Here is a 56147-nt window from a genome sequence, read left to right as displayed (position 1 = left end):
ATCGCCATGAACGTGAACAGCACACCGGGCAGGATCAGGGACGGGATCAGCACGTTGAAGCTGAACGTGTGGCCCCAGACGTTCCACTCCCAGTTCGGCATCAGGCGCAGGGATCCCTCGAGGAATCCGATGTACCAGTCGGGCTGGGAGCCCGCCGTGATCTGTCCCGGGTTGTATGGACCGTAGGACCAGATCGGGTTGATCTGCACCAGGCCGCCGAGCGCGGCGGTGATGCCGAACACGATGAAGAAGAAGCCACCGGCCTTGGCCGCGTAGACCGGCAGCAGCGGCAGGCCCACGACGTTCTTCTCGGTCTTGCCCGGGCCGGGGAACTGGGTGTGCTTCTGGTAGAAGACCAGGATCAGGTGGACGGTCACCAGACCGACCATGATCGCCGGGATCAGCAGCACGTGGATGGTGAACAGGCGCGGGACGATGTCCTCGCCCGGGAACTCCCCGCCGAACAGGAAGAACTGCACGTAGGTGCCGACCAGCGGGATCGCCAGGACGACGCCCTCGGCGATGCGCAGACCGGTACCGGAGAGCAGGTCGTCGGGCAGCGAGTAGCCGGTGAAGCCGTTGACCATGGCCAGCACGAGCAGCAGGAAGCCGAACAGCCAGTTTATTTCGCGCGGCTTGCGGAACGCCCCGGTGAAGAAGATCCGGAACATGTGCACGAACAGCGAGGACACGAAGATCAGCGCCGCCCAGTGGTGGATCTGACGCATCGCCAGACCACCGCGGATGTCGAAGCTGATGTCCAGCGTCGAGGCGTACGCCTGCGACATGTGGATGCCCTGCAGCGGCACGTAGGAGCCGTCGTAGACGACCTCCTGCATGCTCGGCTTGAAGAACAGCGTGAGGAACACGCCGGTCAGCAGCAGCACGATGAAGCTGTACAGCGCCACTTCACCGAGCATGAAGGACCAGTGGTCCGGAAAGACCTTGCGCAGGTTCTTCTTCGCCGCGCCGTAGATGCCCAGCCGGCTGTCCAGCGCGTCGGCCGCGCGAACGGCCGCGTTGTCCGGGATCGGGGTGCTCTTGTTGGCCCCACCCTTGGGTTGTTCGCTCGACATCAGCCACGCTCCCAGAAGCTCGCGCCGACCGGTTCGGCGAAGTCCTGCGACGCGGCGAGGTTACCCGCCTCGTTCACATGGATCTTCAACTGCGGCAGCGAGCGAGCGGCCGGGCCGAACACGACCTTGCCGTCGTCCGCCAGGTCGAAGGTGGACTGGTGGCACGGGCACAGCAGGTGGTGCGTCTGCTGCTCGTACAGGCCGATCGGGCAACCCACGTGGGTGCAGATCTTCGAGTACGCCACGATGCCCTCGTAGCCCCAGGCCAGTTCCTTCTTGGACTTGATGTCCTTCGGCTCCAACCGGACCAGCAGGACCGCGGACATGCCCGCCTTCTCCAGCCAGCCGTGCGAGAGCTCCTCCTTCTGACCGGCCGGGCCGTACTTCTCGACCAGACCCTCGGGAAGCGCCATGGTGAGCGAGCCCTTGACGATGTCGTCCGGCTTGATCGGCAGGCCGGTCGCCTCGTTGATCAGCTCCTTGCCCGGCTTCCACTCGGTGTGCCGGAGCTTGGTGCCGGGCAGCGGGCCGAGGTCGCGCAGCAGCACCACGCCGGACAGCGGCACCAGGGCCATCGCGCCGATCATCGTGCGCCGGATCAGCGGCCGACGGCCGATCACCGAGTCGGAGGCGCCCTGGGTGAACTCGCGGATCGCGTACTCGCGCGTCTCCGGGTCCGAGGTGAACTCGTGGCGCTCCTGAACGATCTCCTCGTCCGTCATCAGCGTGCGCGCCCAGTGGATCGCGCCCGCGCCGATGCAGAACAGCGCGATGCCGAGGGTGCCGCCGAGGGCGGCGTTCTGGGCGCCGATCTTCCCGAAGAAGAAGATGTCGATGATGCGGTCTTTGTCGATGCCGACGTACGACCAGATGAAGCCGATCGTGGCCAGCATCGAGATCACGAAGAGGAACGCGACCTGACGCTCGGCGCGATTGGCCGCCTTCTCGTCGATGTCGGTGCGGCGCGGCTCGTGGGCCGGCAGGCCGGGGTCGGCGAACGGGTCGCCTTCCGCCGGAACATGTGCCGAGGCGGGAACCTCGGGCAGGTGCTCTTCGGGCACTTCGGATTTGTCCTGGCTACTCATTTGGTCCTGGCCTTGGGGGTCCGGGCGGCAATCCAGATCGCACAGCCGATCAGCAGGCCGAGCGCGATGATCCAGCCGAAGAGGCCCTCGGAGACCGGGCCGAGGCGGCCGAGACCGAGACCGCCGGGGTTCGGCTCCTTGTGCGTCGTCTCACGCACGTAGGTGACGATGTCCTTCTTCTGCTGCTCGGGCATCGTGCTGTCCGGGAACGAAGGCATGTTCTGCGGGCCGGTGAGCATGGCCTCGTAGATGTGCTTCGGGTCCACGTTCTTCAGCGGCGGTGCGAACTTGCCCTGGGTCAGGGCGCCGCCCTCGCCGGAGAAGTTGTGGCACTGCGAGCAGTTCGTGCGGAACAGCTCGGCGCCGTTGACGATGTCGCCGTCGGGCGCGTACATGTTCGCCGTCGGGATCTTGGGCCCGGCGCCGAGGGAGGCCACGTACGCGGAGAGCTGCTCGATCTGCGCCGGGGTGTAGACCTCGGGCTTGCGCGGTGCCTGGGCACCGGGCTGCTGGAGGGGCATCCGGCCGGTCGACACCTGGAAGTCGACGGCGGCCGCGCCGACGCCGATCAGGGAGGGTCCGTCCGAGGAGCCCTGGGCGTCGAGCCCGTGGCAGGTCGAACATCCGCTCAGGTAGAGCTTCTTGCCCGCTTCGACCGCGATGGAGGCAGAGTCGTCGGCCTCCGCCTTCTTGGCGGGCGCGAACGCGGCGTACAGCCCCCCCGTGGCCGCGAGCGCAAAAATGAGTACGACGATCGCCGCCAAGGGGTGGCGTCGCCGCGCGGAGAGCTTTTTCACGGATAACCCCGGTCCAATGTCGTCTGCGTAGTGAGTGTCGGGACGTCTACCTGATGACGTAGATCGTGAAGAACAGACCGATCCAGACCACGTCGACGAAGTGCCAGTAGTACGAGACGACGATTGCGGCCGTGGCCTGCTCGTGCGTGAACCGTCGGGCCGCGTAGGTGCGTCCGAGGACCAACAGGAAGGCGATCAGACCGCCCGTCACGTGCATGCCGTGGAAGCCGGTGGTCAGGTAGAAGACCGAACCGTAAGCCGACGACGAAAGAGTCGTGCCCTCCTTGACCAGCTCCGTGTACTCCATCACCTGACCGCCGACGAAGACGGCGCCCATGATGAAGGTGATGATGAACCACATGCGGAGCTTCTTGACGTCACCGCGTTCGGCCGCGAAGACGCCGAGCTGACAGGTGAGCGAGGACAACACGAGGATCGTCGTGTTGCCCGTCGAGAACGGGATGTTCAGCTCACTGGCATGCTCGCGCCAGGCGTCCGAGCCGGTGACCGACCGGATCGTGAAATACATCGCGAACAAGGCCGCGAAGAACATCAGCTCCGACGCCAACCAGACGATCGTGCCGATGCTGACCAAGTTGGGACGGTTGAGTGTCCCGTGTGTCCCGTGTGAGGGGGGCCCGGTTTCTAGTGAAGTTGCTGTCGCCACGGCGGCCATTATTGCGGTCGCCGGATCTGCCCACACTTCGGGGGGTAACCCTCGTTGAACGTGTCGGGGTTAGGCTCTGGTTCCGTGAGTGGCTCTGCAGGCGATGCCGGGATGTTCCTGGCACACGCGACCCCCGGGAACGTCCCGCCCGAACTGACCCCCATTCGGCTCCTGACCGGGTGGGTGTTCGAGCCGATCCCGATCCTGGTCGCGATGTTGTTCGGCGGGCTCTATCTGTACGGGGTGCACAAGCTCAGGGCCCGCGGGGACGCGTGGTCGCGGTGGCGCACCTTCTCGTTCCTGGGATTGGGCCTCGGCACGTTCCTGATCGCGACCGAGTCGGCGCTGGCCGCCTACGACACCGTGTTGTTGAGCGTGCACATGGTGCAGCACATGGTGCTGGCGATGATCACGCCGATCTTCCTGGCGCTGGGCGCGCCGATCACCCTCGCGCTGCGCACCCTGCCGACCAAGTGGCGTAATCGGCTCAACGCCCTCCTGCACAGCAGATTCTCGAAGGTGGTCACCTTCCCGGCCTTCGCCGGCTTCGTCTTCGTGCTCAATCCGTTCGCGCTGTACTTCACGCCCTGGTACGAGCTGACGCTGCGCAACACCTTCATGCACGACATGAATCACGTGCACTTCGTGATCATCGGTTGCATGTGGTTCTGGCCACTGCTCGGGCTCGACCCGATGCCGCGCGCGAGCCATCCGATGCGGTTGCTCGCGGTCTTCGCGACGCTGCCGTTCCACGCCTGGCTGGGCATCGCGATCATGAGTTCGTCCACCGTGCTGGCCGGTGACTGGTACAACGACCTCGGTCGCGATTGGGGCGCGAGTCCGCTGTCCGATCAGGGCACCGCCGGCGGGATCCTGTGGGGCAGCGGCGACATCATCGGACTGCTCGTCTTCCTCGTGTTGTTCGTGCAGTGGGCCAAGGCGTCCGAACGCGAGGCGGTGCGCGAGGACCGGCGGCTCGATCGACTCGAACTGATCGAGGCCGGGCGCAAGGCCCGGGAGGAGCGGTTGGCGCGCGAGGCGGCGGCGGGCGGCGACGGCGCCGGGGGCGTCGGGGACGCCGGAAAATCCGTCGCGAAGAGCACTCTTGCGGGTGACTCTGCCCGAACGGCGGACGGCGATTCGGCCGTCCGGGTGGCCCCCGGGGCCGAGCCGAGGTCGGCGAGCGGGGCCGAGTAGCGTCGCGGCATGATCCTCGAACGGTTCCTCCGCCGGCGGCGTGCCGAGCCGGTGCCCGTGCTCGTCGACGACGGCACGCTGGTCGTGGTCGGCTCCTGCTTCGATCCGGCGCGGGCCGACTCGGCGGTGGTCGCGGAAATGCGGGCGGCCGGAGTGGCGGTGGAGACCGGTCCGTTCGTGATGCGGCACGTGGTGACCCTGCCGGACCACGACGCGGTCGCGGAGGCGACCCGGCTCCTGGCGGCGGACGGATGGGCGGTCACGGTCGTGGCGGCCGACGAGCGGCCGCTGCGGGTGCGGATCGCGCGGCAGCAGGTGCTCACCGGCCTCGAACCGGCCCGCGAGCGCACCCGGATGGCGGGGCTGGCGCAGCGGTTGGGCGGGGACGCCGAGGGCTACGAGGTGCTGGCGCGCGGGTGAGTCGGGCGGACCCGGGCGGTCGGGCCGGGATCGGAGCGTGACGAGCCCCACATTCCGGCGGGGAAAAGCGCTAACATCCGGGGCGGATCCAAGTTGTCGTCCCGTACCCGGACTCAGGCAGGTGGACATGACGCGCGGCGAGACCATGACCGTCCTTGTGTACAGCGACGACCGCAACACCCGTCGGAAGGTCACCCTCGCGCTCGGGCGCAGGCCCGCCGTCGACGTGCCGTTCGTGGAATACCTGGAGTGCGCCACCGAGCCCGCCGTGATCGAGGCGATGGACAAGGGCGGCGTGGACCTCGTGATCCTGGACGGGGAGACCGCCCCCGCCGGCGGCATGGGTGTGTGCCGGCAGCTCAAGGACGAGATCTACAACTGCCCGCCCGTACTCACCCTGGTCGGTCGCCCGCAGGACGCGTGGCTGGCCACCTGGTGCCGGGCCGACGCGGTGGTCGCGCATCCGCTGGACCCGCGCACGCTTGCCTCGGCGGCGGCCGACCTGATCCGCGGGCGGATCGCGGGACGCCAGCCGGCCTGACCGCATCGCGGATAACCGTCGGGTGTCGCCGGTCCCGGTCGGTACGCTGGCGCCGACTCATCCGATGACACTGCGGGAGCGGACCATGGGCGCCTCGGCCTCTACATACCAGAGCGGCGGCAACCCGGCGGCCCGTTCCTGGCGCGACATCCTGGCCTCGCTCATGCGGGGTGACGACCTGCCGGCGGATGCCACGGCGTGGGCGATGGACCACATCATGACGGGTGAGGCCACGCCGGTGCAGGTGGCCGGGTTCGTGATCGCGCTGCGGGCCAAGGGCGAGACCGTGGACGAGGTCTCGGGTCTGGTGCGGGCGATGTACGAGCACGCGTCGACCATCGAGGTACCCGGCCGCACGGTGGACATCGTCGGCACGGGCGGCGACCTCGCCCGCACGGTGAACATCTCGACCATGTCCGCGATCGTGGTTGCGGGCGCGGGCGAGACCGTGGTCAAGCACGGCAACCGGGCGGCGTCGTCCGCCAGCGGCGCGGCCGACGTGCTCGAAGCGCTCGGCGTGGTGCTGGATCTGACCCCGGAGCAGGTGGCCCGGACGGCCGGGGAGGCGGGCATCACGCTGTGCTTCGCGCAGCGCTTCCACCCGTCGTTGCGGCACGCCGCGCAGGCGCGGCGCGAGCTGGGGGTGCCGACCACGTTCAACTTCCTGGGCCCGCTGACCAATCCGGCGCGGGTCCGGCATCACGCGATCGGGGTCGCGGATCTGCGGATGGCGCCGATCGTGGCCGGTGTGCTGGCCGATCGTGGGGCCACCGCGCTGGTCTTTCGCGGTGACGACGGGTTGGACGAGTTGACCGTGACCACCACGTCCCAGGTGTGGATCGTGCGGGACGGCGACGTGCGCGAGGACCGGGTGGATCCGCGCGACCTGGGTATCGCGTTGAACGGGATCGAGTCGCTGCGCGGCGGCGACGCGATGTTCAACGCGGGGGTGGCCCGGAAGCTGCTCGCGGGGGAGAAGGGCGCGGTGCGCGACGCGGTGTTGTTGAACTCGGCGGCGGCGCTGGCCGCGCTCGGCCCGGGAGACGGATCGTTGACGCAGCAGTTGGCGGCCGGGATCGAGCGGGCGGCGGAGGCGATCGACTCGGGGGCGGCGCAGGCGGCGCTCGATCGATGGGTGGGCGTGACGCGGTCGTTCGCGCGAGGGTAGCCGGAGGCGGATGTGTACGCCGGGTGGGCCGAGGTGGGCCTGCCCGGCGTCGTCGCGTTCGGGCTCCGTCGGGGCGTGGGGGCGGTGTCCAGTATGTGGAACCGGTGGAGTGGTCGTTGCGCGCGGCGATTCCTGCGGTAATAATTCTGCGCAGGTCACGAGTGACAGTGGAAAGCCCCGGCTTGCTGTCCGGCAACCCTCGCTCCGCGGTGGGGTGCCCCGGGTGATGACACGGTCGGGCGTCGTCAGGCGTCCCGGCAAGCGCGGACCCCTGGTGTGGTGGCAGGCAATTGCCCCATGCGAACCGGGTCCTGTACCTGGGGAGCATGTGATGGCGTGAAATCTCTTTCTCGAAACGGGTTGATCGGCCCATTCCGTACGCGCTGAGTCGTCGCGCGTCGCTTTTCCGAGACCACATTTCATCCGGGGATCACTCCGCGCTGTTTTGATGTCGACTTCTCGACATTGCGTGGGGTCGGTTCTCGTCTGCCGAGGAGATTTGCCATGACCGCCGGTGCCGCTTCCGCCGCCTCCGTTGCCTTCGACGCCGATGTCGCCATTGCCGCCCCGCTGCCCGTGGTCGGGCGGGATGTGCTCGTTCCGCTGGTCACCGGGGGTGAGGTGGAGTACGCGGCGCTCGACTACGGGGCCAGCGCGCCGTGTCTGCAGCGGGTGTGGGACGACGTGGCCGGCTATCTGCCGTACTACGGCAGCGTGCATCGCGGTGCCGGCTACCTGTCGCAGTTGTCCACCGAGCTGTACGAGCAGAGCCGGGCCACGGTCGCGGAGTTCCTCGGGTTGCGGGGTGACGACACGCTGCTGTTCACCCGGGGCACCACCGATTCGCTGAACCTGCTCGCCTCGGTACTGCCGCGCGGCACCCGGGTGTTCGTGTTCGAGACCGAGCACCACGCGGCGCTGCTGCCGTGGCGTCGGCATGCCGGGGTGACCCAGTTGGCGGCGCCGTCCTCGCCGGAACAGGCGGTCGCGGCGCTGGAGGCCGCGCTCGAAGGCTCCGGCGACGGGCCTCGGCTGGTGTGTGTGACCGGTGCCTCGAACGTGACCGGCGAGTTGTTCCCGGTGGCGGAACTGGCCGAGGTGGCGCACCGGTTCGGGGCGCGGATCGTGCTGGACGCGGCGCAACTGGCGCCGCACCACCCGGTGTCGGTCGCGGACCTGGACGTGGACTGGGTCGCGCTGTCGGCGCACAAGCTGTACGCGCCGTTCGGCTCGGGGGTGTTGGCGGGGCGCGGGGACTGGCTGGACGCGGCGGAGCCGTACCTGGCGGGCGGCGGGGCGAGCAAGGCGGTCTCGCGCGACCACGTCGAGTGGCAGAGCGGCGCGGCCCGGCACGAGGCGGGGTCGCCGAACGTGATCGGCGCCTACGCGTTGGCGTCCGCGTGCCGGGCGATCACCGAGGCGGGGCCGGCGGCGCTGGTCGCGCGCGAGGAGGCGTTGTTGGCGCGGTTGCGGGCGCGGTTGGCGGAGATTCCCCAGGTGCGGACGCTGGAGCTGTTCGGGCCCGAGTCGGCGCGGGTGGGTGTGCTCTCGTTCGTGGTCGAAGGGTGGAACAGCTCGCGGTTCGCGGCGGTGTTGTCGGCGGAGTACGGGATCGGGGTGCGGGACGGGCTGTTCTGCGCGCACCCGCTGGTGCGGCACCTGTTGGGCGGGCGGGCCGATCAGCCGACCGAGTGTGGGTCGCCGGACGCGCCGGAGGGGCAGCAGAACCTCAACGCGATCCGGGTCAGCTTCGGTGTGGGGACGCCCGTCGAGCACCTGGACCGCTTTGCGGCGGCGGTTCGGGAAGTGGTGGAGCGGGGGGCGCGGTGGAGCTACACGGTGGATGGGGGCCGGTGCGTTCCTGATTCGGACCCGCGCGTGTTGCCTGCGGCGTGACGGGGGTGTGGGTCGGCGCGGGTCGCGTGCCTGGGCCTTGGACGGGGCGGGTCGTCCTCAAACGCCGGACGGGCTGATTGGGTCGCCTGCGGCGTTGGGTTGCGGCCTGTTTGTCCTCAGGCGCCGGAGGGGCTGATTGGGTTGCCTCCGGCGTTGGGCTGGGGCCTGTTTGTCCTCAGGCGCCGGACGGGCTGATTGGGTCGCCTGCGGAGTTGGGTTGCGGTGCGCTTGTCCTCAAGCGCCGGACGGGCTGGGTGGGGCTGGGTCGCTTCCTGGGCCGGCCTCCGGCCCGGGTGTCCTCAAGCGCCGGACGGGCTGATTGGGTTGCCTCCGGCGTTGGGTTGCGGCCCGTTTGTCCTCAAGCGCCGGACGGGCTGGGTGGGCCGGTTGCCTCTGGGGTCGGCTGCGGGTGGGGGGCTTGGGTGGCGCTTGTTTGGGTTTGGTTATTCGAGGCCGATCGCGAAGGCTGCTTCGAGGTCGTGTTGGGAGTAGGTGCGGAAGGCGATGTGGGTGGTGGTGGCCTCTACTCCCGGGACCTTGTTGAGGCGGCCGGGGATGACGTCGGCCAGGTCGTCGTGGGCGCGTACGCGCACCATGGCGATCAGGTCGAATTCACCGGTCACCGAGTAGACCTCGCTCACGCCCTCGATCGCGGCGATCGCCTCCGCGATTTCCGGGGTCTGGTCCACACGCGTCTTGACCTGCACGATCGCGGTGATCACGGGGTAGTCCTCCGGCTGTCGACGACAAGGTGCCCGAGCTTAGTCGGCGCGCCCGTCGGTGCGGGATCGCCGGCGCAACCATGTGTACTCGAATCCGGGTCACGGGTCACCCGATCGGAGTGGTTTGGCGCTCGCGGACGCCCGGTGTCGGGGGGCGGCCCAGGGCCAGGAGGTCGGCCAGTTCGTGGCGCCCGCTCGCGTGCATCCGGTCGATGAACGCGCGTAGCACGTGTGCCGTCGCGCGTGCGTCGGCCAGCGCTCGGTGGGTCGGGTCGGTGGGCGCCTCGAAGTAGCGCGCGAGGGTGCCCAATCGCAGGTTCGGCAGTGTCCCGGCGGGCAGCAGCGCACGGGCCAGGGCGAGGGTGTCGACAACCCGGAAGTCGGGCCAGGTGTGGTCGCACGCGATGCTCGCGGTACGCAGAAAGCCCACGTCGAACGGGGCGTTGTGGGCGACCAGGATGGCGTCCTCGGCGAAGTGGGTGAACGCCGGCAGCACCAGACGCAGCGGGGGCGCGTCGGCCACCAGATCGTCGGATATCCCGGTCAGGTCGGTGATGAACTCCGGGATCGGCACCCCGGGCGCGACCAGGGTCGCGAACTCGCCCAGGCGGTCCGCCCCACGCACCCGGACGGCGGCGATCTCGGTGATTCGGGCCTCCTGCGGATCCAGGCCCGTGGTCTCCAGATCGACGACCGTGAACACCTGCCGCTCCACCTCGTCACGAATCGCTCGGGATCCGGGCATGGTTCGCAACTCGTGGCCCGGGGCGATACTGTCCGGCGGGCGGGAACGCCGCGGCGGGTCGGCCGCCGGCAAGCCCTGACCCGCCGAACCTCGTGACCGGCAATCCCGGTGCGCGGTGCTGCTCATGTACCGGACGGTACGTTTCCGGCCCGACACGGCCGCGCCCAGGTACCTCTCGCAGCCCGGCATCATGGGGTGTACGCGGCCGATGGTGAACGGGTAAGGCTTCGCGGACCGAACCAGGAAAGGAACACGCATGTCGATCCAGGCCCCCACCGAGGACACCCGGTGGCGTTGCACACTGTGCGGCAACCTGACCCGGTTCGACGTGACGCGGACCACCAAGGCCGTGGAGTTCACCCACCTCGACCTGGCGGGCGCCCCGCGGGTCGAGGAGCGCGAGATCGTCTCGGACGAGATCGAGTCGGTGCGCTGCCGCTGGTGCAACGCGACCGATTCCGTCGAACTGGTGGCACGCCCCGACGCGACCTGATCGCCGCAACCGTCCGGGGACAATGGGACTGTGCATCGTTTCGGCATCGGGGCGGCCCGGCGCGACCGCCGGCGGTGCGGAACACGCCATGATCAAGGCGTCGGCGTCCCGGCAACGGTGACGCGGGGAGGGGCCTCGAGGGAACGGGAAGGACCGGAGGAGCAGTGAGCGGACCGGATACCCGCGCGGACGAGGTCACGCCTGCGCACGCCGCCGACGCCGCCGAGGCGGTGCCGGCCGCCGAGCCCGACCTCGACGCGCAGTCCGGGACCGCGGCGGCGACGGATGCCGCGACCGATGCGGAGCCCGTCGAACCGGGGCGGCAGGCCGGGGCCAACGGGCTCGTCGATTCCGCGGCGGGGTCGCTACGGTCTGCGGGGTCTGCGGGGTCTGAGGAGTCCGACGGGGCCGTGCATCACGCCGTCGCCTCGGATGCGCACGGGGCCGCCGAGCCGCCGGCCGGTACACATCCCGCCGCCGACGTGCCCGCCGGGGCCGTCGAGCCCGAGGCGGAGCGCGCCGCGTCCGAGGCGCCGGCCGTCGAGCCCGAGGTGTTGAGCGGACCGTTGCCGGAGGCGGTCCGGGTCCGGGTGATCTCGGTGGCCGCCGACGCGCTCGGCACGATGACCGCCGACGAGGTCCCGGGGCCGCTGCGCCGGTTCGCCCGGTTCACCCACCAGCGCCGGGCCAAGTTCGCCGCGACGCCGCTGGCCGCCGCGCTGGAGAACGATCCGGTGTTCCGCCAGCGCATAGCGGAGCGCTTCCGCAAGGGCCTGCCGGAGATCTCCGAGGCGCTCGAAGCGGGCAAGGTGCCCGCCGCGGCCGACCCGCTCGACGTGGCCGCGGCCGCCTATCTGCTGCGCCCGCGCGGCTGGGTCCGGCTGATCGAGACCGCCGGCGACGCGGCCAAGGAGGCCGCCGCCGACCGCGCCGAGGCCGAGGCCGCCGAGACGTTGTCCCGGCTGGAGCACGAGGTCGGCGTACTGCGCGCGGCCTCGAAGACCGAGCACGAACGGCTGCGCGCCGAGTTGGAGACGGCCCGCAAGGAGGCCGACCACCTGCGCCGCCAGGTGCGCGGCCTGCAGGGCAGTGCCAAGCACGAGGAGAAGGAGGCCCGCCGGGCCCGCTCCGAGCTGGACGCGGTGCGGGTCGAGGCGCAGGCCGCGATCGCCGCCGCGGAGAAGGAGGCCCGCCGGCTGCGCGGCCGGGTCGCCGAGGTCGAATCGGCCCTGGAGGCCAGCCGCCGGGCGGCCCGCGAGGGACGCAGCATGGAGGACACTCGGGTCCGGCTGCTCCTGGACACCGTCCTGGAGGCGGCCCAGGGCCTGCGTCGCGAGCTGGCGCTGCCTCCGGTCGGGATCAGGCCGGCCGACATGGTGGACGCGGTCGTGCCGGGCGCGTCCGGGATAAAGGACATCGCGCAGCGCGCGCTGGAGGGCGACGACCCGGCCCTGCTCGACCAACTGCTCGCGCTGCCCCAGGCGCACCTGGTGATCGACGGCTACAACGTGACCAAGACCGGCTATCCCACGCTCGCGCTGAACAAGCAGCGCGACCGGCTGGTCGGCGGGCTGACCGGGCTCGCCGCGCAGACCGGTTGCGAGGTGACCTGCGTGTTCGACGGCGCACAGCTGGACGCGCCGGTGCTGCTCGCCCCCGCGCGCGGGGTGCGGGTGATGTTCAGCAAGCCGGGCGAGACGGCCGACGAGCTGATCCGCCGGCTGGTCCGGGCCGAGCCGCCGGGCCGGCCGGTCGTGGTGGTCTCCACGGACCGCGAGGTGGCCGAGGGCGTGCGCAAGGCGGGTGCCCGCCCGGTGCCTTCGACGATGTTGCTGCGCAGGCTCACCCGCGGCTGACCGCACCGCGTGTCGGTAGCGCTCCCTACCGTTGACGAGGAAGGTCGACGAGGGGGAGGAGTCACATGCGCATCGCCTGTCGTACACACCGCGGCCGAGGGCGCGCCGGCGCCGCCGGCTGCGCGATCCCGGCTTCGATCGGGCCGGCCCTGATCGGCGCCCGCATCATCGGCATCGACATATCGCCCGAATTATCGAATACCGCTTCTTTCGGCGACTTCGGCGACTTCGGCGACCTCGGCGATCCCGCCGACCCCGGGCCGCCCCCCGAGCCCGCCGGCCGGCCCGACTACATCGAGTTGGACGAGGAGACGCTGACCGCGCTGCGCCTGTTCGCGGCGGAGGGGATGTTCGCGACACCGAGCGGATCGGCGCGCGACGGCGGCGATCCGCCGGGCGTTCGGCGCCCGGCCGACCGCCGGGGCTGAACCGGGCGGTGGGACCGCTCCGGGGCGGGTCGGCGACACCCGTTCGCCGCAGCCCCGGTCCCCGTTCCGGGTGGGGAGCGCACGGGCCCACGTTACGATCGAGCGGTGGATGACCCGAATCGGGCCGCGCGCCGGATCCGCAGCCTGCTGCCCGTTCTGGTCGTGGTGTGCGCGCTCGCCCAACTCGGGGCCGTGCTCGGGGTGACCCGATTCGTCGCCGACACGGTGACCCACACCCCTCCCGGCGTTCACGCCGGCCGCTCCGCCGGCCCCGGGGCGAGCGGCGATGGCGAGCAGCACGCGAACGCCCGCCGGATAGCGATCGGCGCCCTCCTGGAACGGCGCGCGAACGCGTTCCTCACCCGGGACCGCGAGGCGCTCTCGTCCACCGTCGACCCGCAGAACCCGACGTTTCGGCAGAACCAGATGGGCGTTTTCGACAACATCGCCGAGGTGCCGTTCGCCGCGTGGGAGTACGAGATCGTCACGCCCGACGCGTTCGACCTCTCCGCCGCGCGCAAGAACGCGCTCGGCGGGCCCGTGTTCACCGCCCAGGTGGACCTGCTCTACCGGATCACCGGACACGACGTGGCGCCGGTGCGGGTGCCGCAGTTCCTGACCTTCGTACTGCGGGGCGGCACCTGGTATCTCACCGCCGACGGCGACGGCGCCGCGACCGGGATGCGCACCCCCGCCCAGGTGTGGGACCTGGGCCCGGTCACCGTGGTCCAGGGCGCGCACAGCATCGTGCTCGGTATCGGCACCCGTGCCGCGCTGCGCGAGTTCGCCGACACCACCGACAAGGCCGTGCCGCAGGTGAGCGCGGTGTGGGGCGAGTCCTGGCCCGGGCGGGCGGTGGTGGTGGTGCCCGGCACCCAGGCGGAGATGGCCCGGCTGCTCGGCGCCGAACCGAGCAAGTACGCCAAGATCGCCGCGGTCACCACCGGCGAGCGCGGCGCGGCGGCCGACGCGGCCGCCGCCGACCGGGTGATCGTCAACCCGGACGCCTTCCGCGAGCTGGGCGACCTGGAGCGCCGGGTGGTGATGACGCACGAGATCACCCACGTGGCGAGCCGCGCGTTCACCCGGGCGTGGACGCCGACCTGGCTGTCCGAGGGGTTCGCGGACTACGTCGGCTACCTGGAGTCGGCGCAGACGATGCGCACCGCCGCGCCCGAACTGCGCCGTGACGTCAAGGCGGGCAAGGTGCCCGTACAGCTGCCCGCCGACACGACCTTCGAGACCACGCAGGAGGACCTGCCCCAGGCGTACGAGATGGGGTGGCTGGCCTGCAAACTGATCGCGGAGCGGTGGGGCCGGCCCAAGCTGGTCGAGCTGTACCGTACGGTCGGCGCCGAACGGCCGCCCGGGGTCGGCGCGCCCGACGCGGCGTCGGCCCTGTCGTCGGCGATGGTGTCCGTCCTGGGCACCGGGCCCGACGCGTTCACCAAGACCTGGCTCGACTACCTGCGGACGCAGGCCGAATGACGGGGGCACGGCGGGCATGTCGGTCCAGAGGTTGTTGCTGATCTGCCTGATCTGCACGGGTGTGGTGCTGCTCGTGGCGGTCGCGGTGACCACGCCGTGGCGCCCGCTGCCGGAGCCGCCGGGCGGGTTCACCCACCCGGACGCGGCCCGGGACTTCACCGCCGCCGAGATCGCTCGCGGGCAGGCGCTGGCCCGGGCCGCGCGCCCGCCCGCCTACCTGTCCATGGCGCTGTCCCTGGTGGTGTCCCTCGTGCTCGGGCTCACCCCGGCGGGGGCGCGGATCATCGAGGCGGTCGCCCGGCCCCTGGGTGGTGGATGGGCTTGGCGGATCCTGCTCGGCGGGCTGGTGCTCGCGCTGATCGGCCGGCTGGCCACGCTGCCGTTCGCGGCTCGCCTGGAGGTGGTCCGGCGGCGCTACGGGCTGTCGGTGCAGAGCTGGGGGAGTTGGTGGGCCGATCTGGGCAAGGGCTTCGCGATGTCCACCGGGCTGCTGCTCGTGGTGGCGCTGGCGCTGTACGCGCTGATCCGGGCGCTGCCCCGGGCCGGCTGGCTGATCGCGGCCGGCGGGGGCGCGCTGCTCGTGGTGGCGATCTCGTTCCTGTACCCGCTCCTGGTCGAACCGGCCTTCAACAAGTTCCACTCGATGCCCGACGGGCCGCTGCGCACCTCGCTTTTGCAACTGGCCGAGCGGGACGGGGTGCCCGTACAGGACGTGCTGGTCGCGGACGCGTCGCGGCGGACCACCGCGCTCAACGCGTACGTGTCCGGGTTCGGCTCGACCCGGCGGATCGTGGTGTACGACACCACCGTGCGCGACGCGGATCCGCGCGAGGTGGAGCTGATCGCGGCACACGAACTGGGCCACGCCAAGCGCAACGACGTGCTGCACGGCACGCTGATCGGCGCCGCCGCGATGGCCGCCGGCGTCTGCGGGCTCGGCCTGCTGATGTCCTGGTCGCCGCTGCTGCGTCGGGCCGGCGCGGACGCCGCGGGCGACCCGCGCTCGCTCGCCCTGCTGCTCGCGGCGGTCGCGGTGATCGGCACGCTGGCCGGCCCCGGCGAGATGCTGATCAGCCGGCGGCTGGAGGCCCGGGCGGACGTGCACGCCCTCGACCTGACCCGCGACCCGGAGGCGTTCATCCGCATGCAGCACAACCTGGCCGTGACCAATCGCTCCAACGTCACCCCGAATCCGATCCTGCAATTCCTCTTCGCCTCCCACCCGTCCGCCCCCGAACGCATCGCCTCGGCAAGAGACTGGGAACGCCTGCACGGCAAGGGGTAGCGGCGCGGCCGCTCAGGGACCGGGCTGTATGCGAACGACGGTCACGAGCAACTGTCCCGCCGATACCTGGTAGACGACGAAGATGCTGCGGCCGAGCGTCGCCTCGCGCCGGTCCCTGGAGTAGGTCGCGCTCGACCCGCATCCATACGGATCGCGGGCGATCGCCGCCATCCCCGCGTCGAGGTCGCCGCGCTGTGCGGGAGTGAGTCGTCCACGGACCTTGTCGCAGTCCGGGGTGTAGTCGACGCGAAAGCTCATCCCGGTTCACCCGCTTCGGCTTCCCGGCGCTTTTGCTCGACGAATTCGCGTTCGCGGCGCTCCAGCATCTCGAAGACGGCGCGGTCCTCCTCCTCGGCCGTGGTCGGCTTGAGCGCCCACTTGGCCAGGAGCGCGAACAGTTCGTTCGCCGGGCAGTCCTCCACCGCCTCGTTGAACTCCTTGTGCCACTCCTCGGGCAACGATTCCCGGATGGTCCGCACGGTCGCGGGCAGTTCCACGACGGCACCACCGATGTGCGTCTTGAATGTTGCCGGCATGGGCACACACCTCCGTCGAGAGTCGTTTCGGTCGTCGTGTTCCAGTGTGCTGTGGTCGGTGCGTCGTGTGCAGGCGTGTGGGCAGCGCGTCGGGGGCTTGTGTTGGTGTCGAAGGGGCGTGGTGTGCCTACACGGTGGACTTCGCCACGGGGCGGTGTGGGTCCGTCGGGGTCGGGGGTTGCTTTGTCGGCGTTGTCGGGGTGCTGTCGTCGACGACGCGGCTCGCCTGCCACAGTCGCCGGGCCGACCACGCCGTCGCCGTCACCAGCAGGGTGTTGCGGGCGGTCAGGGCCAGGACCGCGGCCGGCTCGCTCCGAAGGAGTTCGCCGAACCAGATCGGGAATTCCAGGGTGGTCAGCGGCATCGCGCACAGCAGCAGTACGGCCGGCGGGCGCTGGGTGGTGTCCGGCCGCAGCAGGCACACCGCCGCCAAACCGATCAGCCACACCAGATACTGCGGGCTGATCACCCGGCTCGTGGTCACGAAGATCAACATCGCGCACAGCGCCGCGTCGGGCGCCGTGGACGTGGTGAACCGGCGGGCCCGCACCCGCCACAGCAGCAGCCAACCGAAGCCCAGCACGCTGGTGAGCAGGCTGATTCGGCCCACCGCGGTGATGTACGGGCCGTGGAATTCGAGCGATCCGTAGCTCTCCCGGACCTGCCCGCTCCACCCGCACCAGGAGGCGAGGTGGAACGGCACGGCGAACACCGACTCCACCTCGATGCCGCGTTCGCGCTGGTAGCCCAGGAACGCGAAGGCCCCCGGAAGCGCGGCGGCGAAGCCGAGCACCACCACCGCGGCGCCGAGCAGGGTCCACGCGTACGCCCGGGCCGGCCCGCGTCGCCCGCGCAGCCCCACGAAGATCAGCGCCGGCCACAACTTTATCGCCGTCGCGAAGCCCGTCAGCAGCCCCGCGAGCCGGTGTCGGTCGGTGCGCCGGCCCGTGATCAGGACCAGCGCCGCCACCGTCGGCGCGGTCACCGCGAGGTCGTACCGGGCCAGGATTATCGGCCCGAGCAGCGGCACCGCCACCACCCACAACGCCGCGCCGTACGGCGGCACCCCGCGCGGGATGCCCCGGGCCAGCAGCCACACCACCGCCGCGTCGGCGACGAGCATCAGCAGGTACACCGACGTCGCGTAGTCGAACGGCAGCAGCCCGGGCAGCAGCAACACCCCGGCCGCGCCCGGCGGGTACTGCCAGCGCACGTCGTCCACCGGAAAGGTCCCCGAGCGCAACACGTGGAACCACTCGCGGTAGATCGCCCGCGCGTCACCGGTGACGAACGGCCAGGGATTGGGCACCACTTCCATCGCCGTCAGCAGCAACACCGCCCGGGTCGCCGCCCAGACGAGCACGACGGCCCAGAGTGCGCCCGACGGCGTACGGAACGGATTCCGCGCACGGTGCCACGAGGGAAGGCTCACCGACGGATCGTACAGAGAGCGCCCGCTTCGACCGTATCCTTCCGCCGGCCGGCGCGTCGGGTCTGGGATCCTCGTGCGTGATGAAGACCTTGATCGTCACCAACGACTTCCCGCCCCGGCCCGGCGGCATCCAGTCCTTCGTGCACTCCATGGCGCTGCGGCTGCCCGCGGACGGCGTCGTGGTCTACACGTCCTCGTGGCGGGACCGGGCCGAGACGGCCGCGTTCGACGCGGCGCAGCCCTTCCCGGTGGTGCGTGATCGTACGTCGATGCTGGTGCCCACGCCGGGCGCGGTACGCCGGGCCCGGGAGATCGCCCGGGCCGAGGGCTGCGACACCGTCTGGTTCGGCGCGGCGGCGCCGCTGGGCCTGATGGCGCCGAGCCTGCGCGCGGTCGGCGTGGACCGTCTTGTGGCCACCACGCACGGGCACGAGGCGGGCTGGGCCGTACTGCCGGGCGCCAGGCAGTTGTTGCGGCGGATCGGCGAGGGGGTGGACACGGTCACCTACCTGGGCGAGTACACCCGGGGCAAGATCGCGCCGGCGCTCACCCCGGCCGCCGCCGCGCGCATGGTGCAACTGCCGCCCGGCGTGGACGAGACCGTCTTCCGCCCGGACGTGGGCGGCGCCGAGGTGCGCGCCCGATACGGCCTGAGCGATCGGCCGGTCGTGGTCTGCGTGTCGCGGCTCGTGCCGCGCAAGGGCCAGGACGTACTCGTGCACGCGCTGCCGAGGATTCGCCGCCGGGTGTCGGACGCGGCGCTGCTGATCGTCGGCGCCGGGCCGTACCGGGACCGCCTGGAGACGATGGTCGACCAGGTCGGCGTGCGCGACTCGGTGGTGTTCACCGGCGCGGTGCCGTGGGCCGAGTTGCCCGCGCACCACGAGGCGGGCGACGTGTTCGCGATGCCGTGCCGCACCCGGCGTCGCGGCTTGGACGTGGAGGGCCTGGGGATCGTCTACCTGGAGGCGTCGGCGGTGGGTCGGCCGGTGGTGGCGGGCGATTCGGGCGGCGCGCCCGACGCGGTCCTCGAGGGCGAGACGGGCCACGTGGTCGACGGCCGCTCGCCGGCCGCCGTCGCCGACCGGGTGGCGGGCCTGCTGGCCGACCCGGAGCGGGCCGCCCGGATGGGCGCGGCGGGCCGCGGCTGGGTGGAGCGGGCCTGGCGGTGGGACCTGCTCTCGGAACGGCTCCGGGGGCTGCTCGACCCGAAGGCGGGCTGAGCGACACACGTGCCGAGGGCGGGCGGCCCCGGGATCCCGGAGCCCGCCCGCCCGCGTGTGCTCAGCCCTCGTAGATCTTCTCGATGTCCTGCTCGAAGTCCTTGAGCACCAGGTTGCGCTTGAGCTTGAGGGACGGCGTCACATGGCCGCTCTCCTCGGTGAAGTTGATGGTCAGCACGCGGAACTTGCGCACCCCCTCGGCGCGCGAGACGGCCTTGTTGCCCTCGTCGACCGCGTCCTGGACGGCGGCCAGCAGGTCCGGGTCGTCGGCGAGATCGGCGACCGTCGCGTCGGCGGGCTTGCCGTTCTGCTCCTTCCAGATCGGGAAGGCCTCCGGGTCGATGGTGATCAGCGCGCCGACGAACGGGCGGCGGTCGCCGACCACCATGCACTCGCTGATCAGCGGGTGGGCCCGGATCCGGTCCTCGATCAGGGCCGGCGCGATGTTCTTGCCGCCGGCGGTGACCAGGATCTCCTTCTTGCGCCCGGTCACGGTCAGGAAGCCCTCGTCGTCCAGGACGCCGATGTCGCCGGTGCGGAACCAGCCGTCGTCCTCGAACGCCTCGGCGGTGGCCGCGTCGTTCTTCCAGTAGCCGGTGAACACGTTCGGACCCTTGGCCAGGATCTCGCCGTCCTCGGCGATCCGCACCGCCGAGCCCGGCACCGGCCGACCGACCGTGCCGATCCGGATGCCCTCGGCGGGGTTGACCGTGTGCGCGGCGCACGTCTCGGTCAGGCCGTAGCCCTCCAGGACGGTGAAGCCGATGCCGCGGAAGAAGTGGCCGAGCCGGGTGCCCAGCGGCGCGCCGCCGGAGATGGCGTGTGTGGCCTGGCCGCCGAGTGCCGCGCGCAGCTTGCCGTAGACCAGCTTGTCGAACACCCTGTGCTTGATCCGCAGGCCCAGGCTGATGCTCGCGCTGTCCATGCCCTCGCTGTACGCGATCGCCGTCTCGGCGGCCATCTCGAAGATCTTGCCCTTGCCGTCGGCCTGCGCCTTGGCGGAGGCCGCGTTGTAGACCTTTTCGAACACGCGCGGCACGGCGAGCACGAAGGTCGGCTGGAAGGTCTGGAGTTCGCCGGTGAGCTGCTTGACGTCCGGACAGTGCCCGATCCGGACCCGGGCCATGATGCAGCCGATCTCCAGGATCCGGCCCAGCACGTGGGCGAGCGGCAGGAACAGCAGACAGCTCGACTTCTCCGGGACGAACAGCCGGTTCAGCAGCGCGACCACGTTGCCCAGTTCGGCCTGGAAGTTGCCGTGTGTCAGGACGCAACCCTTGGGCCGCCCGGTGGTGCCCGACGTGTAGATGATGGTGGCGACCGAGTCGGCGCGCAGGCCCGCACGGCGCTCGTCGACCACCGCGTCGGCCACCTCGCGCCCGGCGGCGGTGAGCGCGGGCACCGCCGCCTCGCCGTCGCCCTCGTCGATCCGCCACACGTGGGCCAGCTCCGGCAGCCGCTCGCGCGCTCGCTCGACCGCGCCCTGGTGCGCCGCGTTCTCCACGACCACCGCCCGCGCCCCCGAGTCGGACAGGATCCACTCGATCTGCTCGGCCGAGGAGGTCTCGTACACCGGTACCGAGATCGCGCCGGCGCACCAGATGGCGAAGTCGAGCAGCGTCCACTCGTAGCGGGTGCGCGACATCAGGCCGATCCGGTCGCCGGGCTCGATGCCCGCCGCGATCAGGCCCTTGGCCACCTCGTACACCTCGGCCAGGAACCGGGTCGAGGTCACGTCCGTCCAGCGTCCGCCCACCTTGCGGGCCAGCGCCGGGGCATCCGGTGCCTCTGCGGCATTGCGCTTGATGAGGTCGGTCAGGTTGCCCTCGGCGGGAACCTCGGCCAGGGCCGGGACGCTGCACTCGCGCACTGATGCTCCTCGTTGCGGTCTCGGCGCCGGAGGTCGGCGCTGCCGGTGCCGGTGTCGGTGTTGCCGGCCGTCTCGGTGGCTGTCCATCTTGCCGACTCGTTGACGGGGGCAGACGTTACTGGCAAGTAGGTCTGGGGGACAGGGGTCGTGAGGATCCTGTGCCCGGTCTCACGCTGCGGACAAGCCCACATCCGTATCGACTCGGAATTCGTGGCGGGGCCGACGAGCATCCGTCCCGATTCGACCGGGCATGTCGAGAGTATCGATTCGGCGCGCGGGGCGGGTGTGACGGAGGCAACCCCCCGGTGTCGTCGGTTTCGGTTCGAAGCCGTCAGTACAGTGACCGACATGCGGGTCCACGTGGTGAGCGACGTCCACGGTGCCGCCGAGGCGCTCGCCCGCGCGGGCGACGGCGCCGACGCCCTGGTGTGTCTGGGCGATCTGGTGCTCTTCCTCGACTACCACGACCTGGACCGCGGCATCTTCACCGACCTGTTCGGCGTGGAGAACACCCGCGAACTGCTCGCGCTGCGCAACGCCCGCCGCTTCGCCGAGGCCCGGGCCTTCTCCGGCTCGTTGTGGGCGGGTGTGCCGGGCGGCGCCCGGCAGGCGATCGAGGCGGCGGTGCGCCGCCAGTACGCCGCCCTGTTCGCGGCCTTCCCCACCCCCACCTACGTCACCTACGGCAACGTCGACGTGCCTGAGCTGTGGCCCGACTACGCGCGCGAGGGGGTGACCGTGCTCGACGGCCAGGTGGTGGAGATCGGCGGTCGCACCTTCGGCTTCGTCGGTGGCGGGCTGCGCACCCCGATGCACACGCCGTACGAGATCTCCGACGAGGAGTACGCGGCCAAGGTCGCCGCGGTCGGTCGCGTCGACGTGTTGTGCTGCCACATCCCGCCCGCCGTGCCGGACCTGACCTACGACGTGGTCGCCCGGCGGTTCGAGCGCGGCAGCGAGGCGGTGTTGCGGGCGATCCACGAGACCGGGCCCGACCTGGTGCTGTTCGGACACGTGCATCAGCCGCTGCGCGCGCGGATGCGGATCGGCCGCACCGAATGTGTCAACGTGGGGCATTTCCAGGCCACCGGGAAACCGTACGTCCTCACCTGGTGAGCCGGTGCCGCGTCCCCGCAGGTCGGGCACGATAACCTTCGAGCGGATCGGCCGTACTCGACCATCTTGAGGTGTTGTCGAGACGGCCAACAACGGCTACGCGAGCTTCCGGAGGACTCCTCACGATGGCTGAACGGACCAGCTCGACCATCACGATCGACGCCACGCCGGCCGAGGTCATGGCCGTCATCGCGGGGTTCGAGGGCTATCCCGAGTGGACCGGCGAGGTCAAGGAGACCGAGGTCCTGGAGGTCGACGAGTCGACCGGGCGCGCGGTGCGGGTGCGGTTCAAGCTCGACGCGGGCGTGATCAGCGACGAGCACGTGCTCGGCTACACCTGGGAGGACGACCGCGAGGTGCGGTGGACCCTGGTGACCAGCCAGATGCTCAAGTCGCTCGACGGTCGCTACGCGCTGAGCCCGATCGCCGGCGGCACCGAGGTCACCTACGAACTCACCGTCGACGTCAAGATCCCGATGCTGGGCATGCTCAAGCGCAAGGCGGAGAAGGTCATCATCGATCGGGCCCTGACCGGGCTCAAGAAGCGCGTCGAGAGCTGACCCGGCGGTGACGCGGGTCCTGCTTGTCACCGGTCTCCCGGGCGCCGGGCGCACGACCGTCGCGGCGGCGACCGCGGTGGCCGCGGCGCGGGCCGGGCGGCGCACGCTGCTCCTCGCCGCCGACGGCACGCGCGACGTGGACACGGTGCTCGACGTGCCGGTCGGCGCCGACCCCTTCGACGTGCTGCCCGGGCTGACCGTGCAGCGGGTCGCGGTCCGGGCCGAATTCGAGCGCGAGTTCCTGCTGGTGCAGGCACAGTTGGGCGCCGCGCTCGGGGTGGTCGGGGTGGAGCCGCTGGATCCCGAGGAGATCACCGTGCCGCCGGGCGCGGGGGATGTGCTGGCGCTGCGGGTGCTGGCGCGGGCGGTGGACTCGCGGCGCTACGAGTTGATCGTGGTCGACCTGCCCGCCGCCGAGCGGGCGGTGCCGGCGCTCGCGGTGCCGCAGGGGCTGGCCCGCTATGTGGACCGGCTGCTGCCGGTGGAGCGGCAGGCGGCGCGCGCGTTGCGGCCGGTGCTCGCGGCGGTCGCCGGGGTGCCGATGCCCGACGACTGGGTGTACGACACGGCCCGGCGGGTGGCCGCCGAGCTGGAGGTGCTGCGCGCGCTGGTGGCGGCGCCGACCACGACCGTGCGGCTGGTGGTGCGGCCCGGCACGGTCGCGCTGGCCGCGGCGCGGCGGGCCGCCTCGGCGCTGGCGCTGTACGGGCATCGCATCGAGGACGTGATCGTCAACGGGGTCGGCGCGGCCGACTCGCCCGATCCGGCGGTGCGGGTGCGGGCCGAGGTGGCGCGCGAGACCGTGGACGCGCTGTGCGCGCTGTTCCCGCGCGTGCCGTTGGCGCAGATCCCCGTGCTGCCCGCCGAGCCGCTGGGCGCGAGCGAACTCGCCGACGTGGCTGCGCACTTCGGCCCGGTGGGTCCGGGCGGCGCGGCCGACGACGACGGGCACACGATCGAACGCGACGGCGAGCGGCTGCTGTTGCTGCTGCCGCTGCCGGGCACGGATCGCGACGAGCTGGACCTGCTGCGCCGCGGCGACGAACTGGTGATCACGATCGGCCCGCACCGCCGGCTGATCCGGCTGCCCTCGGCGCTGCGCCGCTGCCTCATCGAGGGCGCGGGCCTGCGCGACGGCGTCCTGCGCGTGCGCTTCGTCCCGGACCCGGCCGTGTGGATGCGCGCGCCGCAGTAGCGGTGGGGGCCCGGCGCACTGCTTGGGCATGCTCGGGCCGCTCACGTGCGCGGTGGCCTGGCGTTGGGCTTCTCGGTGGCGGCCCGGTCGGAGGACTTTGATCCGCGGCGCGGAACCGCCCTTCGTCGGCGGGGATCGGGGCGCAGGGTTCGCGTCGGGCGGTGGGAGCGCGGAGAATGCGTCGGATGGATCCTGATGAGCGGGTGACGGGCGAGGACGCGGCGGATGCGTGGGCGGGCAGCACGGACGAGGTGCCGCCGGCCGCGGACGCGAAGGCCGAGGGGGACGGTGCGCGGGAGCGAGTCGACCCCTGGGCGCGGCTCGGGGAGGAGGCTCGGCGGCTCGGGGAGTCGTTGACCGGCGCCGACAAGGGGGATCAGGCGCCGGCCGCGCGGTTGGCGGAGGAGGCGCGGCGGCTGGCCGAGACGCTGGTGGAGCAGGCCGGGGCGGTGCGCGAGCAGATGGCGCGCAGGCACCCCGAGGTGGCCGCGCACCTGGCCGCCGCCGGGACCGAGCTGGCGTCCGCGTACCGGGCCTTCGTCGGCGACCGCGAGCGCCGGTGGGCCGCGAAGCCGGCCGAGAGCGAGCGGATCCGGCTCGACGACGACGAGTAGCCGGGTGCCCCCGCCGCCCGCGGCCCGCGTCGTGGGCGGTCGGGTGGTGTCCGGCGGGCGTACGCGTGGGGTGGGGGCGGGGAAGGGACCAGTACGATCCGTTGCGGGCAATGCACGCGAACGAGCTTGGGACGACATGGGACTCACGATCGGTGTCGACATCGGTGGCACCAAAATCCTCGCGGGTGTGGTCGACGCCGACGGGGTGATCCTCGATCGGCTCAAGGTCGCCACCCCCAAGGACGCCGATGGCACCGCGCAGGTGATTGCCGAGGCGGTCAACACCCTGCGGCGCAACCACGTCGTGGAGGCGGTCGGGCTCGGCGCGGCCGGATTCATCGGCGCGGACCGTTCGACCGTGCTGTTCTCGGCCAACGTCGGCGCCTGGGTCGGCGAGCCGCTCCGGGATCGTATGGAGGCGCTGATCGGCCTCCCGGTCGTGGTCGAGAACGACGCCAACGCCGCGGCCTGGGGCGAGGTGCGCTTCGGCGCGGCCGCCGGGCACACCAACGTGATGTGCGTGACCGTCGGTACCGGCATCGGCGGCGCGATCGTGTTCGGCGGCGAGCTGTACCGGGGCGGCGGCGGGATAGCGGGTGAGCCCGGCCACATGCGGGTGGTCCCCGACGGCCTCGCCTGTCCGTGCGGCAACTACGGCTGCTGGGAGCGGTACGCCAGCGGCAGTGCGCTGACCCGCTACGCCCGCGACCGGGCGGCCGGCCTGCCCGAGGCGGCGGAGAAGCTGCTCGCTCTCGGCGACGGCACCCCCGCGGGCATCCAGGGCCCGCACGTCACCCAGGCCGCGCTGCTCGGCGACCCCGTCTCGCTGGCCGCCTTCCGCGAGCTGGGCACCTGGCTCGGGCAGGGCCTGGCCGACCTGTCCGCCGTGCTCGACCCGGCCGCGTTCGTGATCGGCGGCGGCGTCTCGGACGCGGGCGACCTCCTGCTCGTCCCCGCCCTGGAGACCTACCGCAGCGTGCTGCGCCGCGGCCACCGGCTCGGCGCCGAGGTCGTGGTCGCCACCCTGGGCAGCGACGCGGGACTGGTCGGCGCGGCGGACCTGGCCCGCCACTGACGACACCGCCGCCACACGCGCGGAACACACCGCCTCCCGGGGACCGGGCGGGCGTACACAGCTGGTCGATCGTGGTTCGGGCCGGGAGCCTGGAACCGGGCAAGGGGGCATCAGTGGCCGTCGGCAACGGAGAGATCCGGGTCATGTCGTACAACGTGCGTTCGCTGCGCGACGATCGGGACGCCCTGGTGCGGATCGTCCGGCACGCCGCGCCCGACCTGCTCTGCATCCAGGAGGGCCCCCGCTTCGTGCGCCGTCGGCAGGCGGTGGCCCGCCTCGCGCGCGACTGCGGCCTGGTGGTGATCGCCGGCGGCGGCGCCACGTCGGGGCTGCTCGTGCTCGGCGGGCTGCGGGTGAGCGTGCGGCGGGCGTACGACGAGCTGCCGCCGGCCGCGACCGGACGGCGTGCGCTCGGGCCGGCCGGCGCGGTGGTGGCGGTCGGCGGCGCCGAATTCGCGGTGGCCAGCGCGCAGTTCGGACCGGCCGCCGCCGAACGACCGGCACAGGCCGACGAGTTGTTGCGCCGGCTGGCCGGGCTCGACACCGAACACCGGGTGTTGGCCGGGGACTTCAACGAGTCGGCGGGCCGTCCCGGCTGGGACCGCCTGGCCGCGGAACTCCGCGACGGATACCCGGCGGCGCCCAGCGGCTCGGAGTTCACCGCGCCGCGCCGCGACCCCGGCCGCCGCCTGGACGGCGTGTTCGTGTCCGAGCACGTCGAGGTGCTCGGCTGCGGCGTCCCCGACGACGTCACCGACGCCGACTACGCCGCCGCCTCCGACCACCGTCCGGTGCTGGCCACGCTGCGGATACCCGTCGGCTGACCCGGATCGTCCCGGACCACCCGGGCTCACCCGGGCTTGCCCGGGCATCACCCGGACTCAGGGCCGGAAGCTCGCCATGAAGCCGGCCAGCAACTGCTGCGTGGCCGGGTCGTTCCAGACCGCCTCCGGGGTGTCCATGTAGAGCGAGTAGCCGCGCCCGGACGGCACCGTGAAGCCGAGGTTGAGCACGTGGTGCCGGGTGCCGCTGCCGTAGGTGAAGTGCCAGGCGGCGGCGGGGTAATCCCGGTAGTCGGCCTTCTCGATGCTCACCTTCTGATAGTTGGTGAAGCGACGGCGGACGTCGGGCTCGGCCTGCTTCCAGTCCTCGACCGGGTCGGTCGGTGAACTGGCGACGGTGTCCACGTTGAGCTTGAGCGTGCCCTCGGCGTTGGCGAAGAACTCCTGGCTGTCCTCGGTCTTGACCTTCCGCCACCCGGGCGGCAGGCCGATTTTGTAGCCGGTGGTGGCGCCGGTGTACGGCGTCCAGCCCGCCGGCAGGCCGTCGGTGCCGGTCGGCGGCTGCGGCGAACCCTGGGTCGGGGGTGTGGTCTGTGCGGGCGGCGGCGCCGAATCGCTGGGCGGGGGCGCGGTGTTCGGCGGCTGGGTGAGCTGTCCGCCGACCGGGGCGGTCTCGGCGGCCGGCCCCGGGCTCGACGGAGGTGTCGAACCCGACTGCGGCGAGGGCGAGTCGGAGCCGGCGGCGCCCTTCGCCCGATCGTTCTTGTCATTGCCGGGGGCGATCAGGAACAGGATCAGCCCGACCACGACGCCGAAGACCACCAGGGCGGCGATCGCGGCCGGCAGCGGCAGCCACGGGAAGGTCCGGGCGGGGCGATCCTCCCGAACCGGCTTCGGGGGCTTCGCGGGTGGGGCGACGAGCGGGGACACGATCTCCGCCTCGCCCCCGGATATCGCGTCGGGCTCGGGCTCGACGGTCCGCGGCGTGGGTACGGCCGCGGGTATCGGCTTCGCCGCGGGCAGCAGCGCGGGCGGCAACGCCCGGGTGGCCGCCTGCTCCTCCCGGATCTCGCGCAGCGCGTCGCGCAACATCGCCTCGGTCTCGGCCGCGTCCGGCCGCCCGGCCGGATCGCGCGCCAACAGCGCCTGCAGCACCGGGTCGAGCGGGCCCGCGTGCTTGGCCGGCACCGGCTCCTCGCTGACGATCGCGGTCAACGTGGCCAGCGGCGTGGAGCGTTCGAAGGGGGCCTTGCCCTCGACGGCCGCGTACAGCGTCGCGCCGAGCGACCACAGATCCGAGGCCGCGGTGGGACTCAGACCCCGAGCCCGCTCCGGCGGGATGTACGCGGGGGCGCCCAGCACCACGCCCGACTGGGTCACCGACGAGTCGCCCTCGACCACCGCGATGCCGAAGTCGCTGAGCACGGCCCGGCCGTCGGGGGTGATCAGCACATTGCCCGGTTTGACGTCACGGTGCAGGATCCCGGCCGCGTGCGCCGTGCGCAGCGCGTCGATCATCGCCAGGCCGATCTCCGCCACCGCCTCGGCGGCCATCGGCCCATCGCCCCGAATCACCTCGGCGAGCGAGCGCGAGGGCACCAACTCCATGACGATCCACGGCCGATCGTCCTCCTCGACCACGTCGTAGACGCGCACCACCGAGGGATGACTCAGCCGCGCGGCGGCGCGCGCCTCACGGGCGGCGCGCTCGCGCAGCCGGGCCCGTTCGGTGTCGTCGGCGCCCGGTTGCGGCAACATCTCCTTCACCGCGACCTCGCGTCCCAGGACCTGGTCCCGAGCTCGCCAGACCGCACCCATGCCCCCGCGCCCCAGTCGCTCGGCGAGCAGATAGCGCCCGCCGACCAGGCGTCCCTCGTTGTCCGCGTCCACGCAAGGAAGGTACCCGGCCGGGGACTTCCAATGTGGCATGACGCCCCGTCAGAACCGGTCGGGATCAAGCCGAATCACGCCGAAACGGGTCATCCGACGTCGTCCGACGCGGCGCTCCCGTCGCCGACTCGGATCACCGCGCCCTGGCCGGGTCAGACCACCGCGCCGTCGTCGGGGTCGTCCTCGTCCCGATCCCGCCGCATTCGCGCCACCAGCGCGACGAAACCGCCGGTGAACGCGGCGAACGCGGCGAACGAGGTCCACGGCCCGACCGCGCGGCCGAGCAGCACCGACACGAGGAGGTAGAGCGGCCCGCCGACCAGCGCGATCCAGGCGATCTTGGTGGCCGCGTCGGTCTTGGGCAGCGGAGGTGGCGGAGGCGGCACGAAGTGCTCGTCGGGGTCCTCGTCCAACTCGTTGATCACCGGCGGCCCCGGCGGCGCGAGCGAGTAGTCGCGCGGCCCCGGCGCGGCGGGCAGGCCGACCTTGAACGAGCCCTCGGCCGGCCCCTCGGGTCCCCGCCGCTCGCCGCCCAGGTCCTCGGCCACCGGCCAGCGCGGCACCGGGTCGGCGACCTCGCTGTCGAAGGACGCGACGATCTGCGCCCACACCTCGTCGTCGCCCGGCCGCTCGGCGGGCGCCTCGGCATCGTTGTTCGCCGGTTCGGCCGGCTGCGCCCGGGGCGGCTCCACCGACGGGATGTCGGCGGGTCCGGCCGTCGGCTCCTTGGCCCGCGCACGCGGCGCGGACGGCTCGGTCAGCGAACGCAGGATGGCCCGCGCCCGCGACGTCGCCGCCGCGTCCACCCACAGGCGCTCGATCTGCTCGGGCTCCTCGTCCGGATCCCGGGGCTCCAGCGTCGAGACGTACGCCGCCACCCCCGCGTCCCGCAGGGCGACCAGCATCACGTCCGCCGCCTCGGGATCGAGGTCGGTCAGGGGCTTGAAGGACTCCGCGTCGAGTCCGTTGCCACGTCCGCGCACCGTTCGTTCAGTCCCTCTCGGCCGTCTCCGTGGCCCGCGCGTCCGGCGCGAGCCGGCGTACGAACTCCAGGCTGGATGCGAAGATCCGTTCCGCGTCGTGGTCGAGCGTCGCCACGTGATAGCTGTCGTTGAGCAGGACGTCGGTGACGTCCGTGGAGGAGATCCTGGCCAACACCGTCTCGGAGTTGGCCGGCGAGACCACGTGATCGTGCGGGCTGTGCAGGAGCAGCACCGGCTGGGTCACCTGCGGCAGGTCGGCACCGACCACCCGCCAGAACCGGGACAGCGAGTAGGCGGCCTTCACCGGCGTCCGCGCGTAGGCGAGCTCGACCGACCCCTCCTTGCGGATGTCGGAGGCGATGCCGGCCACCGACGGTATGACGTGCCGCATTACCGGCAGCAGGCGCACCTTCGGATCGTCGGCCTGTACGGACGGGTTCACCAGGACCAGCCCCGCCACCTTGTCGCCGTGCTGCTCGGCGAGCCGCAGGGCCAGTCCGCCGCCCATCGACAGACCCATCACGAACACCGTGTCGCAGCGCTCGCGCAGCCGGTCGAACGCGCGGTCCACGGCGGCGTACCAGTCGTGCCACGTGGTCAGGTTCATGTCCTGCCACCGGGTGCCGTGACCGGGCAGCAGCGGCAGCGACACGGTCAGCCCCGCCGCGGCGAGGTGTCGGGCCCACGGCCGCAACGACTGCGGCGTGCCGGTGAACCCGTGACACAGCAGGACGCCCACCGGACCGCCGTCGTGGTGGTCGGGCTCGGCACCGGGCAGGATCGACACCAACGGGCTCCTTCGGGCGACGGGCTGGGCGAGCCGACCGGATGGGCGCCACGTGGGGTGGCGACCGCCGGCCGACGGCGGTACAGGTTCCATAACGGGGTCGGGAGGCGAGTGGTTCCGCCCCTTACCCCCAACACCTGGGCGCTCTCGAATCGTCCCACGGGCGTGCGCGATGCGTACAGCGGCTTGGCGCCGGCCCGGACGGCTCGCCGCGGCCCGGGCTCGGGCCACGGCGACAACTCCCGTACCCCGGTCCCGGCGGGGAGCGATGCTCTAGGGTTCGTCCTGTTCCCAGGAGGAGGTCAGGGTTGTTCTACCGGCTGATGAAAATGATCGTCGGCCCCGTATTGAGGCTCTTCTTCCGCCCCTGGGTGGAGGGTCAGGAGCACATCCCGGACCGGGGCCCGGCCATTTTGGCGAGCAACCACCTCTCGTTCTCGGACTCGTTCTTCCTACCGGTGGTCGTCCCGCGCCGGATCACCTTCCTGGCCAAGTCGGACTACTTCACCGGCCGAGGGGTCAAGGGCCGGCTCACCGCCGCGTTCTTCAAGGGAGTGGGCCAGCTGCCCGTGGACCGCAGCGGCGGCCGGGCGAGCGAGGCCGCGCTGAACGCCGGGCTCAAGGTGCTGCGCGAGGACCACCTGTTCGGCATCTACCCGGAGGGCACCCGCTCGCCGGACGGCCGGCTGTACCGGGGCAAGACCGGGATCGCCCGGCTGGCGCTGGAGTCGGGCGCGCCGGTGATCCCGGTCGCGATGATCGACACCGAGAAGATCCAGCCGCCCGGCAAGATCGTGCCGAAGATCATGCGGGTGGGCATCCGGATCGGCGAGCCGCTGGACTTCTCTCGCTACGAGGGCATGGAGGACGACCGCTTCATCCTGCGCGCGATCACCGACGAGATCATCTACGCGCTGATGGAGTTGTCCGGCCAGGAGTACGTCGACATGTACGCGGCCGACGCCAAGAAGCGCATCGACGAGGCGCGCAAGCAGGCGGCGGCGGCCAAGGCCGCCGAGAAGGCCGCGGAACAAGGCGCGGAACAAGGCGCCGGGCAAGGCGTCGAGCAGGCTTCGGGGCAGGACACCGGGAAGGGCACGGACCGGGCCGCCGACCCCGGCGCCACGTCCGGGGCGAACGACGACTCGGGCGGCTTTGGCCGACCCGCCGGCTGACCGGGTCCGCCCGGCACCTCTGGGGGGTTCGGATGGGGGTCGAACAGTCGTTGTGGCGGGCTCTGACGGTCTATCGCACGCTCGCCCTCGTCTACGCGATCGCGCGCTACGCCCAGGTCGCGGACGAGTACGAACACCCGGTCGGCGGGTGGGCCGTCATGGCCCTGCTCGTGGTGTGGACGGCGGTGACCGCGTACGGCTTCCGCGACCCCAGGTTCCGCGAGCCGCCCTGGTTGATCGTCGACCTCTGCGTCGCGGCCGGATGCCTGCTCTCCACCCGCTGGCTGGACGATCCCGAGCGGGTCGCCCAGGGCACCATGACGCTGCCCACGGTGTGGGCCTCGGCGCCGGTGCTGGCGTGCGCGATCAAGGGCGGCTGGAAGACGGGCTCGGTGGCGGCGCTGACGATAGGCGCCGCCGACACCCTCGAACGCGGCGCGCTCACCGCCGACAACCAGCACAACATCGTGCTGTTGCTGCTCGCGGGCGGCGCGGTCGGCTACGTCGTCGAGATCGCCCGGGTGAGCGAGAAGGCGCTGACCCGCGCGCTGCAACTGGAGGCCGCCACCCGCGAACGCGAACGATTGGCGCGGGACATCCACGACAGCGTGCTCCAGGTGCTCGCCCTGGTACAGCGCCGGGGCGCCGAGCTCGGCGGCGAGGCGGCGGGGCTCGGCCGGTTGGCCGGCGAGCAGGAGGTGGCGCTGCGGCAGTTGATCTCGGCGACACCCGCCCGGGTCGAATCGGCCGACCTGCCCGGCTCCGGCGCCGACGGCGACCCGGCCCGGCAGGACCTGCGGGTGCTGCTCGGCGGCTTCGCCGGGGCGCGGGTGACCGTGTCCTCGCCCGGCACGCCCGTGCTGCTGCCCACGCCCGCGGCGCGCGAGGTGGCCGCGGCGGTCGCCGCGGCCCTGGACAACGTGCGCCGGCACGCGGGTGAGCGGGCGCAGGCGTGGATCCTGCTGGAGGACGAGCCGGACGAGATCGTGGTCAGCGTCCGGGACGACGGCCCGGGCATCGAACCGGGGCGACTCGAGGCGGCCCGGGCCCAGGGGCGATTGGGCGTGGCCCAGTCGATCGAGGGCCGGGTGCGCGATCTCGGCGGCACCGTGGTGTGGTCGTCGGTGACGGGAGAAGGCACCGAACTGGAGTTCCGGGTGCCGAGGCAGGGGAGCGGATGAACGACACGAACACGGACACACCGACCGACGAGGCGCCGGCCGCCGCACTGCGCGTCCTGGTCGTGGACGACCACCCGATGTGGCGCGAGGCGGTGGCGCGCGACCTCGCGGCGGCGGGCTACGACGTGGTCGCCACCGCCGGGGACGGCCCCGAGGCGGTCCGCCGGGCCCGGGCCACCTCGCCGAACGTGGTGATCCTGGACCTGAACCTGCCCAAGCTGCCGGGGGTCGAGGTGGCCCGCGAACTGGTCCGCCACGACCGCGCGGTGCGCATCCTGGTGTTGTCCGCCAGCGGTGAGCAGGAGGATGTCCTGGAGGCGGTCAAGGCCGGCGCGACCGGATACCTGGTCAAGTCCGCGAGCCGCGAGGAACTGGTCGACGCGGTGCGCCGGACCGCCGTCGGCGACCCGGTGTTCACCCCCGGGTTGGCCGGCCTGGTGCTCGGCGAGTTCCGCCGGATGGCCACCGATCCGCCGCGCCGGGACGCGGCGGGCGGCCCGACCGCGCCGCGGCTGACCGACCGGGAGACCGAGGTGTTGCGCATGGTCGCCAAGGGGCTGTCGTACAAGCAGATCGCGGAGCGCCTGTTCCTGTCCCACCGCACGGTGCAGAACCACGTCCAGAACACCTTGAACAAGCTGCAACTGCACAACCGGGTCGAACTGGTCCGCTACGCCATCGAGAAGGGCCTGGACGACTAGCGCCTTGTTCGGCGCGATCAAGCCGACACGATCAAATCGGGTACCTCGAACGGGTGGTGGGAAGAGTCGAGGTGGCTTCTCGCACCGGTAGCGTGGGCCGCGAATCGTGCCGGACGGAAGAAATCGGAGATTTCGATGCGTGTCGGAGTACTGACCGGCGGCGGCGACTGCCCGGGTCTCAACGCGGTGATCCGGGCGGTCGTCCGCAAGGGTGTCCAGGACTACGGGTACGAATTCATCGGCTTTCGGGACGGCTGGCGCGGTCCGCTCGAAGGCGACACGATGCCGCTCGACATCAAGGCGGTACGCGGGATCCTGCCGCGCGGCGGAACCATCCTCGGCTCGTCCCGGACCAACCCGATCAAGGTCGATCGCGGCATCGAGCGGATCCGGGAGAACCTGGGCAAGTTCGAGGTGGACGCGCTCGTGGCGATCGGCGGCGAGGACACCCTCGGCGTGGCGACTCGGCTGCACGAGCACGACGTCAAGGTCGTCGGTGTGCCCAAGACCATCGACAACGACCTGAACGCGACCGACTACACGTTCGGCTTCGACACCGCGGTCAACATCGCCACCGAGGCGATCGACCGCCTGCACACCACCGCCGAATCGCACCGCCGGGTGCTGATCGTCGAGGTGATGGGCCGGCACGCGGGCTGGATCGCGATCCACTCCGGCATGGCCGGCGGCGCCAACGTGATTCTGATCCCCGAGCAGAACTTCGACGTCGAGGAGGTCTGCGCCTGGGTGGACAGCCGGTTCCGGACCAACTACGCGCCGATCATCGTGGTCGCCGAGGGCGCCATCCCGCTGGCCGGTCAGATGGTGACCAAGGACCAGACGCTGGACGCGTTCGGCCACGTCAAGCTGTCCGGGATCGGCGACTGGCTGGCCTCGGAGATCGAGAAGCGCACCGGTCACGAGGCGCGCACCACCGTGCTGGGCCACGTGCAACGCGGCGGCACACCCACCGCGTTCGACCGCTGGCTGGCCACCCGGTTCGGGTTCCACGCGATCGACGCGGTCAACGCGGGCGAATGGGGCAGGATGGTCGCGCTGCGCGGGACCGACGTGGTGACCGTGCCGTTGGAGGCGGCCACGCGCGAGTTGAAGACCGTGCCGCCGGCGCTGTACGAAGAGGCGAAGGTGCTGTTCGGCTGAGGCCGTGCCGGCGCGCCGGAGTCGGGCGTCAGGCGTCGGGTCCGAGCGGGGTCCCGGCGCCCTGCCGGCGGTTCTTGCGGGCGAAGTACACGATGGTGGCGCCGAGGACCGCGAGGGCGACCCAGATCGCGACGGTGGCGAAGGTGAACGTGTCGTCGTGGTCCTCCCGGCGCTGCCCGGCAGCCGAGTCCGGGGCGGTCGGCGGCAGTTCGGGCCGCAGCGTGGGCGCGCGCGTGGGCCCGCCGGGGTTGGGCACGTGGAGCACCTGGTAGTCGCTGCGCGAGGAGAGGTCGGGGCCCACCCCGTTGGGGGCCGCGCCGCCGGCCAGTACGGCGAGGTCGCCGCCCGCCACCGGCGAGCCGGCCGGGATCGACACGCGGAGCGAGATGGTCGCGAACTCGCCCGGCGGCAACTGCCGTTGACCGTCCCACGGCTTGGGCGTCAGCGCCCCGGCGAGGTGCGCGTCGCGGCCGTTGGCGGGGTCGGTGAGCACCTGGAGCGACACCGGACTCCAGCCCCGGTCGTAGGAGTCGTACACCTCGACCACCAACTGCCGCGGGGTGATCGGGGACTGGCCGGTGGTGAAAACCACTTCCGGACGCACGCCGGGGATGATCCGGCCGGTGTCGTTGGTGAAGGTGACGTTGAACTCGGCCGCGCCGCCGCCGGCCTGGAGCCGACCGGGCACACCGACGAGGTTGAACGTCGGCCCGTCCCCGCGCCGCGCCGTGGGGAACGTCTTCGCGATACCACCGGACCGATCCGGGCCCGCGTTCGGCACGGACGGCGAGCGGGTCTCGTCCGGGGACGGTGGGCGCGTGGGCGCACTGCCGTCCGGCCCGAGCAGCGCGGCGTCGAACGCGAAGCCTCCGGTGAAGCGCGGCTCGTCGCCGGCGCTCGGGGAGTGGCTTCGTCCACTCATGGAGACCTGGACGAACTGCGTCGGAACGTTCGCCGCGATCGTGAATCGCAGTCGGAACTCGACGCTCGCGCCGGGCGCGAGCCGACCCGAGGTCTCGGTGCCCGCGCCCGCGCCGGGGAACGGCAGCGACGCCGAGCCGAGCGTGCCCAGGGGCCTGAGCACCCAGGTGCCGCCGACCGGGTCGAGGACTTCCAGGCGCACCTGCTCCGGGGCGATCCCCCGGTCCCCGCCGATCGACACCTCGGGCTCCAGGAGCAGCGGGGTCGGACCGGCGTTGCGCATCCTCGCGGTGACCTCGACGGGAACGGCCGGCCGGATCCGGTCCGGCACCCCGGTCAACTCGACCTGCCCGTCGGCCGCCGGCACCTCCGCCGCCGGAGCGGTGGGTACCGGCGCGGCGACGGCCGGCGGCGACCCGAGCAGCACGAGGAACGCCGTCGAGGCGAGACAGCGACGCAGACGCATGCGGGGTACCCGTCGTAGGAAGGAGCCTGTTCGACCGAATGTGCGAACGGCCGGAGCCTACCGGGCGGTACACCGTGGGCCCCAGGGGATATTCGGGCAGCCCGGCGGGCGGCCTCGCCGATGGGCGGTGCGCCGGCGGGGCGGGGATCAGTCCAGTGTCGAGCGGCGGCGCGAACCGACGGGGCGGGCGGGGCAGGCGCGGCGGTGGGTCCGGGCGGCGCGGGCCTCGGCCAGGGCGGTCAGGCGGGCGTTCCAGGGGGCGGCGTCGGCGGCGCCGATACCGCGCGAGCACTGGTTGGTGGCGGCGAACACGAAGGTCTCCATCGCCTCCCGCGAGACGGTGCGCCAGCACGCGAAGCGGTCCGCCCAGGAGGCCGCCTGTTCGGCGGTGTGCCCCTCGTCCATCAGCCGGCCGGCGACCATGGTGACCTCGATCCAGGCCGGGCCGCGGGCCGGTTGCGCCCAGTCGACCAGGTACGCGCGCGGCCCCCGGTCACCGATCAGCACGTTGTGCGGATGCAGATCGGTGTGCAACAGGCTTTCCCCACGCAGCAGTTCGAGTTGACGGTGGGTCAACAGCGAACGCCAGCGCTCCTCGATCCGCGGCAGTGGCAGGTTCCGTACGGCGACCCGGCCGAGCCGGCGCAGCGCGTCGGCGACCAGCGGCAGATCGGCGGTGCCCGGCGCGAAGTCGGCGTGCCGGCCGGTGATGTGGTCGAAGCCGAGCAACACCCAGTCGTCCAACCGCACCTCCCAGCGCAGCCGGGGCGCGACGGTGTGCACGTGCGGTGCGACCCGGACCTCGACCCGCTGCTGCAAGGCGGCCGGATGATTGCGCGGAACCCCCTTGACGAAGAAGCGTGATCGTTCGGTGGTCACCGTGGCGGCGAACTCGCAGTTGAATCCGGCCCACACCGTGGCGACCCCCAGCACGCGCCCCGCACACCGTTCGACCGCGGCGCGCGCGTCGGTGGGCAGTGCGTCCCACGGAGTGCGCGGCGCCGTATGGAAGTTCGGCGGCGGGGGCGGCGAATCAGCCATCTGCGTCCGGTGGCGAGGGGGGCAGCGGGCGCGGTCCGCCGAAGGTGACTCCACACTTGCGACAACGCTTGCGACCGCTCCAGTCGACGGGGTCGTGCGGCGGACAATCGGAGCCCACGGGAACCCCCTCCACTGGGAATCGGTCAACGAACGGGGTCGAGCATCCTCCGTCGTATCGCGGCGAGCAACGCGATTATCGTCGCACGCCGGTGCGACACCGCAGGCTCCCCGGCCGGATCCGCGCTCCCCGCAGGCGACCCGGCGCCCGACCGCGCGCCACCCGGCGCGGACCGGGTGCCCACCCGGCCCGCGCCCGCCGCCGGCGCCCACCCGCGGCGCCCACCCGCGGTGCCCCCGCGCCGCTCACAACCCGGCGAGCAGCTCCCGCACGATGGCCAGGCCGTTGTGGGTGAGTACCGACTCGGGATGGAACTGCACTCCCGCCAGCCGCATCCGGCTCGACCGCAGCGCGTGCACCCGGCCACTGAACGGGTCCGCGGCGAACTCCACGTTGGGCACCCCGGCGGTCGGCCGCAGCGCGGTGAACGCGTTGTAGAAGCCGACCCGTTCCGGCCGGCCGAACAGGTCGATGGTCTCCTGCTTGCCCTGGTACGGCCGCTGCTCGCGGATCAGTTCCAGGCCCAACTCGTGGGCGAGCAACTGGTGTCCCAGGCAGACCGCGAGCAGCGGGGCGCTCGCGTCGAGCCGGGTCCGCAACAGCGCGCCCATCAGTCGGATCTTGCGGTGCGCGGTGTCCCGGGGGTCGCCCGGTCCGGGGCCGAGCACCACCAGGTCGGCGCTGCGCACCCGCCGTGAGGTGACGTCGTCGTGCGACCTGACCTCGACCTGCAGGCCCAGCGTGCGCAACACGTGCGCGAGCATCGCGGTGAACGTGTCCTCGCCGTCCACCACCAGGACGTGCCGCCCCGCCAGCTCCGGCGCGCGCAGCGCGTGCCCGTCCCGCGGCCGCAGCCAGAACGGGGAGAGCGCGGCATTGCGCTCCGCCAGGACCGCGTGCACCTCGGGATCGGCCGCGAGCGCCGTGTTCCCGGCGACCCCGGCGGCCGGCACCACGCCGAGCGCAGCCAGCACCCCCGCCGCCTTCGCGTGCGTCTCGGCCACCTCGTTCTCGGGGGTGGAGTGCCGGACCAGGGTTGCGCCCGCGGGCACCCGCAGGCCGCCGTCGGGGGTGATGTACGCGGTCCGGATCAGGATCGGCGCGTCCAGCGTGCGTCGCCCCTCCCCGTCGCGCCCGATCAGCGCGAGTACGCCCGAGTAGTAGCCGCGCCCGGTCGGCTCGTGCCGACGGATCACCCGGCACGCGTTCTCCAGCGGGCTGCCGGTCACCGTCGGCGCGAACATGGTGCCGCGCAGCACGGTGCCCACGTCGTGCGAGGTCACCCCGCGCAGCAGGTATTCGGTGTGCGTGAGGTGGCCCATCGGCTTGAGGAAGGGGCCCTCCACCGCGCCGCCGAGGTCGCACACCTCGCTCATCATCTTCAGTTCCTCGTCGACGACCATGAACAGCTCGTCGATCTCCTTCGGATCGCGCAGGAAGGCCAGCAGCCCCTCGCGCGAGGGCCCCTCGGCGGGATGCCGATAGGTTCCGCTGATCGGATTCATCACCACCTCGCCGCCGATCGAGCTGACGTGCCGCTCGGGACTGGCGCCGACCAGGGTCAGCTCGCCGGTGTGGATCAGGTAGGTCCAGTACGCGCCGCTCTCCCGGGTCAGCAGCCGGTGCAGCAGGGTGCCGGCCGAGGCCGGCGTGTAGTCCTCGATGTGGTCGCGGTAGTCGCGCCGGATGACGAAGTTGGCGCCCTCGCCCCGGCCGATCTCCTCCTCGATCACCCGCTTGACGATCACGGCGTAGCTCTCGTCGTCCACGTCGAAGCCGCCGCCGCGCAGCGCGACCGGCACCCGCGGCAGCGCGGCCAGCACCTCGGCCAGGGGCAGCTCGTGCTGCTCGGTGACCCGCAGGCAGCGCAGCGGTGTGCCGTCCTCGCGGTACTCGAACCCGCGCTCGCGGATCTGCCCATACGGCACCAGGGCGAGCAGTTCGTGCCCGGGCCCGTCGCCGGCGGCCGGCAGCGGCAGCGCGTCGAGGCCGGGCGCGTCGATGATCTCGCCGGTCAGGAGTTCGACCACGGACGAGTTCTCGCGCCGGATCAGCGCGAACGGCGGCGGGGCGGCGGAGAACAGCGGGGACAGGGCGTCGGCGGTGCGCATGGGTGCTCCTCGGTCGAGAGAGACGCCCTCCCGACCGGGCGATCCGCCGGTTGTCCGTCCGGTCCGGGCGGGTGCGCCGCCGGGTCCGGGACAAACAAAGGGCCGCCCTGCCGGGCGGCCGTCGGATCGTGGGGTGATCGCGAAGTCAGTGGGCCGCCGCAGGGACGGGCCACCAGGAGTGTCGATGGAAGCTGATCGCGATCACGCCACGGATCCTAGCGCGTGCGCGCGGGGTCACCGCTTTCGGCGGCCTTCGCCGTTTCCCGGGGGGTGCGCCGGGCGCCCGGCGCACCCGCGCCCGATGTTCCGCGTCTCGCTCTCCGGGCGCCGGCCTCAATCGGGTTGCCACTCCGCTTAGTCTTGAGCGGTGACCCTGAACGACATCGAATCCTGGCGAACCCTCCCGGCGGCGCAACAGCCCGAGTGGCCGGACAACGAGGCCCTGGGCTCCGCCCTCGCGGACCTCCGTTCCTATCCGCCGCTCGTCTTCGCCGGCGAGTGCGACCAGCTTCGTGGTCGGCTCGCGTCGGTGGCCAAGGGCGAAGCGTTCCTGCTCCAGGGCGGCGACTGCGCCGAGACCTTCGTCGGCAACACCGCCGACGCGATCAAGAACAAGCTCAAGACGCTGCTGCAGATGGCCGTCGTGCTGACCTACGCGGCCTCGGTGCCGGTGGTCAAGGTCGGCCGGATGGCCGGGCAGTACTCCAAGCCGCGCTCCAGTGGCACCGAGACCCGCGACGGGGTGACCCTGCCGTCCTACCGGGGCGACGCGGTCAACGAGCTGGCCTTCACCGAGGCCGCGCGCATGCCGGATCCCGAGCGGCTCAAGCGCATGTACCACTCGTCCTCGGCGACGCTGAACCTGGTGCGCGCGTTCACCACGGGCGGCTACGCCGACCTGCGCCAGGTGCACGCCTGGAACCAGGACTTCGTCGCGCTCTCGCCCTCCGGCGAGCGCTACGAGCGGCTCGCGGCCGAGATCGACGGCGCGATGCGCTTCATGCACGCGTGCGGGACCGACCCCGAGGAATTCCGCACCGTGGAGTTCTACGCCAGCCACGAGGCGCTGATCCTGGACTACGAGGACGCGCTCACCCGGGTCGACTCGCGCACCGGCGACCTGTACGACGTGTCCGGCCACATGGTGTGGATCGGCGAGCGCACCCGGCAGCTCGACGGCGCGCACATCGAGTTCGCCTCCCGGATCCGCAACCCGATCGGCGTCAAGCTCGGCCCGACCACCTCTCCCGAGGACGCGCTCGCGCTGATCGACAAGCTCGACCCGAACCGCGACCCGGGCCGGCTGACCTTCATCGTCCGCATGGGCGCGGGCAAGGTCCGGGACAACCTCCCGGCCCTGGTGGAGAAGGTGGCCGCGGCCGGCGCGCAGCCGGTGTGGGTGTCCGACCCGATGCACGGCAACACGTTCGAGGCGTCCAGCGGGCACAAGACCCGTCGCTTCGACGACGTCCTCGACGAGGTCAAGGGCTTCTTCGAGGTGCACCGCGCGCTCGGCACACACCCGGGCGGCATCCACGTCGAGCTGACCGGTGACGACGTCACGGAGTGCGTGGGCGGCGGCGACGAGATCTTCGTCGACGACCTGCACCAGCGCTACGAGACCGCGTGCGACCCGCGGCTGAACCGCAGCCAGTCGCTCGACCTGGCCTTCCTGGTCGCGGAGATGTACCGCAAGAGCTGATCCGGCCCGACCCACGCGCCCCGAGGGCGGACCCTCCGACCGGAGGATCCGCCCTCGACGGCGTCTGTAATGCTGCCGCCATGACCTTCACCGACCTGCGCAGCGATACCGTCACCAAGCCCGGCCCCGCGATGCGCGCGGCGATGGCCGCCGCCGAGGTGGGCGACGACGTCTATGCCGAGGACCCGACCGTCCGGGCCTTGGAGGAGTACGTCGCCGACCTGTTCGGGCAGCCGTTCGCGCTGTTCACGCCGACCGGCGTGATGGCCAACCAGCTGGCCGTGCGGCTGGCCGTCCCGGCGGGCGGCGAGCTGGTCCTGGACGCCGACGCGCACATCGTCGCGCACGAGGACGGCGCGGCGTCGGCGCAGGGCGGCGTCCAGACCCGGACCACGCTCAGCCCGCGCGGCCTGCTCGATCCGGCCGACCTGGCCCGGTTGATCCGGGTCGGCAACCCGTACACGGTCGGCACCGACCTGGTCGCGGTCGAGCAGACGCACAACCGGGGCGGCGGCTCGGTGTACCCGCTGGAGCAGCTGACCGCGATTCGCGAGCTGGTGAGCGGATTCGACCTGCCGCTGCACTGCGACGGCGCGCGGATCTGGAACGCACACGTGGCCAGCGGCACCCCGCTGCGCGCCTACGGGGCGCTGTTCGACTCGCTCAGCGTGTGTCTGTCCAAGGGGCTCGGGGCGCCGGCGGGGTCGGTGCTGATGATGCCCGCGGAGTACGAGGCAGACGCGCGGCGGATGCGGCACCGGATGGGCGGCGGCATGCGCCAGGCGGGCATCCTCGCGGCGGGCGGCCGGTATGCCCTGGAGCACCACGTCGAGCGGCTGGCCGAGGACCACGAGCATGCGCGGGAGCTGGCCGTGCTGCTGCGCGACGCGGGCTTCGCGGTGGCCGACCCGGAGACCAACATCGTGCTGGTCGAGCTGGGGGAGCGGCAGCCGGACGCGGCCACGATCGCCGAGCGCTGCCGGGCGGAGGGGGTGCTGGTGTCGGCGTTCGGGCCGAGGCTGGTGCGCCTGGTCACGCACATGGACGTGGACGCGGCCGGTTGTGCGCGCGCCGCGACGGCGATCGCGCAGGCGGCGAAGGGCTGATCAGGCGGCGGAGTGCCGGCGCAGCGGGACCACGTTGTCGGGCAGGGTCGCGGCGGCGGCGGCGACGACGGTCGGCATCGGCAGCGCGACGGGCTCGACGGTCGGGGTGGTGCTCTCGCACGCGGTCGCGCAGGTGTCCGCCTCGCCGCACAGCTCGCGCCGCCGGCGTCGGGACTCGTCGCGGGGCAACATCGCGGTGATGCTCTTGACGCACCGGCCGCAGTCGGTGCCCGCGCCGCCGCAGGACTGGGCGATTTCGCGCATGGTGCGGGCGCCGTCGGCTATCCGGTCGTTGACCTGACGGTCGGTGACACCGAAGCACATGCAGACGTACACGGAGATTTCCCCCCAGCGGCGAGGTTACTTAGGTAAGGGTAACCTCAGGGCTCGCCGGGGGGAATACCGGGTGATCGGTGACACAAGCCCCGATCGGTCGTGCGCTTGCGACCGGGGCCCGGTCGGCTCGCGCTCGGCGCTCGGCGGCTCCCGGTCAGCTCTCGTTCGGCTGCTTGAGCAGGCCCGCGATGTAGAGCTGCTCGCCCACCTCGGAGAGCAGGCCGAGCTGCGTCTCCAGGTAGTCGACGTGCTCTTCCTCGTCGGCCAGGATCTCCTCGAAGATGTTGGCCGACGTCACGTCGCCCTTCTCGCGCATCAGCGGGATCCCGCGCCGCAGCCGCTCCACGGCCTCCATCTCCACCGCCAGGTCGGCGCGGAACATCTCCTCCAGGTTCTGGCCGATCCGCAGCGCGTTCAGGCGCTGGTAGTTCGGCAGGCCCTCCAGCATCAGGATGCGATCGGTGAGTCGTTCGGCGTGCTTCATCTCGTCGATCGACTCGTGGCGGGTCCAGGCCGCGAGCTTGATGTAGCCCCGGTGCTCCTGCATCTTCGCGTGCAGGAAGTACTGGTTGATCGCGGTGAGTTCCGCCGTGAGCTGTTCGTTCAGGAGCTCGATGATCTGCGGGTCACTGTGCATCGCGACGCACCTTCCGGTGTGGGACGGGCTGTGAACATGGGAGACGTGGGGGAACCCCGGGCACACGTGGGGCAGGAGTTCCTCCGAATCCTGTCACTTTTGGTAGCACTTCCGCCACGAAGGGCAGCCTTGCCTTCCAATGTCGAACATGTCCCGCCGCGCGCCGCCTGCCCGCCCGTCCCGGGCGGCGCCGGAAAACGGGTCGGTCCGCGGCTTCCGCGCCGGCAGGGGCGGTCGAGAGTCGGTCGGGGCGTCTGGGACCATGTGAGGTATGGGGCATACGGAAGCGGCACAAGGTGGGACCGAGGCTCCGGATCGCGATCCGCGACTTCCGCCGGGCCAGCGGATCCAGCGCGGCTGGCCCGTTCTGCACTACGGACCCGTCCCGCGGTTCAAGCCCGAGATCTGGGACTTCCGCGTCTTCGGCGCGACCGCCTCGGGGGAGAAGCACTGCTGGAACCACGACGAGTTCTCCGCGCTGCCGCACGAGACCGTGGTCGCCGACTTCCACTGTGTGACCAAGTTCAGCATGCTGGGCAACGAGTGGACCGGGCTGACCATAGCCAAGCTGATGGAGATCGCCCCGCCCGCGCCGGAGGTCACCCACGCGATGGTGTGGGCGGAGTACGGGTTCAGCTCGAACCTGCGCATGTTCGACTTCGCGAGCGACCAGACGATCCTGGCCACCCACCACAACGGCGAGCCGCTGACCGCCGAGCACGGCTTCCCGGTCCGGCTGATCGTGCCGCACCTGTACGCCTGGAAGGGTCCCAAGTGGGTGCGCGGGATCGAGTACATGGTCGCCGACAAGCGCGGCTTCTGGGAGGAGCGGGGCTACCACAACATCGGTGACCCGTGGCAGGAGCAGCGCTACTCCTACCAGGAGGAGACCGGCCAGGGCCCCGCGCTGACCTGAGCCCACCCGCCCGGACCCCCGAGCACGTACGAAGGCCCCGCCCGACGCGAGTCGGAGCGGGGCCTTCGTACGGGTCGCCCCGCCGGGCCCGAAGGGCCGGCGGAGCGGAGCGCGCCTAGAAGTTCGAGATGAAGACCTCGCTGTTGCGCTTGACCATCGAGCCGGCCGCCGGGTCCTGCTTGCCCACGTTGGCGGGGATCAGCGGGATCATCCGGTTGTTGACCCGCAACCCCGCGGCCTGGAGCGCGCGGCCCGCGTCGTCCGGGTTCATCCCCGTCACCGGCGGCACCTGGACCAGGTCCGGACCCTTGGACAACACCACCACGATCTTCGTCCCGTACTGCACGTTGGTGTTGACGCCCGGCACGAACGACATGATCCGGCCCTGCGGCACGGTGTCCGAGAACTGCGGAGTCGGGTCCGCCTCGACGGTGACCCCGGTCGTGGGCTGGAACCGGGCCTTGGCCTCGTCCAGGCTCAGTCCGGTCAGGTCCGGCACCAAGGTGTCCGGGCCCCGGCTGACGGTCAGGGCGACCACGCTGTCCCGCTGCAACTGCTCGCCGGCGGCCGGCGTGCTGCCCACCACCGTGCCCGGCGGCTTGGGACTGGCCACCTTGGTCTCGGTGCCCGACTTGAGCGCGGCGTCGGCGAGTGCCTTCTTCGCGTCCTCCAGCTTCAGGTTCGCCAGCGCCGGCACCACGTGCCGCTCCGGGCCCTTGGACAGCGTGACCTTGACGGTCGATCCGCTCGTCACGTTCTTGCCGGGGGCCGGGTCGGTGGAGATCACCGAGCCCTTGGCGACGATCTCGTTGAACTCCCCGTCGCCGACGTACTGCACCTTGAGGCCGGCGTTCTTGATGCGCTTCTCCGCGTCGGCCTGGGTCATGTTCAACACCCCGGGCACGTCGGCGTAGCGGCCCGAGCCGTACCACCACGCGCCGCCGCCGATCGCGGCCGCCACGAGCAGCACGACCGCCAGCACGAGCATGCCCCGCGACGGCCCGCGCCGGCGCCGTCGGCCGGGCAGCGCCGGCTGGTGGGGATACCCGCCGCCGGCGGCCTGGGCCGGCACCCCCGGGGCGGCCGGCGCGTAGACCTGCTGCTCCTCGGAGTAGGGCTCCTCGTAGCCCCCGCCGTAGCGCGCCTGCTCGTCGTCCATCGAGTCGACGCTCAACCCGAGCGGCGCCAGATGCGGCGGCAGCATCACCTCGCCCGCCCGGAACACGCTGGTGGCGTTGTCGTTGATCGGCTCGGGCGGCGGCGGCAGGCGCAGCGCCGCGCCGAAGTCCAACTCCGCGTCGGGCATCGCGTGCCGGGTCCGGCGGACCAGACCGAGCAGCTCCTCGGCGTCGCTCGGCCGCTGCTCCGGGTCGCGCACGGTGGCCGTGCGCACCAGCGTGTCCAGCGTGGTGGACAGGCCCGGCACCGCGTGCGAGGGCGGCGGCACGTCGGCGTGCACGTGCTTGTAGATGACCTCGACCGCGGTCGCGCCGTGGTGCGGCTGACGGCCGGTCAGCATCTCGTAGAGCACCACGCCCGCCGCATACACGTCGGAGCGCGGGGTGGACTCGCCGCGTTCGACCTGCTCGGGCGCGAGGTAGGCGACCGTGCCGACCAGGACCTTGCCGGTCGCCGCGGTCGCGGTCGTGGTGGTCGCGCGGGCCAGCCCGAAGTCGCCGAGCTTGATCCCGCCGTCGTCGGAGATCAGTACGTTCTCCGGCTTGACGTCGCGGTGCACGAAGCCCGCCCGGTGTGCGGCGGAGAGCGCGGCGAGCATCGGCTCCAGCACCCCGAACGCCTCGCGCGGGGTCATGTTGCCCAGGTCCTGCAGCAGTTCGCGCAGCGTGCGGCCCTCGACGTATTCCATCGCGAGGTAGGCGACGGTGCCGTCGGTGCCCTGGTCGAAGACGTTGACCACGTTGGGGTGCGACAGCCGGGCGGCGGCCTTCGCCTCCAGGATGAAGCGGCGGGTGGACTCGGGGTCCTGGGCGAGCCCGGCGTGCATCACCTTGAGGGCGACGACGCGATCGAGCCGAGTGTCGAGCGCCCGGTACACCGTGGCCATGCCACCTGCGGCAACTCGGGCATCGACCCGGTATCGACCGTCGAGCAGCCGCCCGACGAGCGGATCATTCAAGGTCGTGTCCATGTTCAGGAGTGTAGGGTCCACTGCCTCGTGGACGCCGACGGTCTTCCCCATGGTTCCCCCGTCGCCGGGCCGACGCGGCGCACGGGGCCGGTACGGCTCAGAAGGCGGGATGTTCGGGGCTCGCGTCCAGCATGCCGGCCATGGGTGACGACGCGTGCGCGTGGTGACGCATCGGGATGCGCCCGGCGCGGTACGCGAGTCGGCCCGCCTCCACCGCGTGCCGCATCGCCTCGGCCATCAGCAGCGGCGACTGCGCCCGGGTGACCGCGGTCGCCAGCATCACCGCGTCGCAGCCCAGCTCCATCGCGAGCGCCGCGTCGGAGGCGGTGCCCAGACCCGCGTCGAGCACCACCGGGACGCCGGCCTGCTCGGTGATCAGTCGGATGTTGTGCGGATTGCGGATGCCCAGACCCGAGCCGATCGGCGAACCCAGCGGCATCACCGCGACACAGCCCACCTGTTCGAGCCGGCGTGCGAGCACCGGGTCGTCGTTGGTGTACGCGAGCACCCGGAAGCCGTCGTCGACCAGCCGCTCGGCGGCGTCCACCAGCTCGACCCCGTCCGGCAACAACGTGCGCTCGTCGGCCACGACTTCGAGCTTGACCCAGTCGGTCTCCAGCGCCTCCCGGGCCAGCCGCGCGGTGAGCACCGCCTCGCCCGAGGTGAAGCACCCGGCGGTGTTCGGCAACACCCGGATGCCGAGGCGGCGCAGCACGTCGAGCACCGAGCCCGCCGTCCCCGGGTCCACCCGGCGCATCGCCACCGTGGTGATCTCGGTGCCGGACGCGATCAGTGCCTGCTCCAGCACCTCCAGGCTCGGCGCACCACCCGTTCCGGTGATCAATCGCGACGTGAAGGACTCCCCACCGATCACCAGCGTGTCGTCGGCCATCGTGGTCACCCTCCCTGCACGGCGGTCAGTACCTCGACGCGGCTGCCCGCGTCGAGCACGGTCTCGGCCCACGCGCCGCGCGGCACCACGGCCTCGTCGACCGCGACCGCCACACCCTTGGCGGCGGTGGTCAGCGTGGCCACCAGGTCGGCCACGGTGGTGCCGGTCGCCACATCGCGCCGGTCGCCGTTGACGGAGACCTCGATGTTCCCGATGTCGTCGATGTCGGTCATGCCATCACCTTCCGGGCGGCGCTCGTCGTGAAACGGTCGGGCCCGAAGGGCGCGATGAGGTCGGGTGTGGTGCCGTGCGCGAGCACGTCGGCCACGGTGTCGGCGGTGATCGGGGTGAGCAGGATGCCGTGTCGGTAGTGGCCGGTGGCCACCACCAGACCGGCCAGCGCGGAGCGGCCCAGGATCGGCGCGTTGTCCGGGCTGCCCGGACGCAGCCCCGCGAGCGTCTCGACCAGCGGCAACTCGGTCACGCCGGGGACGAGTTCGTGCGCGTCGCGGAGCAGTTCGTAGACCCCGCCCGCGGTGACCTCGGTGTCGAACCCGAGGTCGTGTTCGGTGGCGCCGATCACCAGTTCGCCGTCCACGCGCGGGACCAGGTACATGCTGCCGCCCTTGACCACGCCCCGGATGTTGCGGGACAGCAGCGGGCGCAGCGCCGGCGGCACGGCCAGCCGCAGGATCTCGCCCTTGACCGGACGCACCGGGGGCACCACCTCGGGCGGCAGGCCCGGGATCCGCGCCGAGCGGCACCCGGCGGCGAGCAGCACCTGATCGGCGGTCAGCGCCCGCCCGTCGCGCAGCCGCACACCGTACGCGCGCTCGTCGGCGACCAGGACCCGCTCGACGCCCTCGCGCACGATCGTCACGCCCGCCCGCGCGCAGGCCGCGAGCAGCGCCGCGACCAGGGCGCGGTTGTCGATCTGGTGGTCGTCCTCGACGTGCAGGCCGCCGGTGATCGCCGGGGACAACATGGGTTCGAGGCGGCGGCACTCGCGGCTGGTCAGCCAATCCGAGCGCAGGCCGAGGCGTTCCTGGTAGGCGTGCAGGTCCTTGAGCACCGCCCGATCGTCCGCGTCCAGCGCGACCGCGATCGTGCCGCACGCGCGGTAACCCGAGGGCAGTCCCGCGGCGTCGGCCAGCTCGGCGGCGAACTCCGGGTAGCGCCGGGCGGATTCGATGCTCAGCCGGAGCAGGCTCTCCTCGCCGTACTGGAGTTCGGAGACGGGCGTGAGCATGCCCGCCGCGGCGTGCGAGGCGCCGGTGCCGGGGGCGGGGTCGACCACGGTGACCGCGAGGCCGTGCCGGGTGCGGGCGCGCCAGGCGATCGACAGTCCGACGACGCCCGCGCCGACGACCACGACGTCGACGCCCGGGGGGCCGGCCGTGCCGGTGTTGGACATGATGAGCAGAACTCCCTTCGCCGGTATGACCCGGATCAGGTTCGGACGGTCGGGGGCTCGCAGCCCCCCTCTCAGCCCGGTCTCACCGGGCTCCCGTGACCTCTCCACACTACGACACGTCCCGGGCGCCATCCGGGGCGCCCGAGCGGCGCCCACCGATCTCCTTGACTGAGTCAAGACCCTGCTCGTCGGCGACCCGGGCGCGCGTCATAGGCTGCCCCGCATGGACAACGTGCTCGTCGTGGGTGCCGGCATGGCCGGCCTGCAAACCGTGGTGGCGCTGCGGGAACAGGGGTACGCCGGGCGCGTCACCCTGCTCGGCGCCGAGGCGCACGCGCCGTACGACCGCCCGCCGCTGTCGAAGGAGGTCCTGGCCGGCAAGACCGACGACACCTCCTTCGAGGCGGACTGGGCCGCGCTCGACACCGAGGTGCTGTTCGGCCGCACCGCCACGGGGCTGCGCGAGGGCGCGGTGGACACCGACGCGGGACCGATCGCCTACGAGCGCCTGGTGATCGCCACCGGATCGCGCGTGCTGCACCTGCCCGGCGCCGCCGAGGTGCCCGGCGTGCATGTGCTGCGCACCATCGACGACGCCCGCGCGCTGCGCGCCGCGCTTGTGCCCGGCGCGCACGTGGTGATCGTCGGCGCGGGCTGGATCGGTGCCGAGGTGGCCACCGCCGCGGCAGCCGCCGGCTGCCCGACCACCGTGGTCGAGGCGCTGCACGCCCCGCTCGCCGGGCCCTTCCCCGACGCGATCGGCGAGCGCTTCGTGCCCTGGTACGCCGAGGCCGGCGTGGAACTGCTGCTCGGCGCGCGGGTGGATCGCCTGGAGCCGGGCGCGGTACACCTGACCGACGGCCGCCGGCTGCGCGCCGACGCGATCGTGGTCGGCATCGGTGTGCGCCCGGCCACCGACTGGCTGGCGGGATCCGCCGTCGCCCGCACCGCGCGGGGCTTCGTCGAGGTGGACGAGTACCTGGCCACCTCGATGCCCGGGGTCCACGCGGTCGGCGACTGCGTCGAGTTCCCGTCCGCCCGCTACGGCACCCGGATGCATGTCGAGCACTGGGACAACGCACTCCAGGCGCCGCGCGTGCTCGTGACCAACCTGCTCGGCGGCGAACAGGCCTACGACCCGGTCCCGTACTTCTGGTCCGACCAGTTCGGCCGCATGGTGCAGTACGTCGGCCGGCACGGCGAAGGCGACGAACTGGTGTTCCGCGACGCCGGCGAGGACGGCAAGTGGTCCGCGGGCTGGTTCGCCGGCGACCGGCTCGTGGCGCTGCTCGCGGTGGCCCGCCCGCGCGACCTCGCCCAGGGCCGCAAACTCGTGCAGCTGGCCACCCCGGTGGACCGGGAACGCTTCGCCGACCCGGAGAACCCGCTCAAGTCGACGGTCCGGTGACCGGCGCCGGCAAGCGGGACCGGCCACGGAACCTAGACTTGGCCGGATGAGCGAGATCGACCCGAAAATCGAAGCCCTCGTCCCCGCCTGGGTGACCCTCCCCGAGATCGCCGAGATCCTCGGTGTGGACATCCTCAAGGTCCGGCAGCAGCTCAAGGAGCGCAAGTTCCTTGCGGTGCGCCGCGGCGAGCACCGGGCGCTGCAGGTGCCCGCCGACTTCTTCCAGGACGGCAACATCGTCAAGGGCCTCGTCGGCACGCTGACTCTGCTCGCCGACTCGAACTTCTCCGACGAGGAGGCGCTGGAGTGGCTGTTCACCGCCGACGACACGCTGCCGGGCACGCCGGTACAGGCGCTGCAGGAGAACCGGATGACCGAGGTGCGGCGACGCGCCCAGGCGCTGGCGATCTGAGGCCGGGCCGATGACGAGCCGTCAGGAACGGTTGGCCGACGCGCGCCTGTACCTGTGCACCGACGCGCGGGAGCGGCAAGGCGACCTGCCCGCGTTCCTGGACGCGGTGCTCGGCGCGGGCGTGGACATCGTGCAGTTGCGGCAGAAGGGCCTGGAGGCCCGACCGGAGCTGGAATACCTGGAGGTGTTCCGGGACGCCTGCCACCGACACGGGAAGCTGCTCGCGGTCAACGACCGGGCCGACGTCGCGCATACGATCGCCCCCGACGTGCTGCACCTGGGACAGGACGACCTGCCGGTCCCCGCGGCCCGGGCGATCATCGGCGGCGACGTGCTGATCGGGCGCTCCACGCACGCCGAGGCCGAGGTGGACGCGGCGCTCGTGGAGCCGGGGGTGGACTACTTCTGCACCGGACCGGTGTGGCCGACCCCGACCAAGCCGGGCCGCCCCGCGCCGGGTCTGGACCTGGTGCGGTACACCGCCGCGCTGCGCCCGACCCGGCCGTGGTTCGCGATCGGCGGCATCGACCTGACCAACCTCGACCAGGTGCTGGCCGCCGGGGCGACCCGGGTGGTGGTGGTCCGGGCGATCACCGAGGCAGCGGACCCGGCCGAGGCGACGGCCCGGTTCGTCGAACGGCTGACCTCGGGCTGACCCCGGGCCGACCGACCGCACCCGAGCAGCGGTGTACGCGGTTCGGGTGTCGTTCGGCGCGTACGGCCGCGCGATCGGCTCGGTGCGATGGGTGGGCCGGCACGATGCGGGACATGTCCGGTGCCCAGCGGCGCAATCTGATCGTCGTCACGGTGCTCGCGCTCGTCGCGGCACTCGCGTTGGTCGTCGCGCTCACGCGCGGCGACGGCGACGACGGCGGCGACGGGTCGCGTTCCGGCGGGGCGACCCGGACGCCGGCGGCGTCCACCGCGGCCGGCACGTCCGTCGGCACCGCGTCGGTGTCGCGCCGCGGCGACACCGCGTCCGCGCGCCCCACCTGGGTGCCCGCCCGGATGCGTACCGTCGCCGCCGGCGACCTGCCCGCCGAGGCCCGCGAGACGCTGGCCCTGATCGCGGCCGGCGGCCCGTTCCCGTACTCCCGCGACGGCATCGTCTTCGGCAACCGGGAGAAGCTGCTCCCCGGCAGACCCGACGGCTACTACCGCGAGTACACGGTCCGCACCCCCGGGTCCGCCGATCGCGGCGCACGGCGGATCGTCACCGGCAAGAACACCGAGCGCTTCTACAGCGACGACCACTACGCGAGCTTCGCGGCCGTCCTGCCCTGACCCGCGACGCGGTGTGCGCCGATCGGGTGGTTGGGCTCGCGGATGGCGCATTCCGGCCGAGTCGGATCGATCCGGCGTCCAGACTGCCGAGATGGACACACCCGACGTCTCCTTCCGTCCGGGGTCCGCAGAGGATGCCCGCGCCCACGACCTGCCGCACCCCGCGACACCCACGACGATGCCCGGCCGAACCCGGATCCCGAGCCCTCGGCTCGCGGTCGGCGCCCCCGGGACGCCGGCGCCGCGCCCGAGCGCGACACCGGACAACGGGGGCGCGCTGCTGTTCCCGCTGCTCGTCCTCGCCGCCGTGATCGGCGGGATCTACCTGGTCGGCCGCAATCCGCCGCAGGCGCTGTCCGAGGACGGGGACGAGCACCCCGCACACCTGCACCGGGGACGCATCGCCGAGCCCGAACACCACCGACCCGCGACCCTCGGCACACCGTTCGCGCTCGGCCCGGACACCCACGCCCGCCCGCTCCCAGCGCGTGTCTTCAAGCCCCCGCCGAGCACCACGACGCCCGGCACCGCACCTCGCCGCCCCGGAGAAACAGGCGAATAGAACCACTATGCACCTGCTTCTCCGGCACGCCGATGCACGGCACCGGACGCGCGGAGCCCGACGGGGGCTTGAAGACACGCGCTAGACGCTGCGCACCGTGGCGGCGTCGACCAGCTCGCGCAGCACTTCGCGCGCGTCCTCGGCGATCGGCGCGCCGGCCAGGGCGGTCAGGGCCCGCGCGGTCAGATCGGTGATCATCGTCTCGACGTCGGCGAGCGCGCCGGTGTCCTCGATCACCGCGCGCAGTTCCTTGACCCCGGTGTCGCTCAGCGCCGGATCGCCGACCAGCGCGGTGAGCACCTCGCCCTGGGCGGCGTCGGCCCGCTCGCCGGCCAGCGCGAGCAGCACGGTCCGCTTGCCCTCGCGCAGGTCGTCCCCGGCGGGCTTGCCGGTCCGCTCGGGGTCGCCGAAGACACCGAGCACGTCGTCGCGCAGCTGGAAGGCCTCACCGAGGGGCAGCCCGTAGGCGGAGTAGGCGGCGAGGGCGGCCGGGTCGGCGCCGGCCAGGGCGGCCCCCACGTGCAGGGGGCGCTCGATCGTGTACTTGGCGGACTTGAACCGCATCACCCGTCGTGACCGCTCGACCGAGCCGCCGCCCATCGCCTGCTCCAGCACGTCGAGATACTGGCCCGCCATCACCTCGGTGCGCATCACGTCGAACAGCGGCTTGGCCGCGCGCAGCGCCCGGTCGTCCACCCCGCTGGCGCCGAACATCTCGTCGCACCAGGACAGGCACAGGTCGCCGAGCAGGATCGCCGCCGCCGAGCCGAACGACTCGCCCGAGCCCGTCCAGCCGCTCTCCCCGTGCAGCCCCTCGAACCGGCGGTGCACGGCCGGCTTGCCGCGCCGGGTGTCGCTGCTGTCCATCAGGTCGTCGTGGATCAGCGCGCTGGCCTGGAGCAGCTCCAGCGCGGTGGCCGCTCGCACGATGGCCTCGTCCGCCTGTCCCGGACCGGCGATCCCGCGCCACCCCCAGTAGCAAAAGCCCGGGCGCAGCCGCTTGCCGCCGTCGAGCACGAAGTCGTTCAGCGCCGCGGTGACCGGGACCATGCCCTCGCCCACGTCGGCGAGCACCCGCGCCTGTCGGTCCATGAACTCGCCCAGCGCGGCATTGATCCGCTGCCGGAGGCCGCCCCGGTCCAGGGGGTGTACGGGGAAGGATTCGGCAGCCATGGAGTCTTCCGTCGAAGGCGGGGAAACGAACAGGAAATACGGGGCAGCCTAACTTGCGCCGGGTGCGAGTTCCCTGGTCGCCCGCCACCGAGCCCGACTCGCCCGGTCGTCTCGCGGAGTGGAAGGTCTACCTCGCCGCGCGGAACGCCCGATAACCTGCCTGCATGTCTCTCGGTGCGGCAGCCACCCGAATCAGTCGAACTCCGGCCATTCGCGATCTCCTCGCGGACGGCACCCGGTCCTTCTCCTTCGAGTTCATGCCCCCACGCACGGAGGCGGGCACCCGCACCCTGTGGGAGGCCATCCGCCGCGTCGAGGCACTGGCGCCGACCTTCGTCTCGGTCACCTACGGCGCGGGCGGCTCCAGCCGGGGCCTGACCGTCGACACGACCGAGCGCATCGCCACCGAGACCACGCTCACCCCCGTGGGGCACCTCACCGCGGTCGGCCACTCGCGCGCCGAGCTGCGCAACATCATCGGGCAGTACGCCAACGCGGGCGTGCGCAACGTGCTTGCGCTGCGCGGCGACCCGCCGGGCGACCCGAAGGGCGAGTGGATCGCCCACCCCGACGGCTTCACCTACGCCGTCGAGCTGGTCGAGCTGCTGCGCGCGTCCGGCGACTTCTGCGTGGGCATCGCCGCGTTCCCGGAGATGCACCCGCGTTCGAACAACTGGGACGAGGACATCCGGCACTTCGTGGCCAAGTGCCGCGCGGGCGCCGACTACGCGATCACCCAGATGTTCTTCGACGTCGAGGACTACCTGCGCCTGCGCGACCGGGTCGCGGCGGCCGGGTGCGACATCCCGATCATCCCCGAGGTGATGCCGGTGACCAGCCCGACCACGCTGGTGCGGGCCGGCGAGCTGAGCGGCTGCTCGGTGCCGGCCGACCTGTCGGCGGCGGTCGAGGCGGCCGGCGACGACCGGGCGGCGGTGCGCACGATCGGGGTGGAATACGCCACCCGGATGTCCGAGCGGCTGCTCGCCGAGGGCGCGCCGGGCCTGCACTTCATCACCTTGAACCGGTCGACCGCGACCACCGAGATCTACCAGAACCTCGGGCTGGACGAGGGAGCGGGCGCGGCGCGGGGAGCCGGCTCGACCGAAGTCGGCTGACCCGCTTTCGTCCCGACGGCCGGTTCACCCTCCAGCGCGTGTCTTCAATCTCCCGTCGGGCTGCGCGGCGTGAGCGCGGCGAGGAGCCCGAAGGGCGGATGCCGTGCATCGGCGTGCCGGAGAAGTAGGTGCACAGTGGTTCCATTCGCCTGTTTCTCCGGGGCGGCGAGGTGCGGTGCCGGGCGTCGTGGAGCTCGGGGGGGTTCGAAGACACGCGCTAGGGTGAGGCCACGCACCGGTGACGGAGGGATCGACCGTGCAGTTCGGCCTGGTGGTGCTCTACATCCTGTTCGTGCCGATCGGACTGTGGCTGCTGACCGAGGTGTTGTGGCAACACGGTGCCCCGTTCCGCTACCGCGTGCTGGCCTTCGTCGGCTTCGTCGGCGTGGCCGCCGGCGTCGGCATCAAGAACCCGGTGGTGGTCGGCATCGGCGCGTTCTGCTTCGCGGTCGGCCAGTTCCTGACCACCCGCTATGTGCGCAAGGCGTACCACCACGGCTGGACGGTCAGCGGTCGCCGCCCGAAGGGCCGCCGGGCCAAGGCCCGCTGAACCCGGCCGGACACCGCGAGCCACGCCCTACGCGCGCCCGATCAGCTCCGCCACCAGCGCCGCCGACATGCCGACCCGGGGCAGCCCGCCACCCGGATGGGCACTCGCGCCGACCGAGAACAGACCCGGTACGGCCGACCGGTTCGGCACCCGGCGCGGCGCGCTGCGCGGCCCGTCGGCGCCCGCGCCCGGTACCGCGCCGCCCGGGGCACCGGTGGCCGCCGCCACGTCGGCCGGGGTGCGCAACTCGGACCACAGGACCCGGTCGCGCACGTCGAGGCCGCGCCGGGCCATCAGGTCGAGCAGGGTCGCGGGGTAGGCGTCCCGGACGGCGGCCGAGGCCCAGTCCACGACGCCGTGTGGCGGCACGCGCAGCTGTACCGTCCACGCGCTGTGCCCCTCGGGGGCCAGCGTCGGGTCGTCGGGGGCGAGGACGCACACCGTCGGATCGCTCGGCGGCGCGGGGCGTCGGGCGAACAGCGCGTCGGGCTCCCGGCCCGGATCGTCCGCGAACAGATAGGTGCGGTGCGGCGTCCCGGGGGTGTGCCCGCGCAGCGCGAGATGCAGTTCGAGCGTCGCGGAGGCGGCCGGCACCCGCCGCGCCCCGGCGGCCCCGGGGCCGGACAGCAGCCCGGCCGCGTGCGGGTCGGTGGGCAGGTCGGTGATCACGATGTCGGCGGCCAGGTGCCCGCCGTCGGCCAGGCGCACCCCGCCGACCCGGTCGCCCTCGCGTTCGATCGCGACGACCTCGGTGTCGGTGCGCACCTTCACCTTCCGCTGCAGGCAGCGCGCGTGCAGAGCCTCGGTCATCCGGTGCAGGCCGCCGCGCACCCACCACACCCCGAAGGTCTCCTCCAGGTAGGGCAGCGTGGCCAGCATCGCGGACGCCTTGCCCGGATGGCAGCCCGCCTCGGCGGCGAAGCGCTCCAGGTGGGCGCGCAGCCGGGGATCGCTCAGCGTGGCCCGGCCGAGCGAGCGCAACGAGCGCCACGGGGCGGTCACGCGCAGGTCGGCCCGCCCGCTCCCGGCACTGCGCAGCCGTTCGGCCCGCCGGGCCGGGTCGGCCAGCAGCGGTGCTTCGATGAAGCTCTTCCGGGTGACCCCCCACATCTCGCCGGCCCGGTGCAGCAGCCGCTGCCAGTCGTCGCCCGCGCCCGCCCCGAAGCCCGCCTCGAACGCGTCGTGGGTCCCGGACCGGGAGGCGTTGGGGAGGTCGACGACGGTACGCGCCCCGGTCGCGGCGGCGAACGACTCGCGGGTGGGGGAGGCGAGCGGGACCAGGTCCACCACGTCCTCGATCGCCGCGCCGGTCTTGAGGAACAGGTCGCGGTAGACGGCCGGCAGCGTGAGCAGCCCGGGGCCGGTGGTGAAGGTGAAGCCGTCGCGGACGATCGACCCGGAGGCGCCGCCGGTCGAGGACGATCGTTCGCAGATCGTCACCTCGTGCCGAAGCGTGGCCAGCCGAGCGGCCACCGCCAATCCACCGATACCTGCGCCGACGATCACAATGCGAGCCACGTCGGTAGAGCGTATATGCGGAAGCGGGGGGGCCCGCCCCCCCCCCCCGCCCGGGGCCCCCCCCCCCCCCCCCCCCCCCCCCCCCCCCGGCCGGGCCCCCCCCCCCCCCCCCCCCCCCCCCCCCCGCCGAGAGCAAGCCAGCGCGGGGCCCCCCCACCGCGGGGGGGC

At 72.3% G+C, this 56147-nt stretch carries 55 protein-coding genes and 2 riboswitches (1 of these 57 cut by a window edge); of the genes, 31 read left to right on the top strand and 24 right to left on the bottom strand.

Annotated features, from left to right (window positions below):
• The 4 genes in view from qcrB to ctaE are tightly spaced (at most 46 nt apart) and all read right to left on the bottom strand, a layout consistent with a single transcriptional unit that may run on beyond the window.
• Positions 1-1076: the 5' portion of a cytochrome bc1 complex cytochrome b subunit gene (gene qcrB, locus ACWGR4_RS43565; protein ID WP_452130638.1), read on the bottom strand. Its footprint begins 568 nt before the window's first position; only the first 1076 of its 1644 coding nucleotides appear in the window; it begins with the start codon at positions 1074-1076; its stop codon lies beyond the left edge, outside the window.
• Positions 1076-2161, bottom strand: coding sequence for a cytochrome bc1 complex Rieske iron-sulfur subunit (qcrA, locus tag ACWGR4_RS43560; RefSeq protein ID WP_452130637.1), 1086 nt, complete (start codon positions 2159-2161; stop codon positions 1076-1078). Before qcrA ends, qcrB begins: the two co-directional genes overlap by 1 nt.
• The gene (gene qcrC, locus ACWGR4_RS43555; RefSeq protein WP_380012565.1) at positions 2158-2958 is read right to left on the bottom strand and encodes a cytochrome bc1 complex diheme cytochrome c subunit; all 801 of its coding nucleotides are present in this window, start codon (positions 2956-2958) and stop codon (positions 2158-2160) included. Before qcrC ends, qcrA begins: the two co-directional genes overlap by 4 nt.
• A 46-nt stretch (positions 2959-3004) precedes the next feature.
• On the bottom strand, positions 3005-3634 hold the full coding sequence (gene ctaE / locus ACWGR4_RS43550; RefSeq protein ID WP_126638353.1) for an aa3-type cytochrome oxidase subunit III: 630 nt from the start codon (positions 3632-3634) through the stop codon (positions 3005-3007).
• A gap of 75 nt (positions 3635-3709) precedes the next feature.
• Here ctaE and ACWGR4_RS43545 point away from each other — a divergent pair, with 75 nt between their 5' ends.
• From ACWGR4_RS43545 to ACWGR4_RS43525, 5 genes are all read left to right on the top strand, one after another.
• The gene (locus ACWGR4_RS43545) at positions 3710-4822 is read left to right on the top strand and encodes a cytochrome c oxidase assembly protein (RefSeq protein WP_380012568.1); all 1113 of its coding nucleotides are present in this window, start codon (positions 3710-3712) and stop codon (positions 4820-4822) included.
• A gap of 9 nt (positions 4823-4831) precedes the next feature.
• Positions 4832-5242 carry a ribonuclease E inhibitor RraB gene (locus ACWGR4_RS43540; protein ID WP_452130636.1) on the top strand — a complete coding sequence of 137 codons (411 nt, stop codon included), beginning with the start codon at positions 4832-4834 and terminating at the stop codon, positions 5240-5242.
• 127 nt (positions 5243-5369) lie between these two features.
• A complete protein-coding gene (locus tag ACWGR4_RS43535) occupies positions 5370-5783 on the top strand; it encodes a response regulator (RefSeq protein WP_078977539.1) in 414 nt (137 codons plus the stop codon).
• 85 nt (positions 5784-5868) lie between these two features.
• Positions 5869-6951 carry an anthranilate phosphoribosyltransferase gene (gene trpD / locus ACWGR4_RS43530; protein ID WP_380012821.1) on the top strand — a complete coding sequence of 361 codons (1083 nt, stop codon included), beginning with the start codon at positions 5869-5871 and terminating at the stop codon, positions 6949-6951.
• A 153-nt stretch (positions 6952-7104) separates the two neighbouring features.
• A riboswitch (SAM riboswitch) is annotated at positions 7105-7221 on the top strand.
• A gap of 234 nt (positions 7222-7455) precedes the next feature.
• On the top strand, positions 7456-8847 hold the full coding sequence (locus ACWGR4_RS43525; RefSeq protein ID WP_452130635.1) for an aminotransferase class V-fold PLP-dependent enzyme: 1392 nt from the start codon (positions 7456-7458) through the stop codon (positions 8845-8847).
• A gap of 443 nt (positions 8848-9290) precedes the next feature.
• Here the strand turns inward: ACWGR4_RS43525 and ACWGR4_RS43520 are convergent, their stop codons facing one another.
• Together ACWGR4_RS43520 and ACWGR4_RS43515 are read right to left on the bottom strand one after the other, a co-directional pair.
• Positions 9291-9569 (bottom strand): Lrp/AsnC ligand binding domain-containing protein, encoded by a 279-nt coding sequence (locus ACWGR4_RS43520; RefSeq protein WP_078977541.1) that lies wholly within the window; start codon positions 9567-9569, stop codon positions 9291-9293.
• Between the two features lie 106 nt (positions 9570-9675).
• On the bottom strand, positions 9676-10314 hold the full coding sequence (locus tag ACWGR4_RS43515) for an exonuclease domain-containing protein (RefSeq protein WP_452130634.1): 639 nt from the start codon (positions 10312-10314) through the stop codon (positions 9676-9678).
• Between the two features lie 256 nt (positions 10315-10570).
• Between ACWGR4_RS43515 and ACWGR4_RS43510 the strand changes: the two genes are divergently transcribed.
• The 5 genes from ACWGR4_RS43510 to ACWGR4_RS43490 all read left to right on the top strand — a co-directional run bounded on the left by ACWGR4_RS43510 (position 10571) and on the right by ACWGR4_RS43490 (position 15864).
• A complete protein-coding gene (locus ACWGR4_RS43510) occupies positions 10571-10807 on the top strand; it encodes a hypothetical protein (RefSeq protein ID WP_126638347.1) in 237 nt (78 codons plus the stop codon).
• Between the two features lie 482 nt (positions 10808-11289).
• A complete protein-coding gene (locus ACWGR4_RS43505; protein ID WP_452130642.1) occupies positions 11290-12663 on the top strand; it encodes an NYN domain-containing protein in 1374 nt (457 codons plus the stop codon).
• 65 nt (positions 12664-12728) lie between these two features.
• Positions 12729-13091: a hypothetical protein gene (locus ACWGR4_RS43500; protein ID WP_452130633.1), complete on the top strand. Its 363-nt coding sequence runs from the start codon at positions 12729-12731 to the stop codon at positions 13089-13091.
• Between the two features lie 105 nt (positions 13092-13196).
• Complete coding sequence (locus ACWGR4_RS43495; RefSeq protein ID WP_452130632.1) at positions 13197-14579, top strand: hypothetical protein; 1383 nt, start codon at positions 13197-13199, stop codon at positions 14577-14579.
• Between the two features lie 16 nt (positions 14580-14595).
• Complete coding sequence (locus ACWGR4_RS43490; protein WP_395789104.1) at positions 14596-15864, top strand: M48 family metallopeptidase; 1269 nt, start codon at positions 14596-14598, stop codon at positions 15862-15864.
• Positions 15865-15876: 12 nt separating this feature from the next.
• On the opposite strand, the gene ACWGR4_RS43485 is transcribed toward ACWGR4_RS43490, so the two are convergent.
• From ACWGR4_RS43485 to ACWGR4_RS43475, 3 genes are all read right to left on the bottom strand, one after another.
• A complete protein-coding gene (locus ACWGR4_RS43485; protein ID WP_452130631.1) occupies positions 15877-16122 on the bottom strand; it encodes a hypothetical protein in 246 nt (81 codons plus the stop codon).
• A complete protein-coding gene (locus ACWGR4_RS43480) occupies positions 16119-16400 on the bottom strand; it encodes a hypothetical protein (protein WP_380012591.1) in 282 nt (93 codons plus the stop codon). Before ACWGR4_RS43480 ends, ACWGR4_RS43485 begins: the two co-directional genes overlap by 4 nt.
• Before the next feature lie 127 nt (positions 16401-16527).
• Positions 16528-17832: a glycosyltransferase 87 family protein gene (locus tag ACWGR4_RS43475; RefSeq protein ID WP_452130630.1), complete on the bottom strand. Its 1305-nt coding sequence runs from the start codon at positions 17830-17832 to the stop codon at positions 16528-16530.
• Positions 17833-17909: 77 nt separating this feature from the next.
• Here ACWGR4_RS43475 and ACWGR4_RS43470 point away from each other — a divergent pair, with 77 nt between their 5' ends.
• Positions 17910-19055, top strand: a complete 1146-nt coding sequence (locus tag ACWGR4_RS43470; RefSeq protein WP_452130629.1) for a glycosyltransferase family 4 protein — start codon at positions 17910-17912, stop codon at positions 19053-19055.
• 61 nt (positions 19056-19116) lie between these two features.
• Here the strand turns inward: ACWGR4_RS43470 and ACWGR4_RS43465 are convergent, their stop codons facing one another.
• Complete coding sequence (locus ACWGR4_RS43465) at positions 19117-20925, bottom strand: AMP-dependent synthetase/ligase (protein ID WP_452130628.1); 1809 nt, start codon at positions 20923-20925, stop codon at positions 19117-19119.
• Between the two features lie 348 nt (positions 20926-21273).
• On the opposite strand from ACWGR4_RS43465, the gene ACWGR4_RS43460 reads away from it, so the two are divergent.
• From ACWGR4_RS43460 to ACWGR4_RS43435, 6 genes are all read left to right on the top strand, one after another.
• Positions 21274-22041 (top strand): metallophosphoesterase family protein, encoded by a 768-nt coding sequence (locus ACWGR4_RS43460; protein ID WP_380012603.1) that lies wholly within the window; start codon positions 21274-21276, stop codon positions 22039-22041.
• A gap of 125 nt (positions 22042-22166) precedes the next feature.
• Positions 22167-22601 carry an SRPBCC family protein gene (locus ACWGR4_RS43455; RefSeq protein WP_380012606.1) on the top strand — a complete coding sequence of 145 codons (435 nt, stop codon included), beginning with the start codon at positions 22167-22169 and terminating at the stop codon, positions 22599-22601.
• Between the two features lie 7 nt (positions 22602-22608).
• Complete coding sequence (locus tag ACWGR4_RS43450; protein ID WP_380012609.1) at positions 22609-23796, top strand: ArsA family ATPase; 1188 nt, start codon at positions 22609-22611, stop codon at positions 23794-23796.
• 185 nt (positions 23797-23981) lie between these two features.
• Positions 23982-24410, top strand: coding sequence for a DUF5304 family protein (locus ACWGR4_RS43445; RefSeq protein WP_452130627.1), 429 nt, complete (start codon positions 23982-23984; stop codon positions 24408-24410).
• A 136-nt stretch (positions 24411-24546) separates the two neighbouring features.
• Positions 24547-25485, top strand: coding sequence for an ROK family glucokinase (locus ACWGR4_RS43440; protein WP_078977551.1), 939 nt, complete (start codon positions 24547-24549; stop codon positions 25483-25485).
• A gap of 113 nt (positions 25486-25598) precedes the next feature.
• Positions 25599-26309, top strand: coding sequence for an endonuclease/exonuclease/phosphatase family protein (locus ACWGR4_RS43435; protein WP_380012616.1), 711 nt, complete (start codon positions 25599-25601; stop codon positions 26307-26309).
• A gap of 57 nt (positions 26310-26366) precedes the next feature.
• On the opposite strand, the gene ACWGR4_RS43430 is transcribed toward ACWGR4_RS43435, so the two are convergent.
• The 3 genes from ACWGR4_RS43430 to ACWGR4_RS43420 all read right to left on the bottom strand — a co-directional run bounded on the left by ACWGR4_RS43430 (position 26367) and on the right by ACWGR4_RS43420 (position 29927).
• Entirely contained in the window at positions 26367-28157 is a 1791-nt protein-coding gene (locus ACWGR4_RS43430; RefSeq protein ID WP_452130626.1) for a protein kinase domain-containing protein, read from the bottom strand.
• A 152-nt stretch (positions 28158-28309) separates the two neighbouring features.
• Positions 28310-29140: a hypothetical protein gene (locus ACWGR4_RS43425; protein WP_380012622.1), complete on the bottom strand. Its 831-nt coding sequence runs from the start codon at positions 29138-29140 to the stop codon at positions 28310-28312.
• 7 nt (positions 29141-29147) lie between these two features.
• Entirely contained in the window at positions 29148-29927 is a 780-nt protein-coding gene (locus ACWGR4_RS43420; protein ID WP_380012625.1) for an alpha/beta hydrolase, read from the bottom strand.
• Between the two features lie 308 nt (positions 29928-30235).
• Between ACWGR4_RS43420 and ACWGR4_RS43415 the strand changes: the two genes are divergently transcribed.
• The 4 genes from ACWGR4_RS43415 (at position 30236) to ACWGR4_RS43400 (ending at position 34145) form a co-directional block, all read left to right on the top strand.
• Positions 30236-31102, top strand: a complete 867-nt coding sequence (locus ACWGR4_RS43415; protein ID WP_452130625.1) for a lysophospholipid acyltransferase family protein — start codon at positions 30236-30238, stop codon at positions 31100-31102.
• 32 nt (positions 31103-31134) lie between these two features.
• Positions 31135-32283, top strand: a complete 1149-nt coding sequence (macS, locus tag ACWGR4_RS43410) for a MacS family sensor histidine kinase (protein WP_452130624.1) — start codon at positions 31135-31137, stop codon at positions 32281-32283.
• The gene (locus ACWGR4_RS43405; RefSeq protein ID WP_380012634.1) at positions 32280-32984 is read left to right on the top strand and encodes a response regulator; all 705 of its coding nucleotides are present in this window, start codon (positions 32280-32282) and stop codon (positions 32982-32984) included. Before macS ends, ACWGR4_RS43405 begins: the two co-directional genes overlap by 4 nt.
• Positions 32985-33119: 135 nt before the next feature.
• Positions 33120-34145: a 6-phosphofructokinase gene (locus ACWGR4_RS43400; RefSeq protein ID WP_078977559.1), complete on the top strand. Its 1026-nt coding sequence runs from the start codon at positions 33120-33122 to the stop codon at positions 34143-34145.
• 28 nt (positions 34146-34173) lie between these two features.
• Here ACWGR4_RS43400 and ACWGR4_RS43395 read toward each other — a convergent pair whose 3' ends face one another.
• From ACWGR4_RS43395 to ACWGR4_RS43385, 3 genes are all read right to left on the bottom strand, one after another.
• Positions 34174-35532 (bottom strand): hypothetical protein, encoded by a 1359-nt coding sequence (locus tag ACWGR4_RS43395; protein ID WP_380012637.1) that lies wholly within the window; start codon positions 35530-35532, stop codon positions 34174-34176.
• 147 nt (positions 35533-35679) lie between these two features.
• Positions 35680-36573, bottom strand: coding sequence for a phosphotransferase family protein (locus tag ACWGR4_RS43390; protein WP_380012640.1), 894 nt, complete (start codon positions 36571-36573; stop codon positions 35680-35682).
• 363 nt (positions 36574-36936) lie between these two features.
• A complete protein-coding gene (locus ACWGR4_RS43385; RefSeq protein WP_380012643.1) occupies positions 36937-38802 on the bottom strand; it encodes an anthranilate synthase family protein in 1866 nt (621 codons plus the stop codon).
• Between the two features lie 367 nt (positions 38803-39169).
• Here ACWGR4_RS43385 and ACWGR4_RS43380 point away from each other — a divergent pair, with 367 nt between their 5' ends.
• Together ACWGR4_RS43380 and ACWGR4_RS43375 are read left to right on the top strand one after the other, a co-directional pair.
• Positions 39170-40504 (top strand): class II 3-deoxy-7-phosphoheptulonate synthase, encoded by a 1335-nt coding sequence (locus tag ACWGR4_RS43380; protein WP_078977563.1) that lies wholly within the window; start codon positions 39170-39172, stop codon positions 40502-40504.
• 80 nt (positions 40505-40584) lie between these two features.
• Positions 40585-41610, top strand: coding sequence for a threonine aldolase family protein (locus tag ACWGR4_RS43375; protein ID WP_452130623.1), 1026 nt, complete (start codon positions 40585-40587; stop codon positions 41608-41610).
• Here the strand turns inward: ACWGR4_RS43375 and ACWGR4_RS43370 are convergent, their stop codons facing one another.
• Entirely contained in the window at positions 41611-41946 is a 336-nt protein-coding gene (locus tag ACWGR4_RS43370) for a (2Fe-2S)-binding protein (RefSeq protein ID WP_452130622.1), read from the bottom strand.
• A 154-nt stretch (positions 41947-42100) separates the two neighbouring features.
• Entirely contained in the window at positions 42101-42583 is a 483-nt protein-coding gene (gene bfr, locus ACWGR4_RS43365; RefSeq protein ID WP_126638323.1) for a bacterioferritin, read from the bottom strand.
• A 271-nt stretch (positions 42584-42854) separates the two neighbouring features.
• Between bfr and ACWGR4_RS43360 the strand changes: the two genes are divergently transcribed.
• Positions 42855-43499 (top strand): sulfite oxidase-like oxidoreductase, encoded by a 645-nt coding sequence (locus ACWGR4_RS43360; RefSeq protein WP_380012653.1) that lies wholly within the window; start codon positions 42855-42857, stop codon positions 43497-43499.
• Between the two features lie 115 nt (positions 43500-43614).
• Here ACWGR4_RS43360 and pknB read toward each other — a convergent pair whose 3' ends face one another.
• From pknB to thiO, 4 genes are all read right to left on the bottom strand, one after another.
• Positions 43615-45648: a Stk1 family PASTA domain-containing Ser/Thr kinase gene (gene pknB / locus ACWGR4_RS43355; protein WP_452133720.1), complete on the bottom strand. Its 2034-nt coding sequence runs from the start codon at positions 45646-45648 to the stop codon at positions 43615-43617.
• Positions 45649-45745: 97 nt separating this feature from the next.
• Positions 45746-46540 (bottom strand): thiazole synthase, encoded by a 795-nt coding sequence (locus ACWGR4_RS43350; protein WP_380012659.1) that lies wholly within the window; start codon positions 46538-46540, stop codon positions 45746-45748.
• 5 nt (positions 46541-46545) lie between these two features.
• Positions 46546-46773, bottom strand: coding sequence for a sulfur carrier protein ThiS (gene thiS / locus ACWGR4_RS43345; RefSeq protein ID WP_380012662.1), 228 nt, complete (start codon positions 46771-46773; stop codon positions 46546-46548).
• A complete protein-coding gene (gene thiO, locus ACWGR4_RS43340; protein WP_380012665.1) occupies positions 46770-47954 on the bottom strand; it encodes a glycine oxidase ThiO in 1185 nt (394 codons plus the stop codon). Before thiO ends, thiS begins: the two co-directional genes overlap by 4 nt.
• A riboswitch (TPP riboswitch) is annotated at positions 47950-48061 on the bottom strand. (Overlaps the previous gene by 5 nt.)
• 116 nt (positions 48062-48177) lie before the next feature.
• Between thiO and ACWGR4_RS43335 the strand changes: the two genes are divergently transcribed.
• The 5 genes from ACWGR4_RS43335 to ACWGR4_RS43315 all read left to right on the top strand — a co-directional run bounded on the left by ACWGR4_RS43335 (position 48178) and on the right by ACWGR4_RS43315 (position 51620).
• Positions 48178-49362, top strand: a complete 1185-nt coding sequence (locus ACWGR4_RS43335; RefSeq protein ID WP_452133719.1) for an NAD(P)/FAD-dependent oxidoreductase — start codon at positions 48178-48180, stop codon at positions 49360-49362.
• Between the two features lie 46 nt (positions 49363-49408).
• Positions 49409-49774, top strand: a complete 366-nt coding sequence (locus ACWGR4_RS43330; RefSeq protein ID WP_380012671.1) for an Rv2175c family DNA-binding protein — start codon at positions 49409-49411, stop codon at positions 49772-49774.
• A gap of 10 nt (positions 49775-49784) precedes the next feature.
• A complete protein-coding gene (thiE, locus tag ACWGR4_RS43325) occupies positions 49785-50429 on the top strand; it encodes a thiamine phosphate synthase (RefSeq protein ID WP_452133718.1) in 645 nt (214 codons plus the stop codon).
• Between the two features lie 113 nt (positions 50430-50542).
• Positions 50543-51058 (top strand): ribonuclease domain-containing protein, encoded by a 516-nt coding sequence (locus tag ACWGR4_RS43320; RefSeq protein WP_452133717.1) that lies wholly within the window; start codon positions 50543-50545, stop codon positions 51056-51058.
• 91 nt (positions 51059-51149) lie between these two features.
• Entirely contained in the window at positions 51150-51620 is a 471-nt protein-coding gene (locus ACWGR4_RS43315) for a hypothetical protein (RefSeq protein ID WP_452133716.1), read from the top strand.
• A gap of 81 nt (positions 51621-51701) precedes the next feature.
• On the opposite strand, the gene ACWGR4_RS43310 is transcribed toward ACWGR4_RS43315, so the two are convergent.
• Positions 51702-52793 (bottom strand): polyprenyl synthetase family protein, encoded by a 1092-nt coding sequence (locus ACWGR4_RS43310; RefSeq protein ID WP_452133715.1) that lies wholly within the window; start codon positions 52791-52793, stop codon positions 51702-51704.
• A gap of 164 nt (positions 52794-52957) precedes the next feature.
• Between ACWGR4_RS43310 and metF the strand changes: the two genes are divergently transcribed.
• Positions 52958-53911: a methylenetetrahydrofolate reductase [NAD(P)H] gene (metF, locus tag ACWGR4_RS43305; RefSeq protein WP_380012686.1), complete on the top strand. Its 954-nt coding sequence runs from the start codon at positions 52958-52960 to the stop codon at positions 53909-53911.
• Positions 53912-54167: 256 nt separating this feature from the next.
• Positions 54168-54461 carry a hypothetical protein gene (locus tag ACWGR4_RS43300; protein ID WP_126638312.1) on the top strand — a complete coding sequence of 98 codons (294 nt, stop codon included), beginning with the start codon at positions 54168-54170 and terminating at the stop codon, positions 54459-54461.
• Between the two features lie 27 nt (positions 54462-54488).
• Here ACWGR4_RS43300 and ACWGR4_RS43295 read toward each other — a convergent pair whose 3' ends face one another.
• Positions 54489-55979, bottom strand: coding sequence for a phytoene desaturase family protein (locus tag ACWGR4_RS43295; protein WP_452133714.1), 1491 nt, complete (start codon positions 55977-55979; stop codon positions 54489-54491).
• Positions 55980-56147: the final 168 nt, after the last annotated feature.

This window comes from Embleya sp. NPDC055664 (assembly GCF_053618075.1).
This window is presented reverse-complemented; position numbering and strand designations above follow the sequence as displayed.

Bases quoted from the DNA above. Each gene is read 5' to 3' on its own strand.
- ACWGR4_RS43360 (WP_380012653.1), top strand. From the start codon at position 42,855: ATGGGGCATACGGAAGCGGCACAAGGTGGGACCGAGGCTCCGGATCGC.
- ACWGR4_RS43500 (WP_452130633.1), top strand. From the start codon at position 12,729: ATGCGCATCGCCTGTCGTACACACCGCGGCCGAGGGCGCGCCGGCGCC.
- ctaE (WP_126638353.1), bottom strand. From the start codon at position 3,634: ATGGCCGCCGTGGCGACAGCAACTTCACTAGAAACCGGGCCCCCCTCA.
- trpD (WP_380012821.1), top strand. From the start codon at position 5,869: ATGGGCGCCTCGGCCTCTACATACCAGAGCGGCGGCAACCCGGCGGCC.
- ACWGR4_RS43315 (WP_452133716.1), top strand. From the start codon at position 51,150: ATGGACACACCCGACGTCTCCTTCCGTCCGGGGTCCGCAGAGGATGCC.
- thiO (WP_380012665.1), bottom strand. From the start codon at position 47,954: ATGTCCAACACCGGCACGGCCGGCCCCCCGGGCGTCGACGTCGTGGTC.
- ACWGR4_RS43330 (WP_380012671.1), top strand. From the start codon at position 49,409: ATGAGCGAGATCGACCCGAAAATCGAAGCCCTCGTCCCCGCCTGGGTG.
- metF (WP_380012686.1), top strand. From the start codon at position 52,958: ATGTCTCTCGGTGCGGCAGCCACCCGAATCAGTCGAACTCCGGCCATT.
- ACWGR4_RS43535 (WP_078977539.1), top strand. From the start codon at position 5,370: ATGACGCGCGGCGAGACCATGACCGTCCTTGTGTACAGCGACGACCGC.
- ACWGR4_RS43510 (WP_126638347.1), top strand. From the start codon at position 10,571: ATGTCGATCCAGGCCCCCACCGAGGACACCCGGTGGCGTTGCACACTG.
- ACWGR4_RS43445 (WP_452130627.1), top strand. From the start codon at position 23,982: ATGGATCCTGATGAGCGGGTGACGGGCGAGGACGCGGCGGATGCGTGG.
- qcrA (WP_452130637.1), bottom strand. From the start codon at position 2,161: ATGAGTAGCCAGGACAAATCCGAAGTGCCCGAAGAGCACCTGCCCGAG.
- ACWGR4_RS43390 (WP_380012640.1), bottom strand. From the start codon at position 36,573: ATGGCTGATTCGCCGCCCCCGCCGCCGAACTTCCATACGGCGCCGCGC.
- bfr (WP_126638323.1), bottom strand. From the start codon at position 42,583: ATGCACAGTGACCCGCAGATCATCGAGCTCCTGAACGAACAGCTCACG.
- ACWGR4_RS43405 (WP_380012634.1), top strand. From the start codon at position 32,280: ATGAACGACACGAACACGGACACACCGACCGACGAGGCGCCGGCCGCC.
- ACWGR4_RS43515 (WP_452130634.1), bottom strand. From the start codon at position 10,314: ATGCCCGGATCCCGAGCGATTCGTGACGAGGTGGAGCGGCAGGTGTTC.
- macS (WP_452130624.1), top strand. From the start codon at position 31,135: ATGGGGGTCGAACAGTCGTTGTGGCGGGCTCTGACGGTCTATCGCACG.
- ACWGR4_RS43525 (WP_452130635.1), top strand. From the start codon at position 7,456: ATGACCGCCGGTGCCGCTTCCGCCGCCTCCGTTGCCTTCGACGCCGAT.
- ACWGR4_RS43350 (WP_380012659.1), bottom strand. From the start codon at position 46,540: ATGGCCGACGACACGCTGGTGATCGGTGGGGAGTCCTTCACGTCGCGA.
- pknB (WP_452133720.1), bottom strand. From the start codon at position 45,648: ATGGACACGACCTTGAATGATCCGCTCGTCGGGCGGCTGCTCGACGGT.
- ACWGR4_RS43455 (WP_380012606.1), top strand. From the start codon at position 22,167: ATGGCTGAACGGACCAGCTCGACCATCACGATCGACGCCACGCCGGCC.
- ACWGR4_RS43480 (WP_380012591.1), bottom strand. From the start codon at position 16,400: ATGCCGGCAACATTCAAGACGCACATCGGTGGTGCCGTCGTGGAACTG.
- thiE (WP_452133718.1), top strand. From the start codon at position 49,785: ATGACGAGCCGTCAGGAACGGTTGGCCGACGCGCGCCTGTACCTGTGC.
- ACWGR4_RS43385 (WP_380012643.1), bottom strand. From the start codon at position 38,802: ATGCGCACCGCCGACGCCCTGTCCCCGCTGTTCTCCGCCGCCCCGCCG.
- ACWGR4_RS43540 (WP_452130636.1), top strand. From the start codon at position 4,832: ATGATCCTCGAACGGTTCCTCCGCCGGCGGCGTGCCGAGCCGGTGCCC.
- ACWGR4_RS43460 (WP_380012603.1), top strand. From the start codon at position 21,274: ATGCGGGTCCACGTGGTGAGCGACGTCCACGGTGCCGCCGAGGCGCTC.
- ACWGR4_RS43320 (WP_452133717.1), top strand. From the start codon at position 50,543: ATGTCCGGTGCCCAGCGGCGCAATCTGATCGTCGTCACGGTGCTCGCG.
- ACWGR4_RS43310 (WP_452133715.1), bottom strand. From the start codon at position 52,793: ATGGCTGCCGAATCCTTCCCCGTACACCCCCTGGACCGGGGCGGCCTC.
- ACWGR4_RS43400 (WP_078977559.1), top strand. From the start codon at position 33,120: ATGCGTGTCGGAGTACTGACCGGCGGCGGCGACTGCCCGGGTCTCAAC.
- ACWGR4_RS43440 (WP_078977551.1), top strand. From the start codon at position 24,547: ATGGGACTCACGATCGGTGTCGACATCGGTGGCACCAAAATCCTCGCG.
- thiS (WP_380012662.1), bottom strand. From the start codon at position 46,773: ATGACCGACATCGACGACATCGGGAACATCGAGGTCTCCGTCAACGGC.
- ACWGR4_RS43375 (WP_452130623.1), top strand. From the start codon at position 40,585: ATGACCTTCACCGACCTGCGCAGCGATACCGTCACCAAGCCCGGCCCC.
- ACWGR4_RS43395 (WP_380012637.1), bottom strand. From the start codon at position 35,532: ATGCGTCTGCGTCGCTGTCTCGCCTCGACGGCGTTCCTCGTGCTGCTC.
- ACWGR4_RS43490 (WP_395789104.1), top strand. From the start codon at position 14,596: ATGTCGGTCCAGAGGTTGTTGCTGATCTGCCTGATCTGCACGGGTGTG.
- ACWGR4_RS43485 (WP_452130631.1), bottom strand. From the start codon at position 16,122: ATGAGCTTTCGCGTCGACTACACCCCGGACTGCGACAAGGTCCGTGGA.
- ACWGR4_RS43335 (WP_452133719.1), top strand. From the start codon at position 48,178: ATGGACAACGTGCTCGTCGTGGGTGCCGGCATGGCCGGCCTGCAAACC.